The sequence below is a fragment of the Cryobacterium sp. HLT2-28 genome, from assembly GCF_004402495.1.
Classification (GTDB): Bacteria; Actinomycetota; Actinomycetes; order Actinomycetales; family Microbacteriaceae; genus Cryobacterium; species Cryobacterium mannosilyticum.
Genome location: NZ_SOFH01000006.1, coordinates 55,807 through 113,477, shown reverse-complemented (window position 1 = coordinate 113,477; position 57,671 = coordinate 55,807). Strand labels below are relative to the sequence as shown.

Below are 57,671 nucleotides of genomic sequence, written 5' to 3'. Positions count from 1 at the left end.
GCCTCCCTCGCCGCGTTCGAATCCGTGGTCTGGCTCGTCGGCGGGCTGCTCAAGGGCGTCGACATCGACCAGCTGGTCGCCAGCCACGTGGGTCACCTTCGCGGGGCCATCATCATCGGAACCGACCGGGAGGCGCTGCGGGACGCATTCCGGCGACACGCGCCCCGGCTGCGTGTTTTCGAGATCAACGCACAGGACACTGGACAGGTGATGCCGGACGCCGTTCGACTGGCCGCCGACCTCGCCGAACTCGGCGACGTCGTGCTGCTCGCGCCTGCGGCCGCATCCATGGACCAGTTCACCGACTACGCGCAGCGCGGCCGGTTGTTCGCAGAAGCCGTACGGGAATACTTGGGAGGTGAGGCGGGTGACGAATCCGCCTCGACTCCGCCCGCTTAGGCCGGTCGCACCCCCGGCAGCGAGCGACCCGGCCGACGGTTCGTCGGCCCGAATCCACCTCGGCCGGGTGTTCAAGGCCGAGTCCGCGAGCTATTTCCTGCTGCTGGGCACGACCCTGTTCCTGGTCGTCTTCGGGCTCGTCATGGTGCTCTCCTCGTCGTCGGTCGACTCCTACCTCGAGAACAGCGGCTTCTTCGGGACGGTACTGCGCCAGGGTGGGTTCGCCCTGATCGGGGTTCCGCTCCTGCTCGTCGTCAGCCGGCTGCCGTTGAAGTTCTGGCGGCGGATCGCCTGGCCGATGCTCATGGTCTCCTGCCTGATGCAGTGCCTGGTCGTCTTCACCCCGCTCGGCATCACCGTGGCCGGGAACACCAACTGGCTCTCCCTCGGAGGAATCCAGTTCCAGCCGTCCGAGGCGATCAAACTGGCGCTCGTGATCTGGCTGGGCATGATCCTGTCCCAGAAGAAGGACAAGCTCGACGACTGGCGGCACGTGTACATCCCGGTCTTCGGCGTGGGCGGCGGCGCCGTGCTTCTCGTCATGATCGGTGGTGACCTCGGCACCGTGATGATCATGGCCGGGATCCTCTTCGGGACGCTCTTCTTCGCCGGGGTCCGGCTGCGGCTGCTGGCCGTACCGCTCGTGGTCGGGACCGTGCTGGCCCTCCTCGTCGCGGTCTCGAGCTCCAACCGGATGACCCGGATCCTCAGCTTCCTCGGCACCGGCTGCGACGCTGCCGACGGCACCATCTCCGCGGCGTGCTGGCAGCCGCTGCACGGCACCTGGGCCCTCGCCAACGGCGGCATCTTCGGCGTCGGCCTCGGCAATTCCAAGGCAAAATGGTCGTGGCTGCCCGCCGCCGACAACGACTACATCTTCGCGATCATCGGCGAGGAGCTCGGCCTGATCGGCGCCGTCGTCGTGCTGTGCATGTTCATCCTGCTCGCCTTCGCGTTCATCCGGATCATGCGCACCAGCCCCAGCCTGCAGGCCAAGGTTTCCACCGCGGCCGTCCTGGTCTGGGTGATCGGCCAGGCCATGGTCAACATCGGCGTCGTGCTGGGGGTGTTCCCCGTGCTCGGCGTGCCACTGCCGCTGGTCTCGGCCGGTGGCACCGCGCTCCTGTCGACACTGGTCGCGATCGGAATCGTGCTCTCCTTCGCCCGTGGCGACCACGAGGACGCCGGCGCCGCACCTGAAGAGAACGAGTGAGCCCCGCGTGACCACCTACCTGCTCGCCGGCGGCGGCACCGCCGGCCACGTCAACCCCCTGCTCGCGGTCGCCGACACGATCCGGAGCCGGGAACCCGACGCCACCGTGATCGTGCTGGGGACGCGCGAAGGCCTCGAATCCCGGCTCGTTCCGGCCCGCGGCTACGAACTCGTGATCGTGCCCCGGCTGCCATTCCCGCGACGCCCGAACCGGCAGGCGCTCACCTTCCTCAGCCGGCTGAACCACGCGGTCGCCAACCTCACCGCCCTGATCCGAGACCGCAAGGTCGACGTGGTCGTCGGTTTCGGCGGCTACGTCTCCACCCCCGCCTACCTCGCCGCCCGGCGTGCGGGCGTGCCGATCGTCATCCACGAGGCGAACTTCCGGGCCGGCCTGGCCAACCGGCTCGGCGCCTGGTTCACCGGTTTCGTCGGGGTGGCCTTCCCCGGCACCCGGATCCGCCACGCGCGGGTCGTGGGGATGCCGCTCCGCCCCGAAATCGAACGGCTCGACCGTGCGGCGGCACGCCCGGAGGCGCTGTCGGCCTTCGGCCTGGACCCCGACCGACCCACCCTGCTCGTCACCGGCGGTTCGCTCGGCGCCCGCCGGCTCAACAACACGGTCCTGCAGTCCGCCCCCGACCTGATCACGGCCGGCTGGCAGGTGCTGCACATCACCGGGGAGAAGTCCGAGGTGGCCGACCCCGGGCTGGACCACTACCGGATGATCGCCTACTGCGACCGGATGGACCTCGCCCTGTCGGTGGCCGACTTCGCCGTCTCCCGGGCCGGGGCCGGCACGGTCTGCGAACTGAGCGCCCTGGGGATCCCGGCCGTCTACGTGCCGTACCCGGTCGGCAACGGCGAGCAGCGCTTCAACGCCGCCGACGTCGTCAGGGCCGGGGGAGGGATCCTCGTCGACGACGCGGACTTCGTCCCCGAGTGGGTGCGGGCCGAGCTCCTGACGGTGCTCACCGACCGAGCCCGGGTCGCGCGGATGGGCGCCGCCGCGGCATCCGTCGGCGGACGGGACGGGTCGGCCCGGATGGCCGACTTCATCCGGAGTGCCCTCGCCTGAGCCGGCCGCCGACCCCGGCCGTCGTCAATCCGGCATTCGGCGGCGACGGCGCGTAACGTAGTTCCCGCACACCCAGCATTTGTCTCCAACCGAGAAGAGCGCAGCAACCGTGATCAAGCCCGACCTGAACCTCATCATTCCGCGCGACCTCGGAACGGTGCACTTCGTGGGCATCGGCGGGTCGGGGATGAGCGGGATCGCGCGCCTGTTCATCGACGCCGGCCACACCGTCACCGGATCCGACGTGCGCGAGTCCGACAACGTCCTCGCCCTGCGGAAGCTCGGCGCGCGCATCGCGATCGGGCACGCCGCCGAGAACGTCGGCGCCGCGGACACCCTCGTCGTCACCGGGGCGCTCTGGCAGGACAACCCCGAATACGTCCTGGCCAAGGAACGCGGGCTGCCGGTGCTGCACCGGTCGCAGGCCCTCGCCTGGTTGATCCAGAAGCACCGCCTCGTCGCCGTCGCCGGCGCACACGGCAAGACCACCTCCACCGGCATGATCGTGACCGGCCTGCTCGGCATCGGCCAGCACCCCAGCTTCGTGAACGGCGGCGTGATCGAATCGCTCGGCGTGTCGGCGGCCAGCGGCACCGATGACCTCTTCGTCGTCGAGGCCGACGAATCGGACGGGTCGTTCCTGCTCTACAACACCGCAGTCGCCCTCGTCACCAACGTCGACCCCGACCACCTCGACCACTACGGGTCGCTCGAGGCGTTCGAGGCTGCCTTCGTGGAATTCGCCCAGAAGGCCACGGAGTTCGTCGTCATCTCCTCCGACGACGACGGGGCCGTCAGCGTCACCGGCAAGCTCGAGGGCAAACGGGTCATCACGTTCGGCGAGGCCGCGGACGCAGATGTGCGGGTGCACTCCGTGGTCACCGAGGGGCCGGTGGGCTTCGGCGTCGCCTGGGCCGGGCAGGACTACTTCGCCACGCTCCGGATCCCCGGCCGGCACAACGCCATCAACGCGGCCGGCGCGTTCGCGGTGCTCGTCGGGCTCGGCTTCGAGCCGGCCGCCTCCCTCGCCGCGATCTCCGAGTTCGGCGGCACGGAACGCCGGTTCGAACTGCACGGCACCGTCAACGGGGTCAGCGTCTACGATGACTACGCGCACCACCCGACCGAGGTGGCCGCGGCCCTCGCCGCCGCGCGCACCGTGGTCGGCGCGGGGCGCATCATCGCCGTGCACCAGCCGCACCTCTACAGCCGCACCCGGCTGTTCGCGCGCGAATTCGCCGACACCCTCGAGAAATTCGCGGACCAGACCGTCGTCCTCGGCGTCTACGGCGCCCGCGAGGACCCGGAGCCCGGAGTGACCGGGGCGCTCGTCTCCGAAAAGTTCCACGACCCGTCCCACGTCGCCTATGTGCCGGACTGGCAGGAAGCGGCCGACTACGTCGCCAGCATCGCCCGCGACGGCGACTTCGTCGTCACCCTCGGCTGCGGCGACGTGTACCGCATCGTTCCCCAGCTCCTCGGCTCGCTCGAAACGGCCCGCGGATGACCCGCACCTCGGCATGAAGCGGCCCCAGGGCTTCGACCAACCGGCCGCGCCCGAACCCGCCCGCCCGGCCGCCGTCCGCACCCGCGGCCCCCGGCGGACGACGAAACCCGGGTCCAGCACCGCCGGCCGTGCAACGGACGCCCGTCCCGCACCCGGCCGTACGCCCGGCTCCCCGGCCGCCTCCGATCAGACCTCGACCGAACCGATCGTGCTGCCCGCGCCGGGCGCCCGGCGCGTCGCCCCCGTCTGGCCGCTCCGACGCCCGACGGAGACGGTCGACTCGCCGGCGATCCAGGGAATCACCCGACCGGATGCCGCGCCCGGCCTGCCCGCGACGCCGGCTGCGACGCCGCCCGCCGATGCGCCGCTCACCCCGGCCGGCGCCCGCCGGAAGTTCCGTGCCGCGCGCCGGGCCCGCAAGCTGTATGAGCGTGAGGAGGTGCGCCGCTTCACCTGGCGGTCACGCCGCCGGCGCACCATCTGGCTCGTCTCGCTCGGCATCATCGCGGCGCTGGGCGGATTCGTCCTGATCGGCGCGTACTCGCCGCTGATGGCCCTCAAGACCATCGAGGTCGTCGGGGCCGACCGCGTCCCGTCGGCCGAGGTGCAGGCGGCGCTCGGCGAACAACTGGGCACCCCGCTGCCGCTGGTCGATTTCAGCAAGGTGAAGAAGGAACTGTCCAGGTTCACCCTGATCCGCAGCTACGTCACCGAGAGCCGCCCGCCCGGGACCCTCGTCGTGCGGATCGTCGAACGTGAGCCGATCGGTGCCGTCGTCACCCCGGCGGGCTTCGACCTCGTCGATGCCGCGGGCGTCGTCATCCAGAGCGGGACCGAACGGCCGGCCGGCTATGCGACGATCACCGCGCGCTCCGGCGCCGGCAGCACCGGCTTCCAGGCGGCCGCGGCCGTGATCATGGCGCTGCCGGACGGCATCCGCGGCCAGCTGGACACGGTCACCGCGGCGACGAAGGACGACGTCACCCTCACTCTCGTCGGCGGCGCGCGCGTCGTCTGGGGGAGCGCGGAGAAGTCCGAGTACAAGGCCGTGGTGCTCGCCGCCCTGGTCGTGAGCCACCCGGTCGGCAGCGTCGGCGAATACGACGTGTCCTCGCCCGACAGCGCCGTTCTGCGCTGACTTTTCGCGACACGCGGGCGCGCCTCCCCGAGCCGTGCGAACTGGCGCATAACTTCGAGATCAGGAATTGCATACTCAGCATAACTTTAAACTTCGAGTAAAGGTTTAGAGTTCCACCGGAGGCCGGACGTGTCAACAACAAATCAGAACTACCTCGCAGTCATCAAGGTTGTTGGAATCGGTGGCGGCGGTGTCAACGCCGTCAACCGCATGATCGAGCTTGGCCTCCGCGGGGTCGAGTTCATCGCCATTAATACGGATGCCCAGGCCTTGCTGATGAGCGACGCCGACGTCAAGCTCGACGTCGGCCGCGACCTCACCCGCGGCCTCGGCGCGGGAGCGGACCCCGAGGTCGGCCGTCGCGCCGCCGAGGACCACGCCGAAGAGATCGAAGAGGCGCTGGCCGGCGCCGACATGGTCTTCGTCACGGCCGGTGAGGGCGGTGGAACCGGAACCGGCGGCGCCCCCGTCGTCGCGCGGATCGCCAAGTCCATCGGCGCGCTCACCATCGGTGTCGTCACCAAGCCGTTCGGCTTCGAGGGCAAGCGCCGCCAGGCCCAGGCCGAGGCCGGCGTCGCCTCGCTCAAGAACGAGGTCGACACCCTCATCGTCGTGCCGAACGACAGGCTGCTGGAAATCAGCGACCGTGGGATCAGCATGCTGGAGGCGTTCGCCACGGCCGACCAGGTTCTCCTCGCCGGCGTGCAGGGCATCACCGACCTGATCACCACCCCCGGTCTGATCAACCTCGACTTCGCCGACGTCAAGTCGGTCATGCAGGGCGCCGGTTCGGCGCTGATGGGCATCGGTTCCTCCCGCGGCGCCGACCGCGCGATCAAGGCTGCCGAACTCGCGGTCGCCTCCCCGCTCCTCGAGGCCTCGATCGACGGCGCGCACGGCGTGCTCCTCTCGATCCAGGGTGGCTCCAACCTCGGAATCTTCGAGATCAACGACGCCGCCCGGCTCGTGCAGGAGGCCGTCCACCCCGAGGCCAACATCATCTTCGGTGCGGTCATCGACGACACTCTTGGCGACGAGGTGCGGGTCACCGTCATCGCCGCGGGCTTCGACGGCGGCGAGCCCGGCGCGAAGGCGGTCGAGGTCCGCCGCGCCGACCTGGTCGCGGCAGGCGTGGCAGCCGGCGTGAGCTCGTCGGCCGGCGGGGCATCCGCCGGCTCCGGCAGTGACTCGGCGCAGTACGAGGTCGACGAGGCGGCCGGTTCCTCGGTCTGGTCCGGCGTCGAGCCCGGTGCGGCCGTGGCCGACCCGGCCTTCGAGGAAGACCCGGACGACCTGGACATCCCCGACTTTCTCAAGTAAGCAGACGGCGACCAGATGAACGACCCGGACGTGGTTCCCGGGGGGCCGGCCGAGCCGGACCTCCGGGAGCGCCTCACCCTCGTGCGAGGGAGGATCGCCCAGGCGGCTGCCTTCGCCGATCGTGACCCCGGTGAGATCACCACCATCGTCGTCACCAAGTTCCACCCCGTCTCGCTGATCGAGGAGCTGCACGCCCTGGGCGTGAACGACGTCGGCGAGAACCGGCACCAGGAGGCCCAGGCCAAGGCCGAGGCGCTGTCCGCACTCGGCCTGACCTGGCACTTCGTGGGCCAGGTCCAGGGCAAGAAGGCCAGGCAGGTGCGGGCCTACGCGCAGGTCATCCACTCCGTCGACCGCCCGTCGCTGGTCGACGCCCTCGCCTCCGACGAGTCCACGGTCGACTGCTTCGTGCAGGTGAACCTCACGGACGACCCGGCCCGCGGCGGCGTGGCACCCCCTGACCTGGACTCCCTCCTCGAGCGCGTGCAGGCCACCGCGGGGCTGCGACTCCTCGGCCTGATGGCCGTGGCTCCGCTCGGCGCCGAACCGCGCCGGGCGTTCGCCCGCGTGCGTGAGCTCGGCGAGCAGGCCAGACGCGTCGCACCCGAGGCGAAGTTCCTCTCGATGGGGATGTCGCAGGACTACCCCGACGCGATCAGCGAAGGGGCGACACACCTTCGAATTGGCACGGCAATCACCGGGAATCGCCCGGTACTCGGTTAATCTGAGAACGTAAGAATCATCAACCCGGAGGTCGAGATGTCCAACCCGCTCAAGAAAACCATGGTTTACCTGGGTCTGGCAGACGAAGAGCTGGAATACGAGGCGCCTGCGGCTGCCCCGGCCGGCAATTCGAACTCCGCCGTGGCACACTCGGCCAATGCGCACTCCGCCGCTCCGAAATCCGCCGCGCCCCACTCGGCCGCCGGGGGGTCGTCGCACTCCGGCGCCACCCACGGTTCGGCCGGCCGTGCACCGGTGACGCCGCTGCGCAAGACCTCCACCCCCAAGAATGTGGCTGCCTCAGAAATGAATGAAATCCTCACCGTCCACCCGCGCCAGTACAAAGACGCCCAGGCGATCGCCGAGTCCTTCCGAGACGGGATCCCGGTCATCATCAACCTGTCGCAGATGAGCGATGCGGATGCCCGGCGCCTGATCGACTTCGCCAGCGGCCTCTCGCAAGGCCTGTACGGCAAGATCGAGCGCGTCACGGCCAAGGTCTTCCTGCTTTCCCCGTCACACGTCGTCGTCTCCGGGGACAATGCGGGTGAAGAGCCCGACGCCGAGGCGTCGTTCTTCGCGCAGTCGTAAACCTCCCCGTGTTCGTCGTTTCACTGCTCGGCACGGTCGCGTACTACGCCCTGCTGCTCTACTTCTTCATCATGTGGGGTCGGTTCATCGTCGACCTGGTCCGCAGCGTCAATCGGGCCTGGAGGCCGACGGGGTTCGTCCTCGTGCTCGTCGAGCTCGTCTACTCGGTCACCGACCCGCCGGTTCGCTTCTTCCGCCGGATCATGCCCCCGCTCCGACTCGGCCCGATCGCGTTCGATTTCGGCTGGAGCCTGACCATGCTCTGCGTCATCGTGGGAATGTGGATCGCCGGGGCCCTCGTTCGGGTCTGAATACCGCCCAGCACCGTCGAGGCATGTATTCTTGATCGGTGGCGTACCGGGCCGACGCGGAGCGACATGGGTCGGTCCTTGGTACGTTGGTAGAACTCAATCAGAAATGTTCGCAAACTCAAGTTTAAAGGGTGGAAAGCCATGGCGCTAACTCCGGAAGATGTAGTCAACAAGCGGTTCCAGTCGACGAAGTTCCGTGAAGGATACGATCAGGACGAAGTAGACGACTTCCTCGACGAGGTCGTTGTCGAGCTGCGTCGCCTCACCGCGGAAAACGAGGAGCTCCGAGCTCGCGTCTCCGGTGGCGGAACGGCCGAGCCCGTTGTCCTGGCCGAGGCCGTCAAGGCTCCTGAGGTCGTTGCAGAGCCCACCCCGGCTCCCGTCGTCGCTCCGGTCGTCCCGGTTGCCGCCGCGGTCGCCGAGCCGGTCGATGAGACCGCAGGCACCACCAACCTGCTCCAGCTGGCTCGCCGTCTGCACGAGGAGCACGTCAAGGAGGGTGCCGAGAAGCGTGACGCGCTCATCGCCGAAGGCCACGCCACTGCCGCCCGTCTGGTCGCCGAGGCCGAGGCCAAGCAGCGCGCCCAGATCAACGCCCTCGACAAGGAGCGTTCGGTCCTCGAGAACAAGATCGAAGACCTGCGCACGTTCGAGCGCGAGTACCGCCAGAAGCTGAAGAGCTACATCGAGAGCCAGCTCCGCGACCTCGACGCCACCTCCCCGGTCGGCGCGAACGCCGGCAGCGACTCGGGCAACGCTCCGAAGCCGAGCTTCCAGGGCTTTGGCGCCTAAGGACGGAGCGAAGAAGCGCTCCAGCGCGCTTGTCGTTCTGGTCCTTGTCGCGCTGGGCATCTACGCGCTGGACCAAATCAGCAAGTACCTTGTCGTCACCGGCCTCGCCGAGGGTGACACCGTCCGGGTTCTGAACGATGTGCTGCAACTGCACTTCGTCCGGAACCCGGGCGCTGCGTTTTCCCTGGCAACCGGGATGACCTGGATCTTCTCGATCATCGCGGTCGCCGTGGTGGTGTTCATCGTCTGGTTCGCCGGTCGCATCCGTTCCCTTGCCTGGGGACTGGTCTTCGGACTCCTGCTGGGCGGCGTGCTCGGAAACCTGACGGACCGGCTGCTGCGGGAACCGTCCTTCGGCCTCGGACACGTGGTGGACTTCATCTCGACCCCCTGGCTCATCCCGGCCATCTACAACGTCGCGGACATGTCGATCGTGACGAGCATGATCATCTTCATGTGGCTCACCATCCGTGGCGTCGGCCTGGACGGCCGCCGGGGAGCTGCCACGGAAGGCGGCGCCCCGGCATCCGGAACCCCCGATTCCGCTGCTCCGACCCCCACCCAGTTAGCACCCTGACTCACCCATGGAAACACGCTCTCTTCCCCTTCCCGACGGCCTCGACGGCGTTCGCGTCGACGCCGGCATCGCCAAGCTGTTCGGGTTCTCCCGGAGCTTCGCGGCCGAGGTCGCCGAGGCCGGCGGGGTGGAACTGAACGGCGCCGTCGTCGGCAAGTCCGACCGGCTGCACGGCGGAGCGTGGCTGGAGGTCAACTGGCAGCCGCGTGAGGCCCTCACCATCGTGCCGATCCCGGTGCCTGACCTGTCGATCGTGCACGACGACGAGAGCATCGTCGTCGTCAACAAGCCCTCCGGTGTCGCCGCGCACCCCAGCGTCGGCTGGACCGGGCCGACCGTGCTCGGGGCGCTCTCGGCGGCCGGGTACCGGATCGCGACCTCCGGCGCCGCCGAACGCGCGGGCATCGTGCACCGCCTGGACGTGGGCACCAGCGGGCTGATGGTCGTCGCCAAGTCGGAGGCGGCCTACACGGCCCTCAAGCGGGCCTTCCACGACCGGGAGGTCGAGAAGATCTACCACGCGGTCGTCCAGGGACACCCTGACCCGCTCGCCGGCACCATCGACGCCCCTCTCGGGCGCCACCCTCGCTCGGACTGGAAATTCGCCGTCGTCGCCGGCGGCAAGGATTCGATCACCCACTACGAGACCCTCGAGGCGTTCCGCTCGGCGTCACTGCTGGAGGTGCACCTGGAGACCGGGCGCACCCACCAGATCCGGGTGCACATGGCCGCCCAGCGGCATCCGTGCGTCGGCGACGCCATGTATGGGGCCGACCCGTCGATCACCGCCCGGCTGGGCCTGACCCGGCAGTGGCTGCACGCGAAACAACTCGCCTTCCACCACCCCGACTCACGCGAGTGGGTCACCTTCAACGCCGACTACCCGGACGACCTCGCTCACGCGCTCGACGTGCTGCGTGACGCCTAGCCCGCAGCGACCACTCTCAACACCTCGGAGCCGTCTTGTCCCCTCAGAATAAGTCGGGTGGATCGAAGGATTCGTTCGTCCACCTGCACGTGCACAGTGAGTACTCGATGCTGGACGGTGCGGCGCGGGTCAAGCCGCTGATCAACGCGGCAGTCGAGCAGGGCATGCCCGCCGTCGCGATCACCGACCACGGCAACGTGTTCGGTGCGTTCGATTTCTGGCGCACCGCCACCGAGGCCGGCATCAAGCCGATCATCGGCACCGAGGCGTACATCACCCCCGGCACCGACCGCCGGGACAAGACCCGGGTGCGGTGGGGCACCAACGGGCAGAACCGGGACGACGTCGGTGGGGCCGGTTCGTACACGCATATGACGCTGTTGTCCGAGACCACCGCGGGCATGCACAATCTGTTCCGGCTGTCGTCGAAGGCCAGTCTGGAGGGCTACTACTTCAAGCCCCGGATGGACCGCGAGCTGCTCTCCGAGTTCTCCGCCGGGTTGATCGGAACGACGGGCTGCGTCGGTGGCGAGGTGCAGACCCGCCTGCGCCTCGGCCAGTACGAGGAGGCCAAGAAGGCCGCCGGCGACTTCCAGGACATCTTCGGCAAGGAGAACTTCTTCTGCGAGATCATGGACCACGGCATCGACATCGAGCGCCGCACCATGACCGACCTTCTCAAACTCGCCGGCGAACTGAAGCTCCCGCTCGTGGCCAGCAACGACCTGCACTACACCCACGCGCATGATGCGACCGCCCACGCGGCCCTGCTCTGCGTGCAGTCGGCTTCGACCCTCGACGACCCGAACCGGTTCAAGTTCGACTCGGACGAGTTCTACCTCAAGACCGCCGCGCAGATGCGGCACATCTTCCGCGACCACCCGGAATCCTGCGACAACACCCTGCTGATCGCCGAGCGCTGCCAGGTGGAGTTCAACACCCAGGCCAACTACATGCCCCGGTTCCCGTGCCCGGAGGGCGAGAACGAGGAGAGCTGGTTCGTCAAGGAGAACGAGATCGGGCTGGCCAAGCGCTACCCGAACGGCATCCCGGCGGACGTGCGCAAACGCGCCGATTACGAGATCGGCATCATCATCCAGATGGGCTTCCCGGGCTACTTCCTGGTCGTGGCCGACTTCATCATGTGGGCCAAGCAGCAGGGCATCCGGGTGGGGCCCGGCCGTGGCTCGGGCGCCGGTTCCATGGTGGCGTACGCGATGGGCATCACGGACCTCGACCCGCTCGTGCACGGGCTGATCTTCGAGCGGTTCCTGAACCCCGACCGCGTCTCCATGCCCGACTTCGACGTGGACTTCGACGAGCGCCGCCGCGGCGAGGTCATTCACTACGTCACCGAGAAATACGGTGAGGAACGCGTCGCCCAGATCGTCACCTACGGCACGATCAAGGCCAAGCAGGCCCTGAAGGACGCGTCCCGGGTGCTGGGATTCCCCTTCGGCATGGGCGACAAGCTCACCAAGGCCATGCCGCCGGCGATCATGGGCAAGGACGTGCCGCTCACCGGCATGTTCGACAAGGACCACCCGCGGTATCGTGAGGCGGCCGACTTCCGCGCCGTGATCGAGTCCGACCCGGAGGCCCGCACCGTCTTCGACACGGCCCTCGGGCTGGAGAACCTCAAGCGCCAGTGGGGAGTGCACGCCGCCGGCGTGATCATGAGTTCCGACCCGCTGATCGACATCATCCCGATCATGAAGCGGGAAGCGGACGGCCAGGTCGTCACACAGTTCGACTACCCGGCCTCCGAGGCCCTCGGCCTGATCAAGATGGACTTCCTCGGGCTGCGCAACCTCACCATCATCGACGACACCCTCGACAACATCGCGGTGAACCGCGGCCATCGGCCCGTGCTCGAGGAGCTCGGGCTCGACGACCCGGCCGCCTACGAACTGCTCGCCCGCGGCGACACCCTGGGCGTGTTCCAGCTCGACGGCGGCCCCATGAGATCGCTGCTGCGGCTCATGAAGCCTGACAACTTCGAAGACATCTCCGCCGTGATCGCGCTGTACCGGCCGGGTCCTATGGGCGCCAACTCACACACCAACTACGCGCTCCGCAAGACCGGACAGCAGGAGATCATCCCGATCCACCCTGAGCTCGAGGAAGCGCTCCGGGACGTCATCGGCACCACCTACGGCCTGATCGTGTACCAGGAGCAGGTCATGTCGATCGCGCAGAAGCTGGCCGGGTTCTCCCTCGGCCAGGCCGACCTCCTGCGCCGCGCCATGGGCAAGAAGAAGAAGTCCGAGCTGGACAAGCAGTTCGAAGGCTTCTCCGGCGGGATGAAGGCCAACGGCTACTCGATGGACGCCGTGAAGACGGTCTGGGACATCCTGCTGCCGTTCTCCGACTACGCCTTCAACAAGGCCCACTCGGCCGCCTACGGGGTGCTCTCCTACTGGACCGCGTACCTCAAGGCCAAGTACCCGGCCGAGTACATGGCGGCCCTGCTCACCAGCGTCGGCGACTCCCGCGACAAGCTGGCTCTCTACCTGAACGAGTGCCGGAGGATGGGCATCCAGGTTCTGCCGCCCGACGTGAACGAGTCGATCGGCTACTTCGCGGCCGTCGGCACCGACATCCGGTTCGGGATGGGAGCGGTGCGCAACGTCGGCTTCAACGTCGTCGACGCCATCCGGCTCACCCGCACGGAGAAGGGCGCGTTCGAGTCGTTCCACGATTTCCTGCGCAAGGTGCCGATCCAGGTGGCCAACAAGCGCACGGTCGAGTCGCTGATCAAGGCCGGCGCCTTCGACTCGCTCGGCGCGACCCGGCGCGGCATGGTCGAGATCCACGAGGCCGCGGTCGAATCCGCCGTCAAGATCAAGCGGGACGAAGAGCACGGAATGGTCGGCTTCGACTTCGACAGCCTGTTCGACGACCCTCAGGAGACCGAACAGGTGCCCGACCGCCCGGAGTGGAGCAAGAAGGAGAAGCTCGCCTTCGAGCGCGACATGCTCGGCCTCTACGTCTCCGATCACCCGCTCGCAGGGCTCGAAATCCCGCTGGCCAAGCACGCCAGCACCACCATCGTCGACCTGATGGCCTCTGACCAGACCCAGGATGCCGACACCGTCACGATCGCCGGCCTGATCACCAGCGTGCAGCACCGGATCGCGAAGAAGTCGGGCAACCAGTACGGCATCATCCAGGTCGAGGACTTCGGCGGGGAGATCGCCGTGATGTTCATGGGCAAGGCGTACCAGGAGTTCGCCCAGGACCTGATCAGCGACTCGATCGTGGTCGTGCGCGGCCGGGTGAGCATGCGGGACGACGGAATGAACCTGCACGCGTACAGCATTTTCGCGCCCGAGCTGGGCCAGGCCTCCGACTCCGGCCCGCTGGCCATCACCGTGGCCGAGGCCCGGGCGACGACCGACACGGTCACCGCGCTCGGCGAGGTGCTCGGGCGCCACGGCGGCAGCTCGGAGGTGAGGCTCAAACTCGTCAAGGGTACGACCGCCCGGGTGTTCGAGCTGCCGTTCCGGATCACGATCAGCGCCGACCTCTTCGGGGAGCTGAAGAGCCTGCTCGGGCCCTACTGCCTCACCTGACGCAGGGTTGTAGCCTTGGACCATGACAAGGCGCGCCAGGGAACCGATCTACAGCACGGCCATCGGGGCAGGGCGGGCCGTGTTCGGTCTGTTGCGCCTCAGGCCGTCGGTCACCGGGCTCGCCAACCTTCCGGACACCGGGGGAGCGGTCCTGGCCGTCACCCACTTCGGCTATGCGGACTTCGCACTCGTCGAGTGGATGACCTGGCACCGGAACCGGCGGCACATCCGTTTCCTGGCCAAGAAGGGCGCGTTCGACCAGCCGCTCGTCGGCCCGCTGCTGCGGGGTATGCGCCACATCTCCGTCGACATGAAGGCCGGGGCGGCAGCCTACGTCCAGGCGGTCGAGGCACTTCGCGCCGGTGAACTTCTCGGCGTGTTCCCGGAGGGCGGTGTGAACGCATCCTTCACCGTGCGGTCACTCAAATCGGGTGCCATCCGGATGGCGGCGGAGGCAGGGGTACCCGTCGTGCCGATCGCGGTCTGGGGCGGGCACCGCCTGCTGACCAAGAACCACAAGCCGTCGCTGCGGGACGCCTTCCGGGCGCCGATCGGATTCGCGATCGGGGAGCCGATCCAGATGCCGGCCGACGCGGATGCGCATCAGCTCACCCTGCTCCTGCATGAGAACCTGCAGTCCCTCGTCGACGGCCTGCAGGAAAGCTACCCGGAGGAGGGCGCCGGCGCCTGGTGGCAGCCCAAGCACCTGGGCGGCAGCGCGCCGACCCCGGAGGAGGCCGCGATCGTCGAAGCGGAGCGTCGCCGGCTGCGTGACCTGCCGCCGGTCTGAGTCGCCGGGTCGGTTCGCCATGGTCAGATCGGCAGGGTCAGACCTCGGCTCCCGGCACCCGGTAGGCGCGTTCGTGGTAAAGCAGGGCATCGTCGTTCTCGCCCATGCCGCCCTCTTCGATCTGCACGATCACGACCGCGCTGTTGTGCACGAGTACCCGGTCGACGATCCGGCCGACCATCCACGACGTCACCCCGGTGAGCACGGGCAGCCCGTGCGGGCCCGGCGTCCAATGGTCGCCGACGAAACGCTGTTCCTGAGGCCCTGACAGCTTCTGGGCGAGGGCGCGGTTGCGTGCCCCGAGGATATGGATGACCACCCGGTCGTTCGCCGCGATGGCCGGCCAGGTGCTGGCCGAACGCGCCATGTTGAACGTGGCCAGCGGCGGCACGGACGAGAGGGACGCCAGGGACGTGGCGGTGAACCCGAGCGGTGTGCCGTCTTCGCTGCGCGAGGTGATGACCGCGACCCCCGCGGCATGGCGGCGGAACGCGTGTTTGAAGGCCGCGAGGTCCTGGGGCGCGTTCGGGTCGCCCTCCAGCGGAGGTGCGGCTGTGGCGGGCGTGGTGGCGGGCGATGTCTCTGGTGCCTCGGTGTCGTTCATGGTTCTTGAATCAAGCTCCTCGCCAGCCAGCCTATTCCCGTACACCGGGAGGTTCGTCGCTAGGCTGGTCAAAGATGATCCAGACTATTGACCTTCGGGGCACCAGGCCCACTCCCGCCGACCTGCTGGCCGCCGTGCCGCGCGCGGCCACCAGCGTGACCGTCGCCAGCGACGTCGCCGCTGCCTTGATCGACGACGTGCGCGCCAGGGGAGAGGCGGCGCTGCTCGACCAGGCCGAGCGCCTGGACCGGGTGCGTCCCGCCCACGTCCGGGTTCCGGCGAGCGAGATCGCGGAAGCCGTGGCCGGGCTCGATCCCGACGTGCGCACCGCCATCGAAGAGACGATCCGCCGGGTGCGGATCGCGAGCGCCGCGCAGGTGCCCCCGCGCGTCACCACCACGATCGCCGACGGCGCCGTCATCACCCAGCGCTGGCAGCCGGTCAACCGGGTGGGGCTCTATGTTCCCGGCGGCAAGGCCGTCTACCCGTCCAGCGTCGTGATGAACGTCGTGCCGGCCCAGGTCGCCGGCGTCTCGTCGCTCGCACTGGCCTCGCCGCCGCAGAGCGACCACGCCGGCCGGGTGCACCCCACGATCCTCGCCGTCGCCGGGCTGCTCGGCGTGCACGAGATCTACGCCATGGGCGGCGCGGGCGCCGTCGGCGCCTTCGCCTACGGCGTCCCCGGGCTCGGCCTCGACCCGGTCCAGCTCGTCACCGGCCCCGGAAACGTCTATGTCGCCGCCGCGAAACGCCTCGTGCGAGGGGTCACCGGGATCGACTCCGAAGCCGGGCCGACCGACATCCTGGTGATCGCGGATGCCGCCGCCGACCCACGGCTGGTGGCGGCGGACCTGGTCAGCCAGGCCGAACACGACGAGCTGGCGGCGGCCGTGCTCGTCACCGATTCCGCCGCGCTTGCGGATGCCGTCTCCGCCGGCCTCGACGACCTGGCCAGGACGACCACCCACAGCGTACGGGTCACCGCGGCGCTCTCCGGACGCCAGTCCGCGATCGTGCTCGTCGACGACCTGGCCGCGGCCGCCGCATTCAGCAATGCGTTCGGACCCGAGCACCTGGAGATCCAGACCGAGGACCCGCAGGCCGTGCTCGAGCTGATCGACAACGCGGGGGCCATCTTCCTCGGCCCGTATTCCCCCGTCAGCCTGGGCGACTATGTCGCGGGCTCGAACCACGTGCTGCCGACCGGCGGCCAGGCCAGGTTCTCCTCCGGACTGGGGGCGTACACCTTCCTCCGGCCGCAACAGGTCGTCGACTACAGCAGGGAGGCACTGCTCGCGGTCGCCGGCCACATCGCGGCCCTCTCCGATGCCGAGGCGCTGCCCGCCCACGGCGACGCCGTCACGGCACGGTTCAGCGCCGGCGCGGAACGGTAGGCTGGGCCAAATGTTCTGCCCCTTCTGCCGCCACCCGGACTCCAGGGTCATCGACTCGCGCACGAGCGACGACGGACTGTCGATCCGTCGCCGCCGCCAGTGCCCCGAGTGCGGGCGCCGGTTCAGCACCACCGAGACCGCCAGCCTGAACATCATCAAGCGCAGCGGGGTCGTCGAACCGTTCAGCCGGGACAAGATCGTGTCCGGGGTGCGCAAGGCCTGCCAGGGGCGACCGGTCACGGATTCCGACCTGGCCATGCTCGCCCAGAAGGTGGAGGAGACCATCCGTCAGACCGGCGCCTCCCAGGTGGACGCGAACGACATCGGCCTGGCCATCCTCCCGCCGCTGCGCGACCTGGACGAGGTCGCCTACCTGCGCTTCGCCAGCGTGTACCAGGGCTTCGACTCGCTCGAGGATTTCGAATCCGCGATCGCCCAGCTGCGCACCGGGCACGTCGATGGGCTCGGCACCGACCCTGTGGACTCCTCCGCCCAGGCGCCGACCGGCACGGCGGAGTTCTAGGCCGTGTACCCGTTCTTCTTCACGGCCGTGCTCTCCCGGCTCGACCCGGAACGCGCGCACCATCTCGCCTTCAGCGTGATCCGGGCACTCCCCGCCCTCGGAATCGGGCGTCTGGTGCGCCGGTTCACCGCGCCGGCGCCCGGTCACGGCGTCGACGCGCTCGGGTTGCACTTCGACTCGCCGTTCGGCCTGGCCGCCGGGTTCGACAAGGACGGCAAGGCCGTGATCGGCCTCGGCCAGCTTGGTTTCGGCCATGTCGAGGTCGGCACGATCACGGCCGTCGCCCAGCCCGGAAACCCGAAGCCGCGCCTCTTCCGACTGATCACCGACCGTGCCGTGATCAACCGGATGGGCTTCAACAACGACGGAGCAGCGGCGGCGCGGCAGCGCCTCGCCCGGGTTCTGGCCGTTCCCGGCCGCCCCGTGCTCGGCATCAACATCGGCAAGAGCCGCGTCACCGCGGTCGAGGACGCCACCGCCGACTATCTGGCCGGCGCCGCGCTCCTCGCGCCCCTGGCCGACTACCTGGTCGTGAACGTGAGTTCACCCAACACACCGGGGCTGCGCGGACTCCAGGAGCTCGACCAGCTGGCGCCGCTCCTGCGCGCGGTGCAGGCGGAGGCCGCCGGAACGCCGCTGCTGGTCAAGATCGCCCCCGACCTCAGCGACGAGGAGGTCACCCGGATCGCCGAACTCGTGGTCGGCCTCGGCCTCGACGGCATCATCGCGACGAACACGACCATTTCGCGGGAGGGCCTGATCACGGATGCCGCCACGGTCGCCGCCGCCGGGGCAGGCGGCCTCTCCGGGGCCCCGCTCCACGCCCGGTCCCTGGCCGTGCTGCGCCTGATCCGTGCCTCCGTGCCCCCAGAGCTGTGCGTCATCTCGGTCGGCGGCGTCGAGACGGCGGAGCAGGTCGCCGAGCGACTCTCGGCCGGAGCGACCCTGGTGCAGGGCTACACGGCGTTCCTCTATCGTGGCCCGCTCTGGGCGCGCCAGATCAACCGTGGGCTGGACCGCATCCGCGCCGCGGAAGCAGGCTGGACGAAAGCAGGCCAGACGGAAGAAGGCTAGAGCAGGCCCTGTTCGGCCAGCCGGGCGGCCAGGCTGGACCCGTCGGGTCCGTAGACCCACCGAGGATCGTGCTTCTCGTCGACGGCGTCCTTGGCCCGGCGTCCGGCCAGGACGGCCTCACTCGGGGACAGCTGCCGGATCAGGACGGCCTCGACGCTGCCGGGGAAGTCACGCTGGAACTCGCTGTAGATGGCCTCGTCGTGCTGGCCGTCGTCCCCGATCAGGATCCAGCGGATCTCCGGGAACTCCTGGGCGAGCCGGCGCAGATTGGCGCGCTTGTGCTCCTGCCCGCTCCGGAACCAGCGGTCGTGGGTGGGACCCCAGTCCGTGAGCAGGAGCGCCCCGGCCGGGTAGAGGTTGCGGGAGAGGAAACGGGTCAGCGTGGGGGCGACATTCCACGCCCCGGTCGAGAGGTAGACCATCGGGGCACCCTCGGCCGTGGCCGCCAGCCGGTCGAGCAGCACCGCCATCCCGGGGGTGGGCACGCGGGCATGCTCGTCGAGCACGAACGTGTTCCAGGCCGCCAGCAGAGGGCGGGGGAGCGTCGTGACCATGACGGTGTCGTCGACATCGGAGATGATCCCGTGGTGAACGGTCGGGGCGACGATGAAGAGAGGCGCTTCGACCGGGGTGGACGCATCCGCGTGCACCTCCGTGTGCAGCCGGGCCACATGCCAGCCGGGGGCCAGGCTCACCCGCACCACGGTGTCCACGACGCCACCGCGGTCCGCCTGCACCCGATGCACCTGGCCGTTGATCTCAATGGTCACGGTCACGTCGTTGACCGGCACACTGGTGAAACTGCGCCAGCCGCGGATGCCGGCGTCACGCCGGTCGGAACGCCAGCGGAGCCGGGTGCTCGCCGGCTTGCGCGGCCTGGCCGGCTTGGCCAGGAGCACACGGCAGAGGATCCGCACCCACCCGGTCGACCCGTAACCGGTGTACGGAATGACCGTGGGCAGGTAGCCGCGCTTGCGGGCGAATCCTTCGCGGGTCCCGTGCAGCCAGTCCTCGATGCGCGCCGCGCGGTGCATCATCATCGCAGGGGTGACCGTGGTCGGTACTCGGGATGACTTCGGCACAGTCCCTAGTCTGGCATGCGCAGCGACCGCGCGGCGCGGCGCGGCCCCCAATCCGGGGCAGATGCCTGTCGCTGGCAAACGAGCGGGACTCAGCAACATAGGATTGGGGCCTACTTCAAGGAGGACAAGTGTCACTCAGTGACCTTTTCGGTGGGGATCCTGTCGTGTCGGGCCAGCAGGTGCGGATCGAACCCACCCAGCAGCGCAGCACCGCCCGTTTGTCAGGGCTGCTCGATGCAGCCGCCGTCGTCGTGGACGAGGTGGGGTTCGACCGCATCACGACCGCGATGGTCGCTGAACGCGCGGGGGCGTCGATCGGCACTGTGTACCGGTACTACCCCGACCGGGTGGCGGTCTTGCAGGCGCTGCGCGAACGCGCGGTGCTGCGGTTCCGGCAGCGCGTGGTCGAGCAACTCCGCAGCAGCGGGCCGGAGAACTGGTGGGATGCCGTCGACTGCGCCGTCACGGCGTTCGTCGACCTGTACCGCTCGGAGCCCGGTTTTCGGATCGTGCACTTCGCGGACCGGGAACGCACCCCGATCAGCGGCAGCGAGGATCTCGAATCGGGCTACTTCGCCCGTCAGCTGGCGGGCGTGCTCGCCGAGGAGTTCGGCCTGCACGGTGGCCCTGAACTGATTTTCCGGCTCGAGGTGACAGTCGAGATGGCGGACTCGATCCTCTCCCGCGCCTTCCACAGCGACCCGAACGGCGACGAACGCTTCATCGCGGAGTGCCGCCGGGTCATGCGCGACTACCTGGTCGGCTACTACGGGCCGGTCGCGGCCAGCGTCTGACGAGTCGGCGCTGACGAGTCGGCGCCGCCCAATCGGCGCTACCCGTTTCGCCGTCAGCGGATAACATTCTGCAATCCATTGTGCCGTTCCGCGTCGAAGGATGGTTGTGTTAACCCTCTGGCACGTGTTGATGCGACTTCAGGCGAGGAATGAGCCACTTCTATGATCGAGTTCCGCTCGGTGAGCAAACAGTTCCCGGACGGCACCCTGGCCGTCGATGACTTCAGCCTCACCCTCCCATCGCACCGGACCACGGTCCTGGTCGGATCGTCCGGGTCGGGGAAGACGACCCTGCTGCGGATGATCAACCGGATGGTCGACCCCACGGCCGGCTCGATCGAGATCGACGGGGTCGACATCGCCTCCCTCGAACCGGTGAAGCTCCGCCGCAGCATCGGCTATGTGATGCAGAACTCGGGCCTGCTCCCGCACCGCAAGGTGGTCGACAACGTTGCGACGGTGCCGTTGCTGCGTGGCGTGCCGAGGAAGAAGGCCAGGGCCGACGCCCTGGCCATGCTCGACACGGTCGGTCTCGACCGGGCCCTGGCCGATCGGTACCCGAGCCAGCTGTCCGGCGGGCAGCAGCAGCGCGTCGGCGTGGCCAGGGGGCTCGCGGTCAATCCCAACATCCTGCTGATGGACGAGCCGTTCGGCGCCGTGGACCCGATCGTGCGGGCCGAACTGCAGCAGGAGCTCATCCGGCTGCAGACCGAGCTCGGTAAGACCGTGGTCTTCGTCACCCACGACGTCGACGAGGCGTTCCTGCTGGGCGATCAGGTCGTCATCCTCCAGGAGGGCGGCCGGATCGCCCAGATCGGCTCGCCCGCCGACATCCTGGCCCACCCGGCGAACGACTTCGTCGCCAGTTTCATCGGCGCCGACCGCGGCAAGCGCGTGCTGCATGTCGAACGACATGACGGTCGTGATGTGCTCGTCGACAGCGACGGCCGCCTGGCCGGCGTGCTCGTCGGCGACTCCGCCCCGGGGCAGGTCGGGGTCTCCCGGTGACCTGGGTCTGGGCGAACCTTGACCTCATCTGGGATCGCACCCTCGATCACCTCATTCTCAGCGTGCCCCCGATCATCCTCAGCTTCGTGATCGCACTGCCGCTGGGTTGGCTGGCCAATCGCTTCCGGTTCAGCCGGGGTGCGATCCTGACGGCGAGCGGGCTCCTCTACGCCATCCCCTCGTTCCCGATGTTCATCGTGCTGCCTGCGCTCGTCGGCACGACGCTCCGGTCCCCGCTCAACCTGGTCATCGCCCTCACCATCTACGGCGTGGCCCTGATGGTGCGCGTGGTCGCGGACGGACTCGCCTCCGTCGACGCCGACGTGCAGCGCTCGGCCGTGGCGATCGGGTTCTCGGCCTGGACCAATTTCTGGCAGGTGGAGCTCCCGCTGTCCGGCCCGGTGTTGCTGGCCGGGCTCAGGGTCGTGGCGGTCAGTACCGTGAGCCTGGCCACGGTGGGTGCGGTGATCGGGGCGCAGAGCCTTGGCTCCCTCTTCACCGACGGCTTCCAGCGCGGCATCCAGGCCGAGATCATCACCGGCATCGTCGCGACCGTACTGCTCGCCCTGCTGCTTGACGGGGCGCTGGTCGCCGCCGGACGGCTGGCACTGCCCTGGACCCGGGTGCGGAAGGCCGTCAAGGCGGATGCGCGGCTCCGGCTGCCCGTCGAGGTGACCCCGTGAACATCTTCGCCGACGCCCTCGGCTGGATCCTCGACCCGGCCAACTACGCCGGACCGGGCGCGATTCCCGTGCGCGTGCTCGAGCATCTCGGCTTCACCTTCCTGACCCTGGTCGTCGCCTCGGCCATCGCCATCCCGTTCGGCTTCGCGATCGGGCACACCGGCCGGGGACGCGGCCTGGCCGTGGCGACGAGCGGCGGGCTGCGCGCCATTCCGACCCTCGGGCTGCTGACCCTCGTGGCGCTCTGGGTCGGAATCGGCCTGGGTGCCCCCTACGTCGCCCTGACCGTGCTCGCGATTCCCCCGATCCTCGCCGGTGCGTACGCCGGATTCGAGGCTATCGACCGGGGTGCGATCGACGCGGCCCGAGCCGTCGGCATGTCGGAGGCGCAGGTCCTGACCCAGGTCGAGATTCCGCTGGGCCTGCCCCTGCTGATCGGTGGTCTCCGCTCCGCCGCGCTCCAGGTCGTGGCCACCGCCACCCTCGCCGCCTACGTCGCGGACTTCGGCCTCGGCCGGTACCTGTTCTCCGGGCTGAAGACCCGCGACTATGCCGAGATGCTCGGCGGCTCCATCCTCGTCATCCTGCTCGCCCTCGCACTCGAGGCCGTCTTCGCCACGATCCAGCGGGTCGTGGTCCCACGCGGTGTCGCCACGACCCGCCTCCCAGTCGACCGGGCCAGGTCAGCCAGACCGCGCCCGGGGATGGAACCCGCCATCACGAAAGGAAACCCCTAATGTTCACAGTGAAAAGAGGCCGGCTCGCGGCGATCGCCGCGGTCGCGGTTGGGGCCGTCGTAGCCCTTGCAGGGTGTGCGTCCGGCGATCCGCTGGGCGCCGGAAGTACCGCGTCGGGCGACTCGAAGACCCTCGTGGTCGGGTCGCAGGACTACTACTCCAACGAGATCATCGCCGAGATCTACGCCCAGGCGCTCGAGGCCAACGGCGTCACCGTCGACCGGCAGTTCCGGATCGGCCAGCGCGAGGTCTACCTGCCCGACATCACCGGCGGCAAGATCGACGTCTTCCCCGAATACACCGGCAGCCTGCTGCAGGCTCTCGACAAGAAGGCGGCCGGCGGCACGGCAGACGAGACCTATGCCGAACTCGAGAAGGCCCTGCCGTCCGGCCTGAGCGTGCTCGACCAGGCTGCCGCGACCGACCAGAACTCGTGGACCGTCACGCAGGCCTTCGCCGCGAAGTACAAGCTCACCGACATCGCGTCGCTGAAGAACGTGACCGAGCCGATCACGGTCGGCGGCAACTCCGAGCTGGAGACCCGCCCGTACGGACCGACCGCGCTCAAGGAGAAGTACGGCATCGTGACCGCCGGGTTCAAGCCGGTCGAGGACAGCGGCGGACCGCTCACGGTCAAGGCCCTCGTCGACGGCGACATCCAGCTGGCGAACATCTACACCGCCGACCCGAACATCAAGTCGAACAAGCTCGTCGCCCTGACCGACCCCGACGGGTTGTTCTTCCCGGACAACGTCGTACCTGTCGTGTCGAAGAAGGTCGACGACAAGGCCGCCGCGGTGCTCAACAAGGTCAGCGCCGCGTTGAGCGCCGAAGACCTGGTGAGCATGAACTCGGAGAGCAAGAACGACCAGAAGTCCGCGAAGGCGATCGCGGCCGACTGGCTCACGCAGGCGAACCTCTTCTAGTCCCTGCGGGTGACCAATTCGACGGACATTTTCGGTTTGCGTGCCTGATTTGGGGCAAAACCGCCCCAAAATGCGAAAATGTCCGTCGAATTCGACGGGGCGCGCGGAGCCGGGCAGCCGGGATCAGGTGAGCAGCAGCAACGTCGGCAGGGCGAGCAGCCCTGCCGACGCTGCGAGAACACCGAAGCCCTGGTGCCGGCGCAGCCTCGGCGTGTCCACCACGAGCCGGCGCAGGCGAGGGGTCAGCAGGTCGAACGGATGATCCGGCCGGGCGAAGGCCGCGGCATCCGTGTCCCGCGGCCCGGTTCCGGTTCTCGTCGCGCCTGCCCCCGTGTCGCCTGCCCCGGCGTCGCCTGGCCGCGTGTCGCCTGCCCCGGTGTCGCCTGCCCCGGTGTCGCCTGCCCCGGTGTCGCCTGCCCCGGTGTCGCCTGCCCCGGTGACCGGCCCGTGCGCCGAACCCACGAGGGCGATCGCCATCGCGAGCGTGCGGTCGTCCACCTGCCGGCGGGCTTCGTCGTCGGCCAGCATCTCCACCAGCAGACCCACGGCGGTCTCCGCCCGGGTGGCGATCGGGAACCACGGCAGTGCGCTGCGCCAGGACCGGAAAGCGAGCAGCACGAGATGGTGGCGCTGCAGCAGGTGCGCGCGCTCGTGGGCCACCACCGCGCGGAGCTGGTCGGCCTCGAGCAGGCTGATCAGTCCCCGCGACAACACGGTCGCCGACGTCGTCCCGCCCGGCAGGCAGTATGCGACCGGGGCCTCATGGTCGATGACTCGGGTGCCCGGACGGTCGGCGGACGGCTCGCTGAGCAGCGCGACCAGGTGGCGGTGCCGGCGCAGCTGCACCCGGGCGCGGAGGAACGTCGCCGCCAGATTGAGCAGCAGGTGGCCGGTGAGCAGGAACGCGGCGGCGAGTGCGAGCACCTGGCTGAACGTCATCCCGGCGGGGACCGCCCCGGAGCCGGCGTGCACCGACAGGGAGCGGATGCCCGCCAGCGCATTGGTTCCGAACCCGAGTAGTCCGTAGGCGAACAGGGCTCCGATCATCGACAGGCCGCCGGTGAGGGCGATCGACTGCCAGAGGACCAGCGCGAGGCCGGGGGAGCGGGCCGGCCACCGGGCCCGGGAGAGCAAGATCGGCAGTGGCCACGCCAGGGCGAGGGCGAGCGCACCGAGGGCTAGCGCGGTCGCTGGCACGGTGCCGGGTCTCGCGTCGCTCTATTCGTCACTCGCGCCGCGTCACTCGCCGGACGCGGGGCTGAGCAGGAGCCGGAGGCTTTCGGCCTCCTGCGGGGTGACGTTGCCGATGAACCTGGCCAGCGCCGCCTGGCGGTCGGGCGCCGAACCGAGCACCTCGTGCATCAGCTCGGCCGTGTGTTCGGCCCGGGTCCGCACGGCCCGGTACAGGTGCGGGCGGTTGTCGCGGTCCCGGGTGACGAAGCCCTTGGTCTCGAGCCTGGACAGCACCGTGAGCACCGTGGTCGTCGCCAGCGGCTTGCGGCTCGCGGCCACGGCGGCCGGGGTGAGCAGGCGGTCGCGCAGCTCGTTCGCGGGCAGCGCCTGGCCGGAGTCCCAGAGGACATCCATCAGCAACCGCTCCAGCACACCCAGATTCCCCATGCGGCCAGTTTACCGCAGCCCACCGCCGTCTTCTACGGGGCGTAGAAGTGTAGTCTTCTACGTATCGTAGAAGAGTGGCCCTGTTGGAGGACGCATGAACGAGTGGCTGGATCCGTTACTCCTGTCGAGGTGGCAATTCGGTCTGACGACCGTGTACCACTTCCTCTTCGTTCCGCTCACGATCGGGCTGGCCCTCACGGTCGCGATCTTCCAGTCCGCCTGGGTGCGCACCGACAAGGCGAAGTACCTCCAGCTGACCCACTTCTTCGGAAAGATCTTCCTGATCAACTTCGCCATGGGCGTCGTGACCGGGATCGTGCAGGAGTTCCAGTTCGGCATGAACTGGTCCACCTACTCCCGCTTCGTCGGCGACGTCTTCGGCGCGCCCCTGGCGTTCGAGGGCATCGTCGCCTTCTTCCTCGAGGCCACCTTCGTCGGGCTGTGGATCTTCGGCTGGGACAGGCTTCCCCGGGGCCTGCACCTCGCCACGATCTGGCTGACCACGGTGGGATCGATCGCCTCCGCCTACTTCATCCTCGCCGCGAACGCGTTCATGCAGAACCCGATCGCGTTCCGGATCAACGAGGCCAGGGGCCGGGCCGAGCTCACCGACATCGGCGAACTGCTCACCAACCCGATCGCCCTCGCGTCCTTCCCGCACACGATCTTCGCCTGCTTCATGGTGTCGTCCGGGTTGATCATCTCCGTCGCGGCCTGGCACCTCTACCGCAAGCAGCACGCCGACACCATGCGCCCCGCCCTCAAGTTCGGCATGTGGATGATGGTCATCTCCGGCGCGCTCACCACCTTCTTCGGCGACTCACTGAGCCTGGCCATGACCGCCGCCCAGCCGATGAAGATGGCCGCGGCCGAGGCGATGTACAAGACGGCCACCGGCGCCGACGCATCCTTCTCGATCTTCACCCTCGGCACCCCCGACGGCGTGAGCGAGCTGTTCTCGGTCCGGATCCCGTACCTGCTTTCGTTCCTGTCGACCCACACCCTCGACGGCACCGTCGAGGGCATCAACAACCTGCAGGCCCAATACGTGGGGCTCTACGGACCCGGCGACTACACGCCGACCATCTGGATCACCTACTGGGCGTTCCGCTGGATGATCGGCCTCGGCATCGCGCACATCCTCGTCGCCGTCGTCGGCCTATGGCTCACCCGCGGCGGGCGCACCCCGGCCGCCGCCTGGGTCTGGAAGGTCGCCATCTGGTCGTTCCCGTTCTCGCTCGCGTCGATGAGCGTCGGCTGGATTTTCACCGAGATGGGACGGCAACCCTGGCTCGTCTTCGGGTTGCTGAAGACGGAGTCCGGCGTCTCACCCAACGTCTCCGGGCTGGAGATCCTGATCTCCCTGATCGCGTTCACCCTGATCTACGGCGTGCTGGCCGTGGTGGAGTTCCGGCTGATCCTGCGCGCGGTCCGGCAGGGCCCGGAGGATGCCCCGGTGCCGGATCCGCTGACCGGTGAAACCCCCCAACGTGTCACGGTCTACTAGGAGCGTCTGATGGAACTCAACATCCTCTGGTTCTGGATCATCGCCGCGATGTTCATCGGCTACTTCGTGCTCGACGGTTTCGACTTCGGCGTCGGGATGTCCCTGCCGTTCCTGGGCCGGGACGACACCGACCGCCGGGTGCTGATCAACACGATCGGCCCGGTCTGGGATCTCAACGAGACCTGGGTGATCGTGGCCGGCGCGTCCCTCTTCGCCGCGTTCCCCGAGTGGTACGCGACCATGTTCAGCGGGTTCTACCTCGCCCTGCTGCTCATCCTGCTCGCCCTGATCGTGCGCGGGGTGTCGTTCGAGTACCGGCACCAGCGGCCGGAATCGGAGTGGAAGAAGTGGTTCGACGGCATGATCGTCGTGGGCAGCGCCGTGCCTGCCCTCCTCTGGGGCGTCGCCTTCGCGAACGTCGTGCAGGGGGTGCAGCTCGACGCCGGCCACAACTACACGGGCAGCTTCTTCGACCTGCTCAACCCCTATGCGCTGGTCGGCGGCCTGACCACGCTGCTGCTCTTCTTCACCCACGGGATCGTCTTCGTCTCCCTCAAGACCGAGGGCGACATCCGCGAGCGGGCCAGGAAACTCGCCGTGCGATCCGGGCTCGTGACCATCGTCGTCGCGGCGTCGTTCCTGCTCTGGACTGTGCTGGCCTTCGGGAGCCTGTTCACCGCTGTGTTCGCCGCTCTGGCCGCCGTTGCCCTGATCGGGTCGTTCCTGCTCAACCTGAAGGGTTCGGAGGGCTGGGCGTTCACGCTGATGGCAGCGACCATCGGGCTGGCCGTGCTGACCCTGTTCGCGTCCCTGTTCCCCGACGTGATGCCGGCGAGCAACGATACCGCGAACAGCCTGACCATCGCGAACGCGTCGTCGACGCCGTACACCCTGCAGGTGATGAGCTGGACCGCCCTAATCGCCGCCCCGGTGATCTTCCTCTACCAGGGCTGGACCTACTGGGTGCTGCGCAAAAGGGTCAGCCGCGGCACCATCGAAGCCGCCGCGCACTAGCCTCCCGAATCGTCCATGCGCCCCCTCGACCCTCGGCTCCTCCGCTACGCGTCCGCTGCCCGGTGGTTCCTGCTGGTCGGGGCCGCGCTCGGCCTGGCCCAGACGCTGGTCGTGGTCGCATTCGCCTGGTTCCTGAGCCGGGCGATCAGCCTCGCCGTCGCCGGGTACGGCCCGGCCGAGCTGGCGCCGACGCTGGGCGCCCTCGTCGTCGTCGTCGTGGCCAGGGCCGCCCTGGTCTGGCTGCTCGAGGTGGCCGCGAGCCGAGGGGCTGCGTCGGTCAAGAGCCAGCTGCGCGCACGCGTGCTCGGGCGCCTCGCCGAGCGCGGCCCCGACTGGCTGGCGGGCACGCAGAGCGCCGGCGTGGCCACCCTGGTCGGGCAGGGCCTCGACGCCCTCGACAACTACTTCGCGAGGTACCTGCCGCAGCTGCTCCTGGCCGGCATCGCGACCCCGATCCTCGTGCTCGTGATGCTCTGGCAAGACCTGCCGAGCGGCATCACCGTGATCGTGGTGCTGCCGTTCATCCCGCTGTTCATGGTGCTGATCGGCCAGGCGACCCAGGCCGTGCAGCGCGCGCAGTGGGACGCGCTGCAGCGGCTCGGCGCAGGCTTCCTCGACCTGGTCGGCGGGCTCGCCACGCTCAAGATCTTCGGCCGGGAGGCGCGCCAGGCCGACCGGGTGCGCACCATCACCGAGGCTTACCGCGGCCGCACGATGAAGGTGCTGCGGGTGTCCTTCCTCAGCGGTTTCGTGCTCGAGCTGGGCTCCAGCCTGTCGGTCGCGCTCGTCGCCGTGTCGATCGGCCTCCGCCTGGTCGACGGTTCCCTCCAGCTCGGCGTCGGCCTGTTCGTGCTGCTCCTCGCCCCCGAGGCGTTCCTCCCCGTGCGGCAGGTCGGGGCCCAGTTCCACGCGGCGGCCGACGGCCTCGCCGCGGCCGAGGACGTCTTCGCGATCCTCGACGACGCGCCGGCCCCCGCCGCGCCCCTGGCCGCCGTCTGGACCGGGCCGACGGATGCCGCCCGGCCCGCCAATGCCGCCCGGCCCGCCCCGGACGCCCTGCGCTTCGACCGGGTCAGGGTGCGCCGTTCCGCGGACCGGGCCGGCCGGGCCGCCCCGGAGTTCACCGCCGTCTTCCTCCCGGGCCGGCTCTCCGTCATCCGCGGCGCGAGCGGCGCCGGCAAGTCGACCCTGGTCGCCGCCCTGCAGGGGTTCGTGCCCTTCGACGGGCAGATCAGCCTCGGCGACGCCGTCGTCGTCCCCGGCACGCCGCGGCCCTGGCTGGCCTGGGCCGGACAGCGCCCCGGCCTGCTGGCCGGAACGATCGCCGACAACGTCGCGCTGGGGGAGTCATCCGCCGACCCGGCGCTGGTGCACTGGGCCCTCCGCGAGGCCGGGGCAGGCGAACTGGACCCGGCGACCCGACTCGGCGTCAACGGCGACGGGCTCTCCGGCGGGCAGGCCCAGCGGGTCGCGGCCGCGCGTGCCGTCTACCGAGCCCGGCTGCACGGCTGCCGCGTGCTCGTGCTCGACGAGCCCAGCTCCGCCCTCGACCCCGTAGCCGAGCAGCGGCTGGTCTCCGGGCTCCGCCGCCTCGCCGCCGAGGGGCTCATCGTGATCGTCGTGAGCCACCGGCCGCTGCTCCGCGACGCCGCGGACCAGGTCGTCGAACTGGACGGGGCCGCGCATGTCTGAACCGACGCTCGACGCCGCTGCCGCTGCCGCTGCCGCTGCCGGTGCCGTTGCCGCCGAGCCTGCCGTCTCCGCGCCGGCGCGCACCCGGCGGCTCAGCACCGCCACCCGGGCTATTCTCCGGCTGGCCCAGCCGCGCGCGCGCTGGTTCCTGCCCGGCCTGGCGGCGGGGGTGGCCTCCATGCTCTGCGCCGTGGCCCTGCTCGCCACCTCCGCCTGGCTGATCACCCGGGCCGCCGAGCAGCCGCCCATCCTCTATCTCTCGATGGCGGTGGTCGGCGTGCGGGCCTTCGCCCTGGGCCGGTCGGCCTTCCGCTACCTCGATCGGTTGAGCAGCCACGACGCGGCCTTCCGCCAGCTCTCCCTGCTGCGGGTCGGCGTGTTCTCCCGGATCATCCCGTTGGCGCCGGCCGGGCTCGCCGACACCGGCAGGGGCGAGCTTCTCACCCGGCTCGTGCGCGACGTGGACGCACTGCAGGATCTCCCGCTGCGGGTCGTCCAGCCGCTCGCGACCGCGGGCATCGTCGCCGCTCTCTCGGTCGCCGGGGTGTGGAGCGTGCTGCCTGCCGCCGGGCTCACCCTGCTGCTCAGCCTCGTCGTCGCGGGGGTGCTGGGCGCGCTCGGCTCCGGTGTGCTCGCCGCCCGCGCCGAGCGCGAACTGGCGCCGCTGCGCGGCAACCTCACCGGGCAGGTGCTCGAGGTCGTTGAGAACCTCGACGTGCTGACCGCCTTCGGCGCCCTGACCGGGCGACTCGACGCCCTTCGGCGGGCCGACGAGCTCCTCAGACGGGCGACCCTCCGCCGGTCGCTGGGTGTCGGCGTGCAGGGAGCCGTGCTGTCGCTGTTCGCGGGCGCCGCCACGGTCGCCGCGCTGGCCGTCGGTATCCCCGCCCTGGCGGCGGGCGGGTCCGGCGGCGCGGCGGGCGGCCTGGCCGGCCCGGCCTTCGCCGTGATCGTGCTCGTGCCGATGGCCGTCTTCGAGGTGTTCGGCACCGTCCCGGCCGCCCTGGGAGCGTGGCGCGAGGTGCGCTCCAGCGCCGAGCGTGTCGCCACCGCCGTGCCGACGGAGATCCCCGCCGAGATTCCGGTCGAGGTCCCGGTCGGGGTCCCGGTCGAGATCCCGTCCGGGGGCGCCACCGGTCCGACCAGGGGGGAGCGGGCTCGCATCGTCGAACTGACCGACCTCGGTGCGCGCTGGCCGGGTGCGGCGTCCCCGGCCGTGACCGGGGTCTTCCTGCGGCTGGCACCCGGCGACCGGGTGCACCTGGCCGGGCCGAGCGGAGCGGGCAAGACCTCGCTGGCGCAGGCTCTGGTGCGTTTCCTCGACTACACCGGGTCGTACACTCTCGGCGGCGTCGAGGCCCGGCTGCTGCCCCAATCCGAGGTGCGCGCGGTGGTCGGGCTCTGCGAGCAGCGACCCTGGCTGTTCGACGACAGCATCCGTCAGAACCTTTTGTTCGCCCGGGACACCGCGACCGACGAGGAACTGCTGGCCGTGGTCGACCGGGTGGGCCTGGCCGAGTGGGCGGCGGAGCGCGGCGGACTGGACGCCAGGGTCGGCGAACGCGGCGCGCTGGTTTCCGGCGGGCAGGCCCAGCGGATCGCCCTCGCCCGGGCGCTGCTGGCCGACTTCCCGGTGCTCGTAGTCGACGAACCCACCGCCAACGTGGACGAGGAACAGGGTGACCGGCTCGTGCGGGACATCCTGGTCACAGCCGCCGAGGACGGCCGGGCCGTGCTGCTCATCTCCCACACGCCGGTGCCCGACGAACTCATCACGGCCCGGGTGACCCTTCCCGGTCGGGACCCCGGATTGCGGCGCGCCGCCGGAGTCCTTCCGGCCTAGGCTGGGGGCGTGCCAGCTCCGATCCGACGATTCCCCCTGCCCGGCTGGTGGGACCCGGAGTTCGTCTACCTCACCCTCTACCGGTCCTGCTCCCACTCCTTCTGGCTCGACGCGGGCGTCGCCGCCGGGGACGGTTTCAGCTACCTCGGAGCCGCGGATGCCGCGTCCCGCTTCGTGACCGCGTCGGTGCCGGAGGGCACCGTGACGGTGACGTTCCCGGAGACCGACCCGGACTCCGGCGCGGGCGTCGGCGGCGGAGCCGTGACCCTGCCGGAGACCATCTTCGAGTTCCTGCGGGAAGATCTGGCCGCGGCCGAGTCCGAGCCCGACGACGCTGCTGGGACGGATGCCGCCGGTGGCCGCGGGAGCGAGAGCGGGTTCCGGCTCGGCTGGGTCGGCTGGCTCGGTTACGAACTCGGGTCCCAGACCGTGGGCGCCAGCGTGCACGACTCCCGCTACCCCGATGCGGCGCTCCTGCAGGTCGACCGCGCGATCGAATTCGACCACGCCGGACTGACCGTCACCCTGCTCGCCCGCACCGGGCCCGGCGGGGCGACGGCCGGCACCCTCGAACAGTGGGCGGCGGAGGTGCTCGCTGCCCTTCGGGCCGCGGCCGGGACATCCGTCTCTCGGATGCCGGCCCAGGCCCGGGCGGACGTCCGGATCGACGCTCCCGTTGCGGCACACTGGCGGCACGACCCGGAACGCTACGACGCCCTGATCCGGCACTGTCAGGCGTCGATCACCGCGGGCGACGCCTACCAGCTCTGCCTGACCAACGAGATCCTGGTCGACGCGCACCCCGACCCGGTCGACGCCTACCTCCGCCTCCGCGCCGGCAGCCCCAGCCACCACGGCGGCCTGCTCCGGTTCGGCGAGACCGCCCTGCTCAGCGCGTCGCCCGAACAATTCCTCGCCGTCTCCCGCGCCGGCCGGGTCAGCACCCGGCCGATCAAGGGCACCCGGCGCCGCTCCACCGGGGTCATTCGCGACCTGGCTCTCCGCACCGAACTGGAGACCAGCGAGAAGGAACGCGCCGAGAACCTGATGATCGTCGACCTCATGCGCAACGACCTGGGCCGGATCGCCGAACTCGGCTCGGTCGCGGTCACCCAACTGCTCGACGTGGAAAGCTACGCGCACGTGCACCAGCTGGTCAGCACGGTGGAGGCCCGGCTGGCGGCCGGCCTCACCGGCGTGGACGCCGTGGAATTCTGCTTCCCGGCTGGCTCCATGACCGGCGTGCCCAAGCCCAGCGCCATGGGCATCCTCGACCGGCTCGAAGCCGGACCTCGCGGCATCTACTCCGGCGCGTTCGGCTACTTCGGCTTCGACGGCGCCGTCGACCTGGCCATGGTCATCCGCAGCATCGTCATCGACCGCGACGGCGCGTCCATCGGCACCGGCGGCGGAATCACGGCACTGTCCGACCCTGCCGAGGAGATCGAGGAGACCCGGATCAAGGCCGCCGCCCTGCTCGACGTTCTCGGCGCCCCGAAAACCCACCCCGCACGACCGCCCGGAACCCCGTCCGCAACGCCGTCCGCAACGCCGGCCGGCCAGGGTTTAGTAACCTAGAAACCTGGACGACGCCTGCGGGCGCCCTTTTGCCTGAGATGGCGCAATCCCACCGCAACGAAGAGAGTCACGTGGCACACGAGCACGACCACACGCCCACCGGCGCCCACCGCGACGAAGAAATCTACGATTTCGCCGCAATCCAGGCCAAATGGCAGCCGATCTGGGAAGAACTCGAGCCGTTCCGCACGGACGACCCCGACGACACCCGCCCGCGCAAGTACGTGCTCGACATGTTCCCGTACCCGTCCGGCGACCTGCACATGGGCCACGCCGAGGTCTACGCGCTCGGCGACATCGTCGCCCGGTACTGGCGCCAGCAGGGCTTCAACGTGCTGCACCCGATCGGCTGGGACTCCTTCGGCCTCCCCGCGGAGAACGCGGCGATCAAACGCGGCATCGACCCGCGCGGTTGGACCTACGACAACATCGCGCAGCAGAAGAAGAGCATGAAGCTCTACGCGGCGTCCTTCGACTGGTCCCGCGAACTGCACACGAGCGACCCCGAGTACTACAAGTGGAACCAGTGGCTCTTCCTCCAGCTCTACAAGAAGGGCCTCGCCTACCGCAAGGACAGCTGGGTCAACTGGGACCCGGTGGACCAGACCGTGCTCGCCAACGAGCAGGTGCTCGCCGACGGGACCTCGGAGCGCAGCGGCGCCGTGGTGGTCAAGAAGAAGCTCACCCAGTGGTACTTCAAGATCACCGACTACGCCGACCGCCTGCTCGACGACCTCAACCAGCTCGAGGGCACCTGGCCGGCCAAGGTGCTGAACATGCAGCGCAACTGGATCGGCCGTTCGATCGGTGCCGACGTCGACTTCGTGATCGAGGGCCGCGAGGAGCGGATCAGCGTGTTCACGACCCGGCCGGACACTCTCCACGGCGCGACCTTCATGGTCGTCGCCCCCGACGCCGACCTCGCCGCCGAGCTCGTCGCCGACTCCTCACCCGCAGTCAAGGCGCGGTTCCAGGAATACCTGGTGAAGGTGCAGAACAGCACCGAGATCGAACGCCAGTCCACCGACCGGGAGAAGACCGGCGTCTTCCTCGAGCGCTACGCGATCAACCCCGTCAACGGCGAACGGATGCCGATCTGGGCCGCCGACTACGTCCTCGCCGACTACGGCCACGGCGCCGTGATGGCCGTGCCTGCGCACGACCAGCGCGACCTCGACTTCGCCCGCCGCTTCGACCTTCCCGTGATCGTCGTCGTCGACACGACCGCGCCGGTCACCGGCATGATCCCCGTGATCACGCCGGAGATGCTCGACGGCTCCGAGGAGATCCCAACCCTCGACCCGGCCGCGACCGGCATCGCCCTGGCCGGCGAGGGCCGCCTGATCAACTCGGGGACCCTGAACGGGCTGAGCAAGAACACCGCGATCAAGCGCATCATCGACCAGCTCACCCTCGACGGGACCGGCCGCGCGGCCAAGAACTACCGGCTGCGCGACTGGCTGATCTCAAGGCAGCGCTACTGGGGCACCCCGATCCCGATCATCCACGGCCAGGACGGCGCGGAGATCCCCGTGCCGGAAGACCAGCTGCCCGTGCTGCTGCCGCCCACTGACGGCCTCGACCTCAAGCCCAAGGGAACCTCGCCGCTCGGTGGCGCGACCGACTGGGTCAACGTGCCCAACCCGATCGACGGCACCCCCGCGCGCCGGGACGCGGACACCATGGACACCTTCGTCGACAGCTCCTGGTACTTCCTCCGCTTCCTCAACCCGAACGACGACACCCGCGCGTTCGACCCGAAGGAAGCCGAGAAGTGGGCGCCCGTCGACCAGTATGTCGGCGGCGTCGAACACGCCATCCTGCACCTGCTCTACGCCCGGTTCATGACCAAGGTGCTCTTCGACCTCGGCTATGTCTCCTTCACAGAGCCCTTCACCGCACTGCTCAACCAGGGCATGGTCATCCTCGACGGCGCGAAGATGTCCAAGAGTAAGGGCAACCTCGTCTACTTCACCGAGGAGGTCGACCGTTTCGGAGTCGACGCCGTGCGCCTCACGATGGCATTCGCCGGGCCGCCCGAAGACGACATCGACTGGGCGGATGTCTCGCCCGTCGGCTCCGCGAAGTTCCTCGCCCGCGCCTGGCGCATGGCCAGGGACGTCACGAGTGAGCCGGACATCCGTTGGAAGACCGGGGACGCGGGCCTGCGCCGGGTCACCCACCGGTTCCTCGCGGACGCGCCGGGCCTGATCGAGGCGTTCAAGTTCAATGTGGTCGTCGCCCGGCTGATGGAGCTCGTCAACGCCACCCGCAAGGTCATCGACACGGGTGCCGGCCCGGCCGACGCCGCCGTGCGTGAGGCGGCGGAGGCCACGGCGATGGCTCTGAACCTGTTCGCGCCGTACACCGCCGAGGACATGTGGCAGCGGCTCGGCTACGAGCCCTGTGTCGCGCTCGCCCAGTGGCGCAAGGCCGATCCGACCCTGCTCGTGGAGGAATCGGTGACCGCCGTCGTGCAGGTCGACGGCAAGGTGCGGGAACGCCTGGACATCTCGCCGAAGATCCCCGGCGATGAACTGGAACGCCTCGCGCGCGCGTCGGCACCGGTGATCAAGGCGATCGGCGACCGTGAGATCGTGCACGTGATCGTGCGGGCACCCCGCCTGGTCAGCATCGTGACCCGCGCGGTCTGATTCGTGGTTTGACCCGCACGGTTTGACCCGCACGGTCTGACCCCCACGGTCTGACCCCCACGGTCAGACCCCCACGTCTGGCCTCGCGGGCTGGCCTCGTGGTCTGGCCTCGCCTCCACAGGGCCGGGATCCGGCGGTCTCGCACCGTCCGATCCCGGCCGCCCGGCCCGCCGAGCCGGACGGTCTAGCCTGCCCGGATGGAGCCTGACCCGGCCACAGCGGCGCTCTCGCGCCTGGCCCGCCCGGCGCGCCCCGCACGGGGTGCCCGGATGCGGATCGGGGTCGGCGCCGCAGTCGTGCTGCTCATCGCGGCCCTGGCCACCGCCGTGGTCGTCTCGGCGATCGGCGGGCAGGCCACCCACCAGGTGATCACGCCGGGCGGAGGACCCTCGCCGGGCGGAGCCGCGGGCGGCGGGGCCGCGGGCGTTGCGGCAACACCCGGTGCCGCCGCGACCGGCGGCAACCCGACCGACCCGGCGTCGGCGCCCGGGGCGATCATCTTCGTTCACGTGCTCGGGGCGGTGCGCCGGCCCGGGCTGTTCCAGCTCGGCGTCGGCGCCCGGGTGATGGACGCCGTGGCGGCCGCCGGGGGTCTGACCGAGACCGCCGACCCGGCCGGGACCAACCTGGCCAGGCGGCTCAGCGACGGAGAGCAGCTCTACCTGCCCCAGGTCGGCGAGGTTCCGGCCGGACTGCCGCCGGCATCCGGGGGAGCGGGAGCGGCCGGGGGTGCCGCGTCCGGCCAGAAGGTGAACCTGAACACGGCCACCGTGGCTGAACTCGACACCCTCCCGCGGATCGGGCCGCTGATGGCCCAGCGCATCATCGACTACCGCGAGGCGAACGGGCCCTTCGCGGGCGTCGACGACCTCCGCAGCGTCACCGGGATCGGCGACAAGACCTTCGAGGGACTGAAAGACCTGGTCACGGTGTGACCGTCGACCTGCGCCTCGCCGGCGCTGCTGCTGCGGCCTGGCTGGCGGGCTGGTGGCTCACCGGGACGCCTGACTGGGCGGCGGGAAGCCTGCTCGCACTGTGGGCGGCCGCTGCGGCGGCCCTGGTCCTGGTTGCCACCATCCGCGGATCGCGGGCGCGGTCGGCGGCGGCACACGTCGTTTCGGCGCGCCGGGTTTCGGCACGCCGGGTTTCGGCACGCCGGGTTTCAGCACGCCGGGTTTCGGTGCGCGCGGTCCTCGCCCAGCTGACCGTCTGCTGCGCGGGCGCCGCGCTCGTGGCATCCGCCGTCGCCGTGGCCGCCCCCGCACGTCTTCCTGCCGAGGTGCGGGACGCGGCGGCCAGGCACGCCGTGGTCACCGCGACGCTCACGGTGTGGTCCAGGCCGGTGGAGACCGCCTCGTTCGGAGGATTCGGCGGTGCCGGTGGCGGCTCGAGCCGGGTGCGGTTCACCGGCACCATCGGCTCGCTCGGCCAGGGCGGGCGCACGGCCTGGGTGTCGGTGCCGGTTATGGTTTTCGCCGAGGCCCCGGCAGGCCCCGCGCTCCAGATCGGCACCGTCATCCGCCTGTCCGCCCGGCTGCGGCCGGCCGAACCGGGTGCCGCGTCGGCGGCGCTCGTCTTCGGCCGGGATCCGCCGGCCGTGATCGCGGCGCCACCCGGGTGGCTGGCCTGGGCGAACGATCTTCGGACCCGGTTCGCGGATGCCGCGGGGAGGCTGCCCGGGGAGGGCGGCGATCTGCTGCCCGGACTGGCGATCGGTGACACCAGCGCCGTGGGGCCGGCCCTGGACGGCGCGATGAAAACAAGTTCGCTGAGTCATCTCACTGCGGTGTCCGGGGCGAACTGCGCCGTCGTCACGGCCGGGATGCTGCTGCTCGGCGGCTATCTGAGGCTGCGCCGCCTGGCTCGCCTGGCGCTGGCCCTCGTCACCCTGGCCGGGTTCGTGGTGCTGGTGACCCCGGAACCGAGCGTGCTGCGTGCCGCCTTGATGGCCGCCGTGCTCCTGTTCTCGATCGCGACGGGCAGGCCGGGTCGCGGGCTGCCGTTGCTCGCCCTCGTGGTGATCGGGTTGCTCGTCTTCGATCCGTGGCTGGCCCGCAGCTACGGCTTCGCACTCTCGGTGCTGGCGACGGGCGGACTGCTGGTGCTGGCCGGGCCACTGGGCCGGGTTCTCGGCCGCTGGATGCCGTCCTGGCTCGCCGGGGTGATCGCGATCCCACTGGCCGCGCAGCTGGCCTGCCAGCCGGTGCTCGTGCTGCTCAGCCCGACCCTCCCGCTCTACGGGGTGCCGGCGAACCTGCTGGCGGGGCCGGCCGCCCCCGTGGCCACCGTGATCGGCCTGGTCGCGTGCCTCCTGCTCCCGTGGCTGCCCGGTGTGGCGTGGGGCATCCTGCAGCTGGCCTGGCTGCCCTCGGCGTGGATCGCCGCGGTCGCCGGGACGAGCGCTGCGCTGCCCGGCAGTCGCCTCCCGTGGGTGGGAGGAGCCCTCGGGGTCGCGGCCACCGGGCTGCTCACGCTGCTGGCACTGGCCCTCCTGCTCGGTTCCCGTGCGCCGGGAAGGCCCGGTGCCACAGGTCGTCCCGGCCCGTTCGGACGGCCTGGACGCGGGGCCGGATCGACGCGGATGCCCGGATCGACAGGGATGCCCGGCTGGCGGATCGCCGCGGCGGCCGTGCTGATCGTCGCCGGAGGCGGCTACGCGGGAAGCCTGATCGGCGCGGGCCTCGGCCGGGCGGTGGCGTTCCCGGCGGACTGGCAGATCGCGGCCTGCGACATCGGCCAGGGCGATGCGGTCGTCGTGCGCGACCGGGAACGCTACGCCCTGGTCGACGTCGGGCCCGACCCTGCGCCGTTGACCGCGTGCCTGCACACCCTCGGGATCGAGCGGATCGACCTGCTCGTGCTCACCCACTACGACATGGACCACATCGGCGGGATCGAGGCCGTGATCGGCCGGGTCGGCACGGTCCTGGTCGGAACTCCGGAGAACGCCCAGGATGAGAACCTGCACGCGCGGCTCGCCCAAGGCGGGGCGGACGTGCGCATCGCGGCCCGCGGCGACCGGGGCACGCTGGGCGGGCTGCGCTGGGAGATCTTCTGGCCCGTGCGCGGCTCGCCGGTGATGCAGACCGGAAACCCGGGGAGTGTGACGATCGGCTTCGACGGGCGGGGCATCCGCTCGATCTTCCTCGGCGACCTCGGCGAGGAGGCTCAGGACGCGTTGCGCCGTGCCTCAGCGCCCGGCCAGGTGGACGTCGTCAAGGTTGCCCACCACGGTTCGAGGGACCAGAGCCCCGACCTCTATGCCGATCTCCGGGCGACGGTGGGGCTGATCTCGGTCGGCGCCGACAACGGCTACGGCCATCCAACCGACCGTCTGCTCGACATTCTCGCCTCGGAGGGCACCGTCGCCGTGCGCACCGACCGGCAGAGTCTGGCCGTGGTGGCCCTCGACCCGGGCGGGCACGGCGCGCTGACCGTCTGGACCGAGAAGCCGGCGTCCGGACCGGCGCGCACGGGTCACTCGCCTGCTGCCCCCGTCGGCGGCCCGGGCTAGGCTTGACCCACGCAATCGAAGGGAACCGAGTGGCCGCACGAACCGCATCCTCTGGTCGGGCCGCAACGGGCCGATCAACTCCGAGCAAGGCCGGATCGAGCAAGGCCGGATCGAGCAAGTCGGTCGCCATCCCGCAACTGTCGTGGCACCAGGTGCGCCCTGCCCCGGTCGTGCTGGTCTCCGGCACCGAGGTGTTCCTCGCGGAACGGGCCATCCGTCAGCTGAGGGACTTCCTCAAGCTCGAAGACCCGAGCCTCGAGATCAGCGACATCCAGGCCGACAGCTATGCACCGGGGGAGTTGCTCACCATGGCCAGCCCCTCGTTGTTCGGTGAGCCCCGGCTGATCCGGGTGAGCTCGGTCGAGAAATGCAGCGACACCTTTATCATCGAGGCGCTCGCCTACCTCGAGAATCCGGCGGAGGACACCTACGTCGTGTTGCGGCACGGTGGCGGGGTGCGCGGCAAGAAGCTGCTCGACACGATCCGGTCCGGAGTCGGCGGCGCCGTCGAGGTCGTCTGCGCCGAGCTCAAGAAGGACTCCGACCGGCACGACTTCGCATCGGCGGAATTCAAGGCTACCGGCAAGCGTGTCACGCCCAGTGCCCTTCGATCTCTCGTGGCGGCCTTCTCCGGCGACCTCGCCGAGCTGTCCGCGGCCTGCCAGCAGCTGATCGCCGATTCGGCGTCCGAGGTCACCGAGACCACGGTCGACCGGTACTACGGCGGACGCGTCGAAGCGAACGCGTTCAAGGTCGCCGACTCCGCGATCGCGGGGCGCCATGGTGAGGCCCTGGTCATCCTCCGGCACGCGTTGTCCTCGGGCGCCGACCCCGTTCCCGTCGTCGCCGCGTTCGCGATGAAGATCCGCACGATGGCGAAGCTCTACGGTGTGCGCGGTGGTTCCGGGCAGCTCGCCTCGCAATTCGGGCTCGCGCCGTGGCAGGTGGAGCGGGCCCAGCGTGACCTGAGCGGCTGGTCGGACGAGGGCCTGGCCCGGTGCATGGTGATGCTCGCCGAGACGGATGCCGCGGTCAAGGGGGCAGGGCGGGACCCGGTCTTCGCCCTCGAACGCCTCGTCGGCGTGATCGCCCGCCGCGGCGCAGTCTGACCCTTCCCCGGCGGGCAGCCAGCCGGCGGCCCCCTGCGCCGGCCGCCGCCGGCTCACACTGTCACGGCACAGAAAAAGAAAGCCCCCGCCATAAGGCGAGGGCTTTCCTTCACACCGGTTCAGTTCCGAACATCGGCCTCAAACCAGGTCTGGGTGGTGACTAGACGAGTGCGCCGACCGACTTCGCGATGGCCGACTTCTTGTTCGCCGCCTGGTTCTTGTGGATGACGCCCTTGCTGACGGCCTTGTCAAGCTTCTTCGAAGCAATGGCGAGACTGGCAACGGCCTTGTCCTTGTCACCGGCGGTGACGGCGAGGCGCGTCGCACGGATAGCGCGCTTGAACTCGCTCTTCACCGACTTGTTGCGCTCCTGGGCCTTCTTGTTGGTGCCAATTCGCTTGATCTGCGACTTGATATTTGCCACGTTTATACGCTTTCGTTAGGTTCTTGTTCGGATGGGCCGCTTGGCGGTAGAGGGCGCCGTGCGGCAATGATCGTGTGGGGTGGGACCCAACACGCAAGCCAACAGGAAACGATACCAGTTATTCGACCGGGTCGACAATCGGCCGCGGGCGGCCGGCGGCGACGTCATCGAGGATGCCGCGCAGCACCGTTGCGAACCGTTCCGGCTGGGCAAGGCTGACCAGATGCGAGGCCCGCGGCACGACCACGAGGCGACCGTTCCGGCACGCGCCGAGGAAGCGGCGCTCGTGCAGCCTGAACTGGTCGAAAGCGCCGTTGACCAGCCAGACCGGACCCGGATACCGGGACAGGCCCTTCAGCGGGCGGAGGGTGCCGGTGGCGGCCAGCCCGGCGTCCATCACGTGCAGGGGAACCCCGCCGGCGAGCGTGTCCGCGGCACCCTGGCGTGGCAGCAGCACCCGCACCAGGGTGGTGTGCAGCCAGAGTCCATGGTCGGGAAGTCTGCGGATCAGCCGGGCCAGGCGCCGGTAGGCGTCCAGTGGCCACCCGGACGGGATCGCGCAGCAGCCGGCGGCGACCAGCGTGGCCACCCGCTCGGGGTGCCGCGCGGCGTACTCGATGGCGTAGTAGCCGCCCAGCGAGAGACCGACCAGCACCACCGGGCCGCCCAGGGCTGCGACCCCGTCGTCGATGGCGGCGAGGGCACCCTCGACGGTGAATCGCTCGGCCAGGCGCGAACCGTGGCCGGGCAGATCGACCGCCAGCGCGGGATGCCCGGCCTCACCCAGGATCGTGAGCTGCCGCCGCCACATGGTGGCCGAGGTTCGGATCCCGTGCACGAAGAGGACTGGTGTGGCCGATGTCATGGCTACCCTCCTGCCTGGGCTCTGTTCGGGCTTGTGGCAGCTCGAAGCTGGTGGTGCGTCGGGGTTGACGGCGATTCGGTGCCGACCCGATACAGAGATTCTGCACGTCATCCGGCTGCTCGACCAGCGGCGTCTGGTCGGGCTCGAGGCTAGCGCAGGTCGCGGTCGGCACGAACGGGTTGTCGCCGCGCCCGTTTCCGCAGCGCGCTACCGCGCCCGCGGTCGCGGGCTGCCGAATCCGGCGCGGCCCCAGGGCCGGCATCGGCCGGGCGAAACCGGCGGGCAGCCAGCTATGGGAGAATTGCCAGACCATGTCACCGAGACCCCTCACCGCGCTTGAACCGGCCGCAACACCTCCCGAGTTCATCCGTAACTTCTGCATCATTGCCCACATCGACCACGGAAAGTCGACGCTGGCCGACCGGATGCTGCAGATCACCGGGGTCGTCGACGACCGGGCGATGCGCGCCCAGTACCTGGACCGGATGGATATCGAGCGCGAGCGCGGCATCACCATCAAGAGCCAGGCCGTGCGGATGCCGTGGGAACTCGACGGGCAGACCTACGCCCTGAACATGATCGACACCCCCGGCCACGTCGACTTCACCTACGAGGTCTCCCGTAGCCTGGCCGCCTGCGAGGGCGCCATCCTGCTCGTCGACGCCGCCCAGGGCATCGAAGCCCAGACCCTCGCCAACCTCTACCTGGCGCTCGAGAACGACCTCACGATAATCCCCGTGCTCAACAAGATCGACCTGCCGGCAGCCGACCCCGACAAGTACGCGAAGGAACTGGCCAGCCTCATCGGCGGCAGCCCCGACGACGTGCTGCGCGTCTCCGGCAAGACCGGCGTCGGCGTCGCCGAACTGCTCGACCGGGCGACCCGGTTGATCCCGGCGCCGGTCGGCGATCCGGCCGCACCCGCCCGCGCCATGATCTTCGACTCGGTCTACGACAGCTACCGCGGCGTCGTCACCTACGTGCGCATGATCGACGGCAAGCTGAACCCGCGCGAGAAGATCCAGATGATGTCCACCCGGGCAACCCACGAGATCCTCGAGATCGGCGTGACCAGCCCGGAACCCACCGTGAGCAAGGGACTCGGCGTCGGCGAGGTCGGCTACCTGATCACCGGGGTCAAGGACGTGCGCCAGTCGAAGGTGGGCGACACCGTCACCACCGCCCTGCGCCCCGCCACCGTGGCCCTGCCCGGCTACACCGAGCCCAAGCCGATGGTGTTCTCCGGCCTGTACCCGATCGACGGCAGCGACTACCCGGCCCTCCGCGAGGCCCTCGACAAGCTCAAGCTGTCGGATGCCTCCCTCGTCTACGAGCCGGAGACATCCGTCGCCCTCGGCTTCGGTTTCCGCTGCGGCTTCCTCGGCCTCCTGCACCTGGAGATCATCACCGAACGCCTCGACCGCGAGTTCGGGCTCGACCTGATCACCACCGCGCCCAGCGTGATCTACGAGGTCACCACCGACGACAAGAAGACCGTCACGGTCACCAACCCGAGCGAGTTCCCCAACGGCAAGATCGCGAAGGTCGAGGAACCGATCGTCAAGGCCGCGATCCTCGCGCCCAAGGACTACGTCGGCGTGATCATGGAACTCTGCCAGAGCCGCCGCGGCACCCTGCTCGGCATGGACTACCTCGGTGAGGACCGGGTCGAGATCCGCTACACGATGCCGCTCGGCGAGATCGTCTTCGACTTCTTCGACAACCTCAAGAGCCGCACCGCCGGCTACGGGTCGCTCGACTACGAGCCGATCGGCTCGCAGGAGGCCGACCTGGTCAAGGTCGACATCCTGCTCCAGGGCGAGCAGGTCGACGCGTTCAGCGCGATCGTGCACCGTGACAAGGCCTACGATTACGGCGTGCTGATGACGGGCAGGCTGCGCAAGCTCATCCCGCGCCAGCAGTTTGACGTGCCGATCCAGGCCGCGATCGGCGCCCGCATCATCGCCCGCGAGTCGATCAGCGCCATCCGCAAGGACGTCCTGGCCAAGTGCTACGGCGGCGACATCTCCCGCAAGCGCAAGCTGCTGGAGAAGCAGAAAGAGGGCAAGAAGCGCATGAAGATGGTCGGCCGGGTCGAGGTTCCCCAGGAGGCCTTCATCGCCGCGCTCTCCGGCGACGAGCCGCCCAAGAAAGAGAAGAAGTAACCGGATGCGACGCGCCACCTTCACCGACACGGCCGTGAGCTACGCGGCCATCGGAGGCACCCTCGCCCCCGACCTTCTCCGCTACCCGCCGAACGGCTACCGGCCGATCGAGCGCACGGTACGCCTCGGCAGCGGGGAGGAGCGCTTCCAGCTGGCCTCCAAGTCGCTGATGACCTGGGGTGTGCAGCGGGGGAGCGGGATGACCGTGACCGACCTGCTGAGCAGCACCGGAGAGCAGTACACCGGCCTCGTCTTCAACGCCGACGGCCAGGCCGCCAGGGACCAGAAGAGCGCGGCGAACGAGGCGACGTTCGGCGACGACGGCACCCCGTACATCGTCAACGGCATGTCAGCGCACCTGTCCGTCAAGGTCGGCCCGTTCACCATCGACGCCCCCGTGCGGGTCGTCTACGTGATCGACGAGCCCGACCGGGTCGGCTTCGCCTACGGCACCATGGTCGGGCACCCGGCCAGCGGCGAGGAATCCTTCATCGTCGACAAGCGGGACGACGACTCGGTCTGGCTGACCATCCGCGCCTTCTCCCGGCCGAGCACCTGGCGCTACCGGCTCGGCTGGCCCGTCGCTCGGTTGCAGCAGGCGAAGTTCACGAAACGCTACCTGCGCGCGCTGCACCCGATCGGCGCGGCCTAACCCGATGGGCAGCGCCCTTCCCCTCGGTGACCCTGCACCCCGCGACGGTCTGCTGCCTGAGTCGGCGGCGGCCGGCGCTGCCGGACGTGACTTCGGCGTCTACCTGCACGTGCCGTTCTGCCGGGTGCGCTGCGGTTACTGCGACTTCAACACGTACACGGCCACCGAACTGCGCGGGGCGTCCCAGCACGACTACGCCGGCCAGGCGATCACCGAGGTCGAGGCGGCCGGGCGCATCCTGGACGCGTCAGGGATGCCCGCCCGTGAGGCGGCCACCGTCTTCTTCGGCGGCGGCACGCCGACCCTGCTGCCGGCCGACGACCTGATCCGGATGCTGGACTCCGTGCGCAGCACCTGGGGTCTCGCAGCAGGCGCCGAGGTCACCACCGAGGCGAACCCCGACTCCGTCGACGCGGCCTACCTCGCCCGGCTGGCCGCCGCGGGATTCACCCGGGTCTCGTTCGGCATGCAGTCGGCCGTTCCGCGCGTGCTGGCCACCCTCGAGCGCACGCACGACCCGGAGAAGGTGCCGCTCGTCGTGCAGTGGGCCCGTGACGCCGGACTCGACGTGAGCGTCGACCTGATCTACGGCACGCCGGGGGAGACGCTCGCCGACTGGCGGGCGAGCCTCGAGCAGGCCATCGGCCTGGCGCCGACCCACATCAGCGCGTATTCGCTGATCGTCGAGGAGGGCACCAAGCTCGCCCGGCAGATCAAGCGCGGCGAGCTCGTTCCGGTCGACGAAGACCAGCAGGCCGAGTTCTACGAACTCGCCGACGAGCTGCTCGCCGACGCCGGTTACGGCTGGTACGAGGTCAGCAACTGGGCGACGGATGAGGCCCACCGGTCCCGGCACAACCTCGCCTATTGGACCAGCCAGGACTGGTGGGGCGTCGGACCCGGCGCGCACAGCCACGTCGGCGGGGTGCGCTGGTGGAACGTCAAGCATCCGTCGGCGTACGCCGACCGGATCCTCGCCGGGGACTCCCCGGCGGCCGGCCGGGAGACCCTCGACGCAGCCACCCGGGAGGTCGAGCGCGTGCTGCTGCTCACCCGGATCCGGGAAGGCATCCCGATCGCTTCGCTCTCCGTGCCGGGCCGCCACGAGGTCGCCGGGCTGATCGCGGATGGGCTCATCGACGCGAAAGCCGCCCTGTCCGGGTCGATTGAACTGACTCGGAGAGGACGGCTGCTCGCGGATGCGGTCGTGCGCCGGTTGCTGACCGACTGACCGGTGTTCGAGCCTGCTCCGACCTAGCTGATGAACTTGATGGTGAGCGGGTACGTGTAGTACTCGCCCTTGTTGGCGGCCAGGGCCGCCATGATCCCGAACACGATCGTGAGGATCCACGCGGCGAACAGCACAAGGAAGCCGACCAGGACCAGGGTCAGGATTCCACCGACGATATAAGCGATGAGAAGCGTGATCTGGAAGTTCAGCGCCGTCGCGGTGTGCGCACGGATGAACGGTCCGCGGTCCTTGAGTACCAGGTAGCCGATCAGCGCCGGCAGGAAGCCGAACAGGATTCCACCGATGTGGATCAGGGTGGCCCAGAGTTTCTCATCGGACGGATTCATGGGGGTCGGCGCCTGGTAAGGGCTGGCCGGTGGGGGCATGGCGGACATTCGAACTCCTTCTATCAGTGACGGTCGACGGGCGTCGGCTGGACTACTTGATCAGGCGGAGGGCGAACGGGTACTGGTAGTGCTGACCGTCCTTTGCCTTCAGGAAGCCCATGATCGAGAAGATCACTCCGACGACCCACAGCACCCACGCTAGTCCTGCGAGGACTCCGCCGATGCCGAACGTGACCATCGCGATGAAGGTCGCGAGGATGTTGACGGCGACATAACCGATCAACAGGGTGATCTGGAAGTTCAGTGCCTCCTTCGCCTCCACCGCCGTGAACCGGCCGCGGTCCTTGAACACGAGCCAGATGATCAGCGACGGCAGGAAACCGAGCACTCCGCCGAGGTGGGCGAAGGACGCCCACTGGCGGTCATCGACGTCGGAGAGCGGTGCCGCGGCCACCGGGGCGGAGGCTGCCGGCTGGTACGGAGCTTGCGGGGGCCGTTGGCCCAGGTTCGGGTCTTCGGGGGTGTGACCGGTGGAATCGCTCATGATCGTGCCTTTCAGCGCACAGGGAGAGGTGCATTACATGCCTAAGCTACTGCGCCTATTCCTCACGGGGCAATGGGACGCGCCCAGCGGCTGGCGGTATGATTGGCAGTCAAACACCCCGAGTGCCAGCCGAGACCGGCGCTCGCGACCGACTGAGGAGGCGATTCGCATGGTGTCAGATCGCAGTCTCGAAGTTCTGCGCGTGATCGTGCAGGACTATGTCGCGTCGAGGGAGCCCGTCGGGTCCAAGTCCATCGTCGACCGCCACTCCTTCGGGGTCTCCGCGGCCACCATCCGCAACGACATGGCCATCCTTGAGGAAGAGGAGCTGATCGCGGCCCCGCACACCTCCTCCGGCCGGATTCCCACCGACAAGGGCTACCGGGTGTTCGTCGACCATCTCGCCGACCTGCGTCCCCTCTCCGTCGCACAGCGCCAGGCCATTGAGACGTTCCTCGGCCAGTCCGCCGACCTCGACGAGGTGCTGTCCCGCAGCGTGCGGCTTCTGTCCCAGCTCACCCACCAGGTCGCGCTCGTGCAATACCCGTCGCTGTCCCGGGCCAGGGTGCGGCACATCGAACTCGTGCCTCTCTCCGACACCCGGCTCCTCTCCATCCTGATCACCGACGCGGGCCGGGTCGAGCAGCGCGTGATCGAGCTGCCTCGCCCGCTCGACGAACCCGTCCTGGTCGACCTCCGGGCCCGGCTCAACGCCGCGGTCATCGGCCTGAGCATGACCGAGGCCGCGGCGGCGCTGGTCGCGACCGACCTCGCGGGTGCCTCCGGCCCCGGCCCCGCGCCGCAACAGGAGGCCGTCGACCTGATCAGGGACACCCTGCGCAACCAGATCGGCGCCAATCGGCAGGACCGGCTCGTGATGGCCGGGGCGGCGAACCTGGTCAGGACAGAGGAAGACTTCACCGGGAGCATCTACCCGGTGCTCGAGGCCATCGAGGAGCAGGTCGTGCTGCTGCGCCTCTTCGGCGAGATGGCCACCGACCAGCACGGCGTATCGGTGAGCATCGGCCGCGAGAACGCGCCGTTCGGCCTGGCCGAGACCTCCGTGCTCACGAGCGGTTATTCCTCACAGGGCGGGGACCTCGCCCGGCTGGGCGTGCTCGGCCCGACCCGGATGGACTACTCGAACAACATGGCCGCCGTGCGCGCCGTCGCCCGCTACCTGTCCCGCATCCTCGAATAAGCCCCAGATCGAATAAGCCCAGACTCCACACCGAACACACCCACAGATCCAAACCCGAACAGACCTAGGAGAGCCAGCTTTGGCTGACCATTACGAAGTACTCGGTGTCGCCCGCGACGCCACGGCCGATGAAATCAAGAAGGCCTACCGGCGCCTCGCCCGGCAGCTGCACCCCGACGTGAACCCCGGTGCGGATGCGTCGGAACGGTTCAAGTCGGTCACCCACGCCTACGACGTGCTCAGCGACGCGAAACAGCGCGACAACTACGACCGCGGTGGCAACGGCCGCTCCGGCGGAGGGTTCGACGCGGGCAACTTCGGCAACTTCGGCGACATCTTCGAGACCTTCTTCGGCGGCGGCGGCACCAGCCGCGGCCCCAAGTCCCGCCGCGACCGCGGCCAGGACGCACTGATCCGGGTCGAGCTCGACCTCGACGAGATCATCTTCGGCACCCACCGCGACCTCGAGGTCGACACGGCGGTCCTCTGCGCGAGCTGCAGCGGCACCTGCTGCCAGCCGGGAACCGCGCCGGTCACCTGCGACATCTGTCACGGCACCGGCAGCATCCAGCGGGCCGTGCGTTCGCTGCTCGGCAACGTGATGACCTCGAGCCCCTGCGGCTCCTGCCGCGGCTACGGCACCATCATCGCCACCCCGTGCGTCACCTGCCAGGGCCAGGGGCGCGTGCGCGCCCGTCGCACCGTCCCGGTCGACATCCCGGCCGGCGTCGACACCGGCCTGCGCCTGCAGATGCCCGGCAGCGGTGAGGCCGGTCCGGCCGGCGGGCCGAACGGTGACCTGTACCTCGAGATGAAGGTGCGCCACCACGACGTCTTCAGTCGCGACGGCGACGACCTGCTCGCCACCCTCGAGGTGCCGATGACGGACGCGATCCTCGGCACCACCGCCACCGTCAAGGCCCTCGACGGCGACATCGAGGTGGAGGTGCGGGCCGGCGTGCAGAGCGCGGAGGTCATCACCATCAAGGAACGCGGCGTCACCCGGCTGCGCGGCAACGGGCGCGGCGACCTCAAGATCGGCGTGCACGTCGCCACCCCCACCAGGCTCGACCACAAGGAGCGGGAGCTGATCGAAGCGTTCGCCGCCCGGCACAAGTCCCCGGCGCCCACGCTCAGCGCGGTGCAGCAGGGACTCTTCTCGAAGCTTCGCGACCGGTTCCGCGGCTAGAAGACCGTGGCGCATTTCTTCATCGACGATTCCCTGCGCGCCGGCTCCGCCGTGCCGGGCAGCGTCCTCAGCATCGACGGCGCCGAGGCGAGGCACGCCGTCACGGTGAGCCGGGTCAGGCCGGGCGAGCGGCTGCGGATCGGGAACGGCGCCGGCCTGATGCTCGACGTCACCGTGACGGGCGCCGACGGGGGCCGGCTCACCTTCCGGGTCGATGAGGCCGACGTCGTCGAACCAAGCACGCCGCGGATCCTGCTCGTGCAGGCCCTGGCCAAGGGCGACCGCGACGAGATGGCCGTGCAGGCCGCGACCGAACTCGGCATCGACGGCGTCATTCCGTGGGCCGCGTCCCGGTCGGTCACCCGCTGGGAAGGCCCCAAGGTCGCGAAGGGCCAGGCTCGCTGGGCGAGCATCGTCCGGGAAGCATCCAAACAGTCGATCAGGGCGTGGCTGCCGGAGGTGGCCGGGCTGACGAGCACCCGGCAACTGGCCGCCCTGGCAGGAAGCACCCGGATGCTCCTGCTCGAGCCGACCGCGGAGCTCCGGCTCACCGAAATCGGCGCCCCCACCGACGACCGGGACATCCTGCTCGTCGTCGGGCCCGAGGGCGGCATCTCGACGGCCGAACTGGACCAGCTCGAACAGGCCGGTGCCACCCGGGTCCGCCTGGGCGAGACCGTGCTGCGCACCTCGACCGCCGGACCGGCGGCCCTCGCCATCCTCAACGCAACCCTCGGCCGCTGGTAGCGCCGCTTAAGATAGAGCTATGACTTCCCCCGGCCAGGAACCGTCCCTCTTCAGCCGCATCGCCGCGCGCGAAATCCCGGCGACCATCGTCGCCGAAACCGACCGGATCATCGCCTTCGAGGACATCGCCCCGCAGGCGCCGGTGCACGTCGTGATCACCACCAGGACCCAGCAGTACCGCAACGTGGTCGAGCTCGCGGCCGAGGACCCAGGGCTGCTGGCGGAGCTCGTCGCGGTCGCGGCCGGGATCGCGGCCGAGCGCTCGAACGGCCAGTTCCGCCTGGTCTTCAACACCGGCCAGGCCGCCGGTCAAACCGTGTTCCACGTGCACGCCCACCTGCTCGCGCAGCCCGGACCCGGTTCGCCGGTCGGGGACGACTCGCTCGGGGAGGGCTCCCTTGCGTTCCGCTGACGCCGGCGACAACGCCGAGAACCGGGCCGAGAACCAGGTCGAGGAGCGGGTGTCGGTCGACGGCATCGCCATGGTCCGCCTCCTCGGCGCCCAGGACCGCCTCCTCAGCACCATCGAACGGGAGCACCCCGGCGTCTCGGTGCACGTGCGCGGCAACGAGATCACCCTCACCGGGCAGGCCGGCCAGGTCGAGGCCGCCCGCCGGCTGATCGATGAGCTGCTGCTGATGATCCGCGGCGGGCGCGACCTCGCCGAGGCCGAGGTGACCTCGTCGTCGCGAATGCTCGGCGCCGACAGTTCGACCAGCCCGTCCGAACGCCTCGGCCCGGCCATCCTCTCCTCCCGGGGAAAGAGCATCCGTGCCAAGACGCTCGGCCAGAAGGACTACGTCGACGCCATCGACACGGCGACGATCGTGTTCGGGATCGGCCCGGCCGGGACCGGCAAGACCTACCTGGCGATGGCCAAGGCGGTCCAGGCGTTGCAGCGCAAGGAGGTCGACCGGATCATCCTGACCAGGCCGGCCGTCGAGGCAGGGGAACGCCTCGGCTTCCTCCCCGGCAGCCTGACCGAGAAGATCGACCCGTACCTGCGGCCGCTCTACGACGCCCTGAACGAGATGATGGACCCGGAACTGGTGCCGAAACTCCTCGCCTCCGGCACCATCGAGGTGGCGCCGCTCGCCTACATGCGCGGGCGCACCCTCAACTCCTCATTCGTCGTGCTCGACGAGGCGCAGAACACCACTCCCGAACAGATGAAGATGTTCCTGACCCGCCTCGGGTTCGGCTCCAAGATGGTCGTCACCGGCGACATCACCCAGATCGACCTGCCCGTCGGGTCGAGCGGGCTCCGGCTCGTCACCCGCGTGCTCGACCAGGTCGACGACATCCGTTTCGTGCGGCTGACCAGCGCCGACGTCGTGCGCCACTCCCTTGTCGGCCGGATCGTCGACGCCTGGACCGAGTACGACGCCCAAAAACAGGCCCAGCGCTACGAGAGCGAGCAGGCCCACGAATTCGCCAAGCGCGGACCCCGCTCCGGCACCCCACGCGACCGCCTTCCGAAACGGAGCACCTCTTGAGCATCGAGATCAACAACGAATCCACCATCCCGGTCGACGAGGCCGTCATCCTCCGACTGGCCGCCTATGCCCTCGACTCGATGCACGTGCACCCGGATGCCGAGCTTGCGATCGTTCTCGTCGACGAGGGCGCCATGGAGCAGCTGCACGTGCAGTGGATGGACGAACCAGGTCCCACCGACGTGCTCAGCTTCCCGATGGACGAGCTCCGCCCGGGCACCGAAGACGAGGAGACCCCGCCCGGTCTGCTCGGCGACATCGTGCTCTGCCCGCAGGTGGCCCAGGCCCAGGCCGAGACGGCGGGGCACAGCACGCTCGAGGAACTCCTGCTCCTCACCACCCACGGTGTGCTGCACCTCCTCGGGTTCGACCACGCCGAACCGGCGGAGGAGAAGGAGATGTTCGGCATCCAGCGTGACATCCTGATCGGTTTCGCCCTGCAGGAACGCCTCCGCAACCGATGATCATCGGGTGGTTTCTCACCGCGGCCGTCTTCCTGGTGGCCTTCGGCGGCCTGATGGCCGCCGTGGACTCCGCCATCACCGCGCAGTCCCGGGCCGACATCGCCGACCTGGCCGACACATCACGGGCCAAACGATCCCTGGCCGCGATCGCCGCCGACACCGGGGCGCACCTGAACGCGATCAGTTTCATGCGGATCATCGCCGAGACCACCGCGGCGGTGCTCGTGACCCTGGTGTTCGCGACCACGATCGACCAGCTCTGGCTGGCACTCGTGCTGTCCGCCGCGCTGATGACGGCCGTCTCGTTCGTGCTGGTCGGCGCGAGCCCGCGCAGTGTCGGCCGTGCCCACCCGAAACAGCTCCTGGCCGGCACGGCGCCGCTGGTGCATTTCCTCCGGGTGCTCCTCGGCCCGATCGCCAACGCCCTGGTCGCGCTCGGCAATCGGGTCACGCCGGGCCGAACCCGGCTCGCCACGTTCACCTCGGAGGACCAGCTGCTCAGCATGGTCGACGAGGCAACCGAGCTGGATGTGCTGGAGGAGGACGACCGGGAGCTCATCCACTCCATCTTCGAGTTCAACCAGACCGTGGTGCGCGAGGTGATGATCCCGCGCACCGACATGGTCACCATCGAGGCCGACGCGTCGATCGGCGCCGCCATGGGCCTGTTCCTCAGCAAGGGCATCTCCCGGGTGCCGGTGATCGACGGCGAGGTCGACGACGTCACCGGCATCCTCTACCTGCGCGACGTCGCCCGGCTGGTCTATGAACGGCCGCCGAATGTGGAGGCCCTGACCGTCGCCGAGCTCGAACGCCCGGCCGTGTTCGTGCCGGAGTCCAAGAAGGCCGACGACCTGCTCCGCCAGATGCAGCTCGAGTCGAACCACCTCGCGATGGTGGTCGACGAGTATGGTGGAATCGCCGGGCTGGTCACGCTCGAGGACCTGATCGAGGAACTCGTCGGGGACATCTCGGACGAATACGACCGGGACGTCGTGGAGGTCGAAGACCTCGGCCACGGACGCTTCCGGGTCAGCGCCCGGCTACCGGTCGACGAACTCGGCGAGTTGTTCGACCTGGAGCTGGACGACGACGAGGTCGATTCGGTCGGCGGGCTGGTGGCCAAGGCACTCGGCCGGCTGCCGGTGGCCGGTTCGGTCGCCCGCACCAGCGGGCTGGTCCTCACCGCGGAACGCACCGAGGGCCGCCGCAAGCGAATCAGCACTGTGCTGGTTGAACGAGACGAAGCGCTGATTGACGCGCAGACCGCATTCCTCGGAGTGTCGGACGACGAGGGAGAGAACGGTCATGACGACAGAAAATGAATTCCGGGCGGGATTCGTGTCCTTCGTGGGGCGCCCGAACGTGGGCAAGTCCACCCTGACCAACGCGCTGGTGGGCGAGAAGGTCGCGATCACGTCTTCGAAGCCGCAGACGACCCGCCGTGCGATCCGCGGGATCGTGCACCAGAAGAACGGCCAGCTGATCCTGGTCGACACGCCGGGCATCCACAAGCCGCGCACCCTGCTCGGCGAGCGTCTGAACAGCCTGGTCCAGTCGACCCTGGCCGGCGTCGACGTGGTGGGCCTGTGCATCCCCGCGAACGAGCCGATCGGCCCGGGGGACCGGTTCATCAACGAGCAGCTCGACAACTTCCCGCGGGCACGCAAGGTCGCCATCGTGACCAAGATCGACGCGTCCTCGAAGACCAGCGTCGCCAACCAGTTGCTCGCCGTCTCCGAACTGCGTGACTGGGAGGCGATCGTGCCGATCTCGGCGACCAGCCGCATCCAGCTGGACATCCTCACCGCGGAACTGCTCCGGTTGCTGCCGGATTCGGACGCCCCGCTCTACCCGGCCGACGCGGTCACCGACGAGAGCCTCGAATCGCGCATCTCGGAGTTCATCCGCGAGGCCGCGCTCGAGGGCGTCACCGACGAACTCCCGCACTCGATCGCCGTGACCATCGACGACATCATCGAGCGTGACGACCAGGAACTGGTCGAGGTCTACGCCAACCTCTTCGTCGAACGCGACAGCCAGAAGGGCATCATCATCGGCAAGTCGGGCAGCCGGCTGAAGGATGTCGGCATCCGCGCCCGCAAGCAGATCGAACCGCTCGTGGGCAAACGGGTCTTCCTCTCGCTGCGGGTGAAGGTCGCCAAGGAATGGCAGCGCGACCCGAAGCAGCTCGGACGCCTCGGCTTCTAACCGAACCGCCCCACGATCCGGCCCTGAGCTGCGACCTGTGCGCCTGCAGTGAGTTTGCTGTGGCCTGGCCGACCCGAGTCTGAGGCCTCGCTCAGAACCGGGTATTTCGCGTGCGCCGGCACCGTCGCGGTGTGAGAGTGGGCACGGAGGAATCGAATGAATGCGCTGCTGGACACCAGCCTCGTCGGAGGTCCCTTCCTGATCGGACTGTATCTCCTGACCGGCCTGTTCGTCGCCGGGCTGCTGCTCCGGCGGCAGGGTGTGCGCGCCGCCGCCCTGACCCTGGCCCTCGTGCTGGCCGGCGCCGTCGCCGGCTGGGTGCTGGTCTGGCTGGTGAGCGACGTCTGGGACCTCTTCGGTGTCTCCATGTCCACGCCCACCCGGCTCTGGACGGCCGGCCTGGTCGGAGCCCTCGTGCTTGCCGTCACCAACCTGTTCGGTGCCCGGCCCCGGCGCCGGGTTCTCGCCGTCGTCGCGATTCCGCTCTGCCTGCTCACAGCCGCCGCCGGGATCAATGCCGAGTTCGGCCAGTTCAACACCGTGCGAGCCGCCCTCGGCATCCCGCTCTACGGGGCGCTCACGGATGCCCTCGCCGGCCCGGTCCCGCCCATCACCGATACCAGGGGCACCGTCGGCACCGTGACGATCCCCGCCACCGTGTCGGGTTTCGCCGCCAGGGAGGCCATGGTCTACCTCCCGGCGGCGGCCCGGACTGCCAAACCCCCGGTGCTGCCGGTCATCGAGATGCTCTCCGGGCAGCCGGGCAGCCCGAGCGACCTGTTCACAGCCGGCCGGCTGGCCGGCATCCTCGACGCGTGGGCGGCCACCCACCACGGCCTGGCACCGATCGTGGTCGTTCCCGACCAGCTCGGCGCCCCAGACCGGAATCCGATGTGCGTCGATTCGAAGCTGGGCAACTCGGCCGGCTACCTCACCGTGGACGTGCCGGCCTGGATCCGCGCCCACTACCGGGTCGCGGCCGCGCCGGGCGGCTGGGCCATCGCCGGGTTCTCCCAGGGCGGCACCTGCTCGATCCAGCTCGGCGCCGACCATCCGGAGCTCTACGGGACTGTTCTCGACATCTCCGGGGAACTGGCACCCAAGGCGGGCAACCCGCAGCAGACCGTGCAAGCAGGATTCGCGGGCAGCGCGGCCGCCTACGCCGCCGCCGCACCCAGCGCCATCCTGGCCGCGCACGCGCCCTACCGGGCCCTCCACATCATCTTCGCGGTCGGCGGCGACGACACCAGGTACATCGCCTGGACGAACACCCTCAGGGCGGCGGCTGAACGGGCCGGGGCGACCACCGACCTCCTCGTGTCCCCGGGCACGGCCCACGACTGGCACACGGTGGTCTACGCCCTGACCCGGGCGCTGCCCCTGCTGGCCGCGCACACCGGGTTGACGGTGAACCCGTGACCGCGCAGCAGCCCGTGACGGCACCGCGCCGGGCGGAACGGCGCCGGCCGGCACCGCGCTGGGCTGCACTGGGTCGGGTGGTCCGGCGTCAGGCGGCGCGTCAGCCGGTCGCCCTCGCCTACGCGCTCATCCTCCTGGTCCTGGCCACCGCCACCGGCCCGCTCCACGGCCCGTCCCGGCAGTTGCGGCTGCTGCTGGGAACCGGCTACGAATCCGTCGTCGAGGAGGGGCACTGGTGGACGCCGCTCACGTCCGTCTTCCTCGTCGACAACGGCGCCGAGCTGCTGCTCGCCCTGGCCGGCGCGGTCATCCTGCTCGGCTATGCCGAACGCCTGATGGGAAGCGGCCGCACGATCATCGTCTTCGCCGGCTCGGCCGTGCTCGGCGCCGCCGGCGGCATCCTGCTCCAGGACGCCGGGGTCGCCGGCGGCGAACTCTGGTCCCGCGGGGTGAGCGAGCTCTTCGCGCTCGACCCGTTCACGCCGATCTTCGGCACCATCATGGCCGCAAGCTGTTATGCCGGCCCCCTCTGGCGACGGCGCATCCGGGTGCTCACAATCTCCGCAGCCCTGGTCCTCCTGCTCTACTCCGGTCAGCCCTCCGACGTCTACCGGTTGATCGCCGCCCTCGTCGGCCTCGGCATCGGGGCACTGTTCCGGCCCAGCCCGATCGATTTCACCTGGCGGCGCAGTTCGCACCACGAGACCCGCACCTTGCTCGCAGCGGTCGCCGGCGTGCTCGCCGTCGGCCCGCTCATCACGATCTTCTCCGGCGCCCGGTTCGGCCTGCTCGCCCCGCTCGGCCTCCTGCTCACCCAGGACGTGCCCGCAGCCACCGACGTCGTCGACCGGTGCCTGCTCGGCAACATCACCCGGCAGTGCGTGCACGAGCTCACCCTCGAACGCGTCGGCGGCGCCGGCCCGGTGCTGGTCAGCCTGCTGCCGCTGCTCACCCTCCTCGTCGCCGCATTCGGCCTGGCGCGCGGCCGACGCTTCGCGGCGTGGCTCGCGATCCTCGTCAACGCCGGGATGGCGGTGCTCGGGGCCTGGTACTACGGTCTGCTGCCGGTCTCCGGCCAGCCGTACGTCTGGCGCTGGCATTCCGCCCACTATTGGGAGATCGCCCTGGTGCTGGTGGTGTCGGTGCTCGTCCCTCTGGTCACGGCGATCGTGCTCGCCGCCAATCTCCGCCGGTTCCCGGTACGGGGCAGACCTGGGCGCCGCCGCCGGTTCGCCCTCACGGTGGTGCTCAGCTTCGTCGGGCTGGCCTCGCTCTACGTCGGCGCCGGCTGGCTGCTCCGCGACAGCTTCCGACCCAGGGTCACCCTGATCGACCTGGTCACGGATGTCCCCGAGCGCTTCATCCCGGTCGGCTTCCTCCGGCTGGAGCGGCTGTCCTTTCTTCCGACCGACTGGATCTCGGCCACCTTATACCAGTGGGTCGGCCCCGTATTCTGGATCATCGTCATCGTCGGCGCCATCCTCGGCCTGCGCAGCGGCACCGCGGGCGTGGGCCGGGACGACCAGACGCGGTTGCGGGAGATCCTCACCCGCGGCGGTGGCGGCTCCCTCGCGTTCATGGCGACCTGGGAGGGCAATTCGATCTGGTTCACCCCAGCCGGCGACGTCGCCATCGCCTACCGGGTGGTCAACGGTGTCGCGATCACCACGACGGAGCCGATCGGCCGGGCGGAGCGGGGCGCGCAGGCGATCTCCGACTTCGCCACCATGTGTGACGACCACGGCTGGATCCCGGTCTTCTACAGCCTGCACGGCAGCTGGCAGGCGACGTTCAGCCGGATGGGCTGGCAGTCGATGGGCATCGGCGAGGAGACCGTGCTGCGCCCCCGCAGTTGGGACCCGACGGGCAAGAAGTGGCAGGACATCCGTTCGTCGATCAACCGGGCCGACCGGGCCGGAGTGCGAGCGGTCTGGACGGATCACAAGGCCCTCGGCGTGCTCCAGTCCCTGCAGATCACCGAGATCTCCGAGCTGTGGGTGCAGGAGAAGGAACTCCCCGAACTCGGCTTCACCCTCGGCGGTCTCGACGAACTGCGGGACCCGGCCGTGCGCCTCATGCTCGCCGTCGACGCGGACGAGCGGGTGCACGCCGTGACCAGCTGGATGCCCAGCTACCGGGACGGAATCGTCGTCGGCTGGACCCTCGACTTCATGCGCCGCCGGCCGGACAGCATGAACGGTGTGATGGAGTTCCTGATCGCCCGCACCATGGCGATGATGAGCGAACAGCCGGAGATCGAATTCCTCAGCCTGTCCGCCGCCCCGCTCGCCCAGACCGGGGTGCAGCCGGGCGCGGAGGCAGGCCAGGAGCGGGCCGGCAGCCTGGCGGCGCGGATGCTGGACTTCCTCGGCCGCAGCCTCGAACCCGTCTACGGCTTCCGATCCCTGCTGGCCTTCA

Annotated in this window: 52 protein-coding genes (2 of these 52 only partly in view); 44 read left to right on the top strand and 8 right to left on the bottom strand. The window is 69.6% G+C overall.

Features of this window, described 5'->3' with window-relative positions; translation table 11 throughout:
* The 14 genes from murD to E3O48_RS02320 all read left to right on the top strand — a co-directional run.
* Positions 1-399 carry the 3' portion of a UDP-N-acetylmuramoyl-L-alanine--D-glutamate ligase gene (gene murD, locus E3O48_RS02385; protein WP_134508465.1) on the top strand. It extends 1,149 nt beyond the left edge of the window, so only the last 399 of its 1,548 coding nucleotides appear in the window; its start codon lies beyond the left edge, outside the window; its stop codon occupies positions 397-399.
* A complete protein-coding gene (gene ftsW, locus E3O48_RS02380) occupies positions 368-1,612 on the top strand; it encodes a putative lipid II flippase FtsW (protein ID WP_241974720.1) in 1,245 nt (414 codons plus the stop codon). Before murD ends, ftsW begins: the two co-directional genes overlap by 32 nt.
* Before the next feature lie 7 nt (positions 1,613-1,619).
* Positions 1,620-2,690 carry an undecaprenyldiphospho-muramoylpentapeptide beta-N-acetylglucosaminyltransferase gene (gene murG / locus E3O48_RS02375; protein ID WP_134508461.1) on the top strand — a complete coding sequence of 357 codons (1,071 nt, stop codon included), beginning with the start codon at positions 1,620-1,622 and terminating at the stop codon, positions 2,688-2,690.
* A gap of 109 nt (positions 2,691-2,799) precedes the next feature.
* Entirely contained in the window at positions 2,800-4,197 is a 1,398-nt protein-coding gene (gene murC, locus E3O48_RS02370; protein ID WP_134508602.1) for a UDP-N-acetylmuramate--L-alanine ligase, read from the top strand.
* Positions 4,198-4,210: 13 nt separating this feature from the next.
* Positions 4,211-5,335 carry an FtsQ-type POTRA domain-containing protein gene (locus tag E3O48_RS02365; protein WP_134508459.1) on the top strand — a complete coding sequence of 375 codons (1,125 nt, stop codon included), beginning with the start codon at positions 4,211-4,213 and terminating at the stop codon, positions 5,333-5,335.
* Positions 5,336-5,464: 129 nt separating this feature from the next.
* Positions 5,465-6,655, top strand: a complete 1,191-nt coding sequence (gene ftsZ / locus E3O48_RS02360; RefSeq protein WP_134508457.1) for a cell division protein FtsZ — start codon at positions 5,465-5,467, stop codon at positions 6,653-6,655.
* A 15-nt stretch (positions 6,656-6,670) separates the two neighbouring features.
* On the top strand, positions 6,671-7,378 hold the full coding sequence (locus E3O48_RS02355) for a YggS family pyridoxal phosphate-dependent enzyme (RefSeq protein WP_134508455.1): 708 nt from the start codon (positions 6,671-6,673) through the stop codon (positions 7,376-7,378).
* Positions 7,379-7,414: 36 nt separating this feature from the next.
* Positions 7,415-7,969 carry a cell division protein SepF gene (locus E3O48_RS02350; protein WP_134508453.1) on the top strand — a complete coding sequence of 185 codons (555 nt, stop codon included), beginning with the start codon at positions 7,415-7,417 and terminating at the stop codon, positions 7,967-7,969.
* 8 nt (positions 7,970-7,977) lie between these two features.
* On the top strand, positions 7,978-8,280 hold the full coding sequence (locus E3O48_RS02345) for a YggT family protein (RefSeq protein ID WP_134537172.1): 303 nt from the start codon (positions 7,978-7,980) through the stop codon (positions 8,278-8,280).
* A 141-nt stretch (positions 8,281-8,421) separates the two neighbouring features.
* Positions 8,422-9,072, top strand: coding sequence for a DivIVA domain-containing protein (locus tag E3O48_RS02340; protein WP_134508449.1), 651 nt, complete (start codon positions 8,422-8,424; stop codon positions 9,070-9,072).
* Entirely contained in the window at positions 9,062-9,649 is a 588-nt protein-coding gene (gene lspA / locus E3O48_RS02335) for a signal peptidase II (RefSeq protein WP_134508447.1), read from the top strand. The genes E3O48_RS02340 and lspA overlap by 11 nt, the downstream gene beginning before the upstream one ends.
* A gap of 7 nt (positions 9,650-9,656) precedes the next feature.
* Positions 9,657-10,577 carry an RluA family pseudouridine synthase gene (locus E3O48_RS02330; protein ID WP_134508445.1) on the top strand — a complete coding sequence of 307 codons (921 nt, stop codon included), beginning with the start codon at positions 9,657-9,659 and terminating at the stop codon, positions 10,575-10,577.
* 107 nt (positions 10,578-10,684) lie between these two features.
* Positions 10,685-14,152: a DNA polymerase III subunit alpha gene (gene dnaE / locus E3O48_RS02325; RefSeq protein ID WP_134508600.1), complete on the top strand. Its 3,468-nt coding sequence runs from the start codon at positions 10,685-10,687 to the stop codon at positions 14,150-14,152.
* Between the two features lie 22 nt (positions 14,153-14,174).
* Positions 14,175-14,942, top strand: coding sequence for a 1-acyl-sn-glycerol-3-phosphate acyltransferase (locus E3O48_RS02320; RefSeq protein WP_134537171.1), 768 nt, complete (start codon positions 14,175-14,177; stop codon positions 14,940-14,942).
* A 37-nt stretch (positions 14,943-14,979) separates the two neighbouring features.
* Here E3O48_RS02320 and E3O48_RS02315 read toward each other — a convergent pair whose 3' ends face one another.
* Complete coding sequence (locus E3O48_RS02315) at positions 14,980-15,546, bottom strand: flavin reductase family protein (RefSeq protein ID WP_134508441.1); 567 nt, start codon at positions 15,544-15,546, stop codon at positions 14,980-14,982.
* 74 nt (positions 15,547-15,620) lie between these two features.
* Between E3O48_RS02315 and hisD the strand changes: the two genes are divergently transcribed.
* From hisD to E3O48_RS02300, 3 genes are read left to right on the top strand one after another with little or no spacing between them, the layout of a single operon-like run.
* Positions 15,621-16,940 (top strand): histidinol dehydrogenase, encoded by a 1,320-nt coding sequence (gene hisD, locus E3O48_RS02310; protein ID WP_134508439.1) that lies wholly within the window; start codon positions 15,621-15,623, stop codon positions 16,938-16,940.
* 10 nt (positions 16,941-16,950) lie between these two features.
* A complete protein-coding gene (gene nrdR, locus E3O48_RS02305; protein WP_241982365.1) occupies positions 16,951-17,463 on the top strand; it encodes a transcriptional regulator NrdR in 513 nt (170 codons plus the stop codon).
* 3 nt (positions 17,464-17,466) lie between these two features.
* Positions 17,467-18,537, top strand: coding sequence for a quinone-dependent dihydroorotate dehydrogenase (locus tag E3O48_RS02300; RefSeq protein ID WP_134537170.1), 1,071 nt, complete (start codon positions 17,467-17,469; stop codon positions 18,535-18,537).
* Here E3O48_RS02300 and E3O48_RS02295 read toward each other — a convergent pair.
* Complete coding sequence (locus E3O48_RS02295; RefSeq protein ID WP_370248952.1) at positions 18,534-19,577, bottom strand: App1 family protein; 1,044 nt, start codon at positions 19,575-19,577, stop codon at positions 18,534-18,536. The genes E3O48_RS02300 and E3O48_RS02295 overlap by 4 nt on opposite strands.
* Positions 19,578-19,747: 170 nt before the next feature.
* Here E3O48_RS02295 and E3O48_RS02290 point away from each other — a divergent pair, with 170 nt between their 5' ends.
* From E3O48_RS02290 to E3O48_RS02270, 5 genes are all read left to right on the top strand, one after another.
* A complete protein-coding gene (locus tag E3O48_RS02290; RefSeq protein ID WP_134537169.1) occupies positions 19,748-20,413 on the top strand; it encodes a TetR/AcrR family transcriptional regulator in 666 nt (221 codons plus the stop codon).
* A 162-nt stretch (positions 20,414-20,575) separates the two neighbouring features.
* Positions 20,576-21,421, top strand: a complete 846-nt coding sequence (locus E3O48_RS02285; protein WP_134537168.1) for an ABC transporter ATP-binding protein — start codon at positions 20,576-20,578, stop codon at positions 21,419-21,421.
* On the top strand, positions 21,418-22,104 hold the full coding sequence (locus E3O48_RS02280; protein WP_134537167.1) for an ABC transporter permease: 687 nt from the start codon (positions 21,418-21,420) through the stop codon (positions 22,102-22,104). The genes E3O48_RS02285 and E3O48_RS02280 overlap by 4 nt, the downstream gene beginning before the upstream one ends.
* Positions 22,101-22,841, top strand: coding sequence for an ABC transporter permease (locus tag E3O48_RS02275; protein ID WP_134537166.1), 741 nt, complete (start codon positions 22,101-22,103; stop codon positions 22,839-22,841). Before E3O48_RS02280 ends, E3O48_RS02275 begins: the two co-directional genes overlap by 4 nt.
* Positions 22,841-23,767 carry an ABC transporter substrate-binding protein gene (locus E3O48_RS02270; protein ID WP_198413011.1) on the top strand — a complete coding sequence of 309 codons (927 nt, stop codon included), beginning with the start codon at positions 22,841-22,843 and terminating at the stop codon, positions 23,765-23,767. The genes E3O48_RS02275 and E3O48_RS02270 overlap by 1 nt, the downstream gene beginning before the upstream one ends.
* A 123-nt stretch (positions 23,768-23,890) precedes the next feature.
* Here the strand turns inward: E3O48_RS02270 and E3O48_RS02265 are convergent, their stop codons facing one another.
* Together E3O48_RS02265 and E3O48_RS02260 are read right to left on the bottom strand one after the other, a co-directional pair.
* Positions 23,891-24,964 carry a M56 family metallopeptidase gene (locus E3O48_RS02265; RefSeq protein ID WP_134508426.1) on the bottom strand — a complete coding sequence of 358 codons (1,074 nt, stop codon included), beginning with the start codon at positions 24,962-24,964 and terminating at the stop codon, positions 23,891-23,893.
* Between the two features lie 42 nt (positions 24,965-25,006).
* Positions 25,007-25,387, bottom strand: coding sequence for a BlaI/MecI/CopY family transcriptional regulator (locus E3O48_RS02260; RefSeq protein ID WP_134508424.1), 381 nt, complete (start codon positions 25,385-25,387; stop codon positions 25,007-25,009).
* 94 nt (positions 25,388-25,481) lie between these two features.
* On the opposite strand from E3O48_RS02260, the gene E3O48_RS02255 reads away from it, so the two are divergent.
* The 9 genes from E3O48_RS02255 (at position 25,482) to holA (ending at position 40,298) form a co-directional block, all read left to right on the top strand.
* Positions 25,482-26,894 (top strand): cytochrome ubiquinol oxidase subunit I, encoded by a 1,413-nt coding sequence (locus E3O48_RS02255; protein ID WP_134508422.1) that lies wholly within the window; start codon positions 25,482-25,484, stop codon positions 26,892-26,894.
* A 9-nt stretch (positions 26,895-26,903) separates the two neighbouring features.
* Positions 26,904-27,908: a cytochrome d ubiquinol oxidase subunit II gene (gene cydB / locus E3O48_RS02250; protein ID WP_134508421.1), complete on the top strand. Its 1,005-nt coding sequence runs from the start codon at positions 26,904-26,906 to the stop codon at positions 27,906-27,908.
* A gap of 15 nt (positions 27,909-27,923) precedes the next feature.
* Complete coding sequence (cydD, locus tag E3O48_RS02245) at positions 27,924-29,600, top strand: thiol reductant ABC exporter subunit CydD (RefSeq protein WP_134508419.1); 1,677 nt, start codon at positions 27,924-27,926, stop codon at positions 29,598-29,600.
* Positions 29,593-31,443, top strand: a complete 1,851-nt coding sequence (cydC, locus tag E3O48_RS02240) for a thiol reductant ABC exporter subunit CydC (RefSeq protein ID WP_134537165.1) — start codon at positions 29,593-29,595, stop codon at positions 31,441-31,443. Before cydD ends, cydC begins: the two co-directional genes overlap by 8 nt.
* Positions 31,444-31,452: 9 nt before the next feature.
* Positions 31,453-33,021, top strand: coding sequence for an anthranilate synthase component I family protein (locus E3O48_RS02235; RefSeq protein ID WP_134537164.1), 1,569 nt, complete (start codon positions 31,453-31,455; stop codon positions 33,019-33,021).
* A 71-nt stretch (positions 33,022-33,092) separates the two neighbouring features.
* Positions 33,093-35,675: a leucine--tRNA ligase gene (gene leuS, locus E3O48_RS02230; RefSeq protein ID WP_241982364.1), complete on the top strand. Its 2,583-nt coding sequence runs from the start codon at positions 33,093-33,095 to the stop codon at positions 35,673-35,675.
* Positions 35,676-35,872: 197 nt separating this feature from the next.
* On the top strand, positions 35,873-36,610 hold the full coding sequence (locus E3O48_RS02225) for a helix-hairpin-helix domain-containing protein (protein ID WP_241982363.1): 738 nt from the start codon (positions 35,873-35,875) through the stop codon (positions 36,608-36,610).
* On the top strand, positions 36,607-39,189 hold the full coding sequence (locus E3O48_RS02220; protein WP_134537162.1) for a ComEC/Rec2 family competence protein: 2,583 nt from the start codon (positions 36,607-36,609) through the stop codon (positions 39,187-39,189). The genes E3O48_RS02225 and E3O48_RS02220 overlap by 4 nt, the downstream gene beginning before the upstream one ends.
* Positions 39,190-39,317: 128 nt before the next feature.
* Positions 39,318-40,298, top strand: a complete 981-nt coding sequence (holA, locus tag E3O48_RS02215; protein WP_134537182.1) for a DNA polymerase III subunit delta — start codon at positions 39,318-39,320, stop codon at positions 40,296-40,298.
* A gap of 160 nt (positions 40,299-40,458) precedes the next feature.
* Here the strand turns inward: holA and rpsT are convergent, their stop codons facing one another.
* On the bottom strand, positions 40,459-40,722 hold the full coding sequence (rpsT, locus tag E3O48_RS02210; protein ID WP_134508407.1) for a 30S ribosomal protein S20: 264 nt from the start codon (positions 40,720-40,722) through the stop codon (positions 40,459-40,461).
* A gap of 118 nt (positions 40,723-40,840) precedes the next feature.
* Entirely contained in the window at positions 40,841-41,587 is a 747-nt protein-coding gene (locus tag E3O48_RS02205; RefSeq protein ID WP_134537161.1) for an alpha/beta fold hydrolase, read from the bottom strand.
* A 311-nt stretch (positions 41,588-41,898) separates the two neighbouring features.
* Between E3O48_RS02205 and lepA the strand changes: the two genes are divergently transcribed.
* From lepA to hemW, 3 genes are read left to right on the top strand one after another with little or no spacing between them, the layout of a single operon-like run.
* Positions 41,899-43,752, top strand: a complete 1,854-nt coding sequence (gene lepA / locus E3O48_RS02200) for a translation elongation factor 4 (RefSeq protein ID WP_134508630.1) — start codon at positions 41,899-41,901, stop codon at positions 43,750-43,752.
* 4 nt (positions 43,753-43,756) lie between these two features.
* Complete coding sequence (locus E3O48_RS02195) at positions 43,757-44,404, top strand: DUF1990 family protein (RefSeq protein ID WP_134537160.1); 648 nt, start codon at positions 43,757-43,759, stop codon at positions 44,402-44,404.
* A 4-nt stretch (positions 44,405-44,408) separates the two neighbouring features.
* Positions 44,409-45,635: a radical SAM family heme chaperone HemW gene (gene hemW / locus E3O48_RS02190; RefSeq protein ID WP_134508633.1), complete on the top strand. Its 1,227-nt coding sequence runs from the start codon at positions 44,409-44,411 to the stop codon at positions 45,633-45,635.
* Between the two features lie 23 nt (positions 45,636-45,658).
* Here the strand turns inward: hemW and E3O48_RS02185 are convergent, their stop codons facing one another.
* On the bottom strand, positions 45,659-46,030 hold the full coding sequence (locus tag E3O48_RS02185; RefSeq protein ID WP_241974728.1) for a DUF4870 domain-containing protein: 372 nt from the start codon (positions 46,028-46,030) through the stop codon (positions 45,659-45,661).
* A gap of 43 nt (positions 46,031-46,073) precedes the next feature.
* Entirely contained in the window at positions 46,074-46,526 is a 453-nt protein-coding gene (locus E3O48_RS02180) for a DUF4870 domain-containing protein (RefSeq protein WP_134508635.1), read from the bottom strand.
* A 169-nt stretch (positions 46,527-46,695) separates the two neighbouring features.
* Here E3O48_RS02180 and hrcA point away from each other — a divergent pair, with 169 nt between their 5' ends.
* The 10 genes from hrcA to E3O48_RS02130 all read left to right on the top strand — a co-directional run.
* The gene (hrcA, locus tag E3O48_RS02175; RefSeq protein ID WP_134508637.1) at positions 46,696-47,727 is read left to right on the top strand and encodes a heat-inducible transcriptional repressor HrcA; all 1,032 of its coding nucleotides are present in this window, start codon (positions 46,696-46,698) and stop codon (positions 47,725-47,727) included.
* Between the two features lie 79 nt (positions 47,728-47,806).
* Positions 47,807-48,916: a molecular chaperone DnaJ gene (gene dnaJ, locus E3O48_RS02170; protein WP_134537159.1), complete on the top strand. Its 1,110-nt coding sequence runs from the start codon at positions 47,807-47,809 to the stop codon at positions 48,914-48,916.
* 6 nt (positions 48,917-48,922) lie between these two features.
* Positions 48,923-49,663 (top strand): 16S rRNA (uracil(1498)-N(3))-methyltransferase, encoded by a 741-nt coding sequence (locus E3O48_RS02165; protein ID WP_134537158.1) that lies wholly within the window; start codon positions 48,923-48,925, stop codon positions 49,661-49,663.
* Positions 49,664-49,682: 19 nt separating this feature from the next.
* Positions 49,683-50,075 carry an HIT domain-containing protein gene (locus E3O48_RS02160; RefSeq protein ID WP_134537157.1) on the top strand — a complete coding sequence of 131 codons (393 nt, stop codon included), beginning with the start codon at positions 49,683-49,685 and terminating at the stop codon, positions 50,073-50,075.
* 70 nt (positions 50,076-50,145) lie between these two features.
* Positions 50,146-51,159, top strand: coding sequence for a PhoH family protein (locus E3O48_RS02155; RefSeq protein WP_134537181.1), 1,014 nt, complete (start codon positions 50,146-50,148; stop codon positions 51,157-51,159).
* Entirely contained in the window at positions 51,156-51,623 is a 468-nt protein-coding gene (ybeY, locus tag E3O48_RS02150) for an rRNA maturation RNase YbeY (protein WP_134508644.1), read from the top strand. The genes E3O48_RS02155 and ybeY overlap by 4 nt, the downstream gene beginning before the upstream one ends.
* Entirely contained in the window at positions 51,620-52,948 is a 1,329-nt protein-coding gene (locus tag E3O48_RS02145) for a hemolysin family protein (protein WP_134537156.1), read from the top strand. The genes ybeY and E3O48_RS02145 overlap by 4 nt, the downstream gene beginning before the upstream one ends.
* Positions 52,932-53,834, top strand: a complete 903-nt coding sequence (era, locus tag E3O48_RS02140; RefSeq protein WP_134537155.1) for a GTPase Era — start codon at positions 52,932-52,934, stop codon at positions 53,832-53,834. Before E3O48_RS02145 ends, era begins: the two co-directional genes overlap by 17 nt.
* A 156-nt stretch (positions 53,835-53,990) precedes the next feature.
* Positions 53,991-55,253, top strand: a complete 1,263-nt coding sequence (locus E3O48_RS02135; protein WP_134537154.1) for an esterase family protein — start codon at positions 53,991-53,993, stop codon at positions 55,251-55,253.
* Between the two features lie 77 nt (positions 55,254-55,330).
* Positions 55,331-57,671, top strand: partial view of a bifunctional lysylphosphatidylglycerol flippase/synthetase MprF gene (locus tag E3O48_RS02130; RefSeq protein WP_241982362.1) — the 5' portion only. The gene runs 149 nt beyond the window's last position; the window shows 2,341 of its 2,490 coding nt (coding positions 1-2,341); its start codon is at positions 55,331-55,333; the stop codon falls past the right edge of the window.

Excerpts from the sequence above, each read along its gene's own strand:
- cydC (WP_134537165.1), top strand. The coding sequence starts at position 29,593 with ATGTCTGAACCGACGCTCGACGCCGCTGCCGCTGCCGCTGCCGCTGCC.
- hemW (WP_134508633.1), top strand. The coding sequence starts at position 44,409 with ATGGGCAGCGCCCTTCCCCTCGGTGACCCTGCACCCCGCGACGGTCTG.
- hrcA (WP_134508637.1), top strand. The coding sequence starts at position 46,696 with ATGGTGTCAGATCGCAGTCTCGAAGTTCTGCGCGTGATCGTGCAGGAC.
- E3O48_RS02195 (WP_134537160.1), top strand. The coding sequence starts at position 43,757 with ATGCGACGCGCCACCTTCACCGACACGGCCGTGAGCTACGCGGCCATC.
- E3O48_RS02180 (WP_134508635.1), bottom strand. The coding sequence starts at position 46,526 with ATGAGCGATTCCACCGGTCACACCCCCGAAGACCCGAACCTGGGCCAA.
- E3O48_RS02185 (WP_241974728.1), bottom strand. The coding sequence starts at position 46,030 with ATGTCCGCCATGCCCCCACCGGCCAGCCCTTACCAGGCGCCGACCCCC.
- E3O48_RS02270 (WP_198413011.1), top strand. The coding sequence starts at position 22,841 with ATGTTCACAGTGAAAAGAGGCCGGCTCGCGGCGATCGCCGCGGTCGCG.
- E3O48_RS02255 (WP_134508422.1), top strand. The coding sequence starts at position 25,482 with ATGAACGAGTGGCTGGATCCGTTACTCCTGTCGAGGTGGCAATTCGGT.
- E3O48_RS02135 (WP_134537154.1), top strand. The coding sequence starts at position 53,991 with ATGAATGCGCTGCTGGACACCAGCCTCGTCGGAGGTCCCTTCCTGATC.
- dnaE (WP_134508600.1), top strand. The coding sequence starts at position 10,685 with ATGCTGGACGGTGCGGCGCGGGTCAAGCCGCTGATCAACGCGGCAGTC.
- E3O48_RS02340 (WP_134508449.1), top strand. The coding sequence starts at position 8,422 with ATGGCGCTAACTCCGGAAGATGTAGTCAACAAGCGGTTCCAGTCGACG.
- E3O48_RS02355 (WP_134508455.1), top strand. The coding sequence starts at position 6,671 with ATGAACGACCCGGACGTGGTTCCCGGGGGGCCGGCCGAGCCGGACCTC.
- E3O48_RS02160 (WP_134537157.1), top strand. The coding sequence starts at position 49,683 with ATGACTTCCCCCGGCCAGGAACCGTCCCTCTTCAGCCGCATCGCCGCG.
- E3O48_RS02260 (WP_134508424.1), bottom strand. The coding sequence starts at position 25,387 with ATGGGGAATCTGGGTGTGCTGGAGCGGTTGCTGATGGATGTCCTCTGG.
- lepA (WP_134508630.1), top strand. The coding sequence starts at position 41,899 with ATGTCACCGAGACCCCTCACCGCGCTTGAACCGGCCGCAACACCTCCC.
- cydD (WP_134508419.1), top strand. The coding sequence starts at position 27,924 with ATGCGCCCCCTCGACCCTCGGCTCCTCCGCTACGCGTCCGCTGCCCGG.
- E3O48_RS02285 (WP_134537168.1), top strand. The coding sequence starts at position 20,576 with ATGATCGAGTTCCGCTCGGTGAGCAAACAGTTCCCGGACGGCACCCTG.
- cydB (WP_134508421.1), top strand. The coding sequence starts at position 26,904 with ATGGAACTCAACATCCTCTGGTTCTGGATCATCGCCGCGATGTTCATC.
- E3O48_RS02225 (WP_241982363.1), top strand. The coding sequence starts at position 35,873 with ATGGAGCCTGACCCGGCCACAGCGGCGCTCTCGCGCCTGGCCCGCCCG.
- hisD (WP_134508439.1), top strand. The coding sequence starts at position 15,621 with ATGATCCAGACTATTGACCTTCGGGGCACCAGGCCCACTCCCGCCGAC.
- E3O48_RS02205 (WP_134537161.1), bottom strand. The coding sequence starts at position 41,587 with ATGACATCGGCCACACCAGTCCTCTTCGTGCACGGGATCCGAACCTCG.
- E3O48_RS02330 (WP_134508445.1), top strand. The coding sequence starts at position 9,657 with ATGGAAACACGCTCTCTTCCCCTTCCCGACGGCCTCGACGGCGTTCGC.
- E3O48_RS02145 (WP_134537156.1), top strand. The coding sequence starts at position 51,620 with ATGATCATCGGGTGGTTTCTCACCGCGGCCGTCTTCCTGGTGGCCTTC.
- E3O48_RS02320 (WP_134537171.1), top strand. The coding sequence starts at position 14,175 with ATGACAAGGCGCGCCAGGGAACCGATCTACAGCACGGCCATCGGGGCA.
- E3O48_RS02155 (WP_134537181.1), top strand. The coding sequence starts at position 50,146 with ATGGTCCGCCTCCTCGGCGCCCAGGACCGCCTCCTCAGCACCATCGAA.
- E3O48_RS02350 (WP_134508453.1), top strand. The coding sequence starts at position 7,415 with ATGTCCAACCCGCTCAAGAAAACCATGGTTTACCTGGGTCTGGCAGAC.
- E3O48_RS02315 (WP_134508441.1), bottom strand. The coding sequence starts at position 15,546 with ATGAACGACACCGAGGCACCAGAGACATCGCCCGCCACCACGCCCGCC.
- E3O48_RS02365 (WP_134508459.1), top strand. The coding sequence starts at position 4,211 with ATGAAGCGGCCCCAGGGCTTCGACCAACCGGCCGCGCCCGAACCCGCC.
- nrdR (WP_241982365.1), top strand. The coding sequence starts at position 16,951 with ATGTTCTGCCCCTTCTGCCGCCACCCGGACTCCAGGGTCATCGACTCG.
- E3O48_RS02295 (WP_370248952.1), bottom strand. The coding sequence starts at position 19,577 with ATGATGATGCACCGCGCGGCGCGCATCGAGGACTGGCTGCACGGGACC.
- era (WP_134537155.1), top strand. The coding sequence starts at position 52,932 with ATGACGACAGAAAATGAATTCCGGGCGGGATTCGTGTCCTTCGTGGGG.